This is a genomic window from Burkholderia stagnalis (assembly GCF_902830275.1).
Taxonomy (GTDB): Bacteria; Pseudomonadota; Gammaproteobacteria; order Burkholderiales; family Burkholderiaceae; genus Burkholderia; species Burkholderia stagnalis.
On the sequence record NZ_CADESW010000022.1, the window covers coordinates 54,961 to 112,430 of the forward strand.

Here is a 57,470-nt window from a genome sequence, read left to right on the forward strand (position 1 = left end):
ATCGGATAAGGGGACTTGAAGTAAGCCAGATGGCTGTTGCCCGCCTTGCCTTGCTCGACCCAGTTGTCGAACTTCCGGTCGAACCCGTCCTTGCCGCCGAGGCTGTGCCCCATCGTCAGGAATACGTAATTCGCATCGATCCGGAAACCGCCCTCGAGGTGCACTTCGATCCGGTTCGAATCGATCGGCACGATGTCCACCGCGTTGCGCCGGTGATTGATCACGTTCACGTAATCCGGCAGGCTGTCGATCAGACGGTCGTACACCCACGTGAGGTATTCGCCCAGCACGGCGCGCGGCAGATAGGTGTTCTCGTCCACCGGCTCGCCCTCGTCCGACACGATGTAACGACCGTCGAGCTTCTTGTAGCCGCGATCGAGCGCCCATTCAAGGAAGGACGGCCCCGGCAGCACCGGGCCGGCATCCGTGACGGACTCGTCGCAGTACATCGTGATCTGCGCGGCAATGGTGTTCACCAGCAAATGTTCCGGCTGGCTCCATTCGTGAATTCCCTGGCCCGGCGTGGACGGGTCGATCAGATGCAGATCGATGCCGACATCCAGTTCGCGTTCCGACAGCACTGCGTGCAATCGTTCAAGGAGCGTCAGCCCGCGCTGACCCATGCCGACAATGACGACACTAATTCTCTTCATATTCGTTCCCGAATTATTTAATCAGATACACCACAATCGGATTCAATAATCGAAGGACAAAATCTCCCCGGACGCCTGCCTCTCGGCAGCGCCGCTCATCCCGTTCCGACGCCCCTCCGGGCGCGTCGAAACCCTGGAATCAATCAGCCCTCGATTACTGCGCGACCGGCATCGAATTAGAAAAATCCGCCTCGACATCAATCACCAGGCAAATTCTATTTACTGACGAACGAGCGGGATAATTTATATTTTTGATATTCCGTTCGCTTTTTAAGAAACAGTTGCCCGCAGATTTCAAAGCAATGAAACTACCCGAATAAAGAGAAATTCTCTTATTGGGCGAGTTTCAGGTCGACGACTGGATTGGGCCGATTGCGGGGGCGAAACGAATGGATCTGAGGGCATTGCAGATTTTCAAGACGGTGGTCGACGAGGGAGGCGTGGCGCGCGCGGCCGAGCGGCTGCACTGTGTTCAGTCGAACGTTTCGACACGCATCAGGCAACTGGAGGACATGCTCGGCACGCGCCTGTTCGACCGCGTCGGCAAGCGACTGACGGTGACGCCGCGCGGCGTGGTGCTTCACGGCTATGCGGCTCGGCTGCTGGAACTGGCCGACGAGGCCCGGCAGGTGATGAAGGGCACCGACCAGCCCTGCACGGAGTTGCGCATCGGCGCGACCGTGGCGACCGCGACGCTGCATCTGCCGCGCGCACTGACCGAATTTCATCGCCAGCATCCCGAGATACAACTGCGCGTCAACGTGGCGACATCCGACAGCATCGTGCGCGACGTACTCGACCAGGCGCTCGACGTCGGCTTCATCGTCGGCCCCGGTTCGCATGACGCGCTTCACCAGATCGAACTCGATGCGGAGGAACTGGTGCTGCTGACCGATCGCCGCCATCCCGTGATTCGCAATCCGAAGGATCTGGCCAATACGATGATCATCGGCTTTCGAGAAGGATGCGCATACCGCAACCGGCTGCAGCGCTGGCTGGCCGAAGGCGGCGTGCCGCTGACCCGCATGCTGGAATTCGACTCATCGGAGGCGATCGTCGGCTGCGTCGCGGTGGGACTCGGCGCGGCGATCATGCCGGCTGCCGTCGTCGGGAATCTCGGCTTCACCGATCAGATCCAGTGCCACCCGTTGCCGGAACCGTACGCGCTCGTCAGGACCACGATGATCTGGCGCGCCGACAGCCGGCATCATGCCAATCACCGCCAGCTCGCGGAGAGCTTCGTCGGCCGCCCCGCCCCGTCGGCAGCGCTCGCGCAGACGGCGCCGGCCGTCGACGTCTGCGACACGTGCGACCTGTAGGCCCGTACGCTACGACGCCCGCAACTCGTGCCCCTTGAGGTTGCGAATGAAGGCGTCCCGCGCGCTGTGCTGCGCGATGTCCTTGCGCCACACGAAACGCACCTGATTCCTCGCGACATCCGGAAGCATGGCGTGGCACTTGATGACATTCGTCAAGTCCCGCCGCTCGATCAGTGATCTCGGCATCAGCGATACGCCCATGCCCGCGCCGACGCACGCGATGATGACCTCGAGCGCGCCGAATTCCAGCACGATCCTCGGCTTGAGCCCCTCGCCCTCCAGCCAGCGCTCGAAGCGCGCCCGATGGGAACCGTCCGAGCGGAACGCGAGGAAGCTGCAGTCCCGGAGATCTGAGGCCGACGTGACGGCCGGGTGACTGTGCGCGGTGATCAGCAGCAGCTCCTCGTCGAACGCCGCTTCATCGGCCAGTTCGTCGGATACGACCGGCGCGGGCACGAGCGCGACGTCGAGACGATGACCGATGACCGCGCGCGTGATCTGTTCGATCGAGCCGGTCTCGATCGACATGTCGACCTTCGGATAGCGCTGATGGAAGCCGGCCAGCATGCGCGGCAGGCGCGCGGCCGCAGTCGCCTCCGTCGCGCCGATGCGAAGCTTGCCGGCGGGTTCGCCGCCGCCCTTCACGATCGAGCGTGCCTCGTCCGCCAGTTGCAGTATCCGCTCCGCGTAGCCGAGCAGCTGCGATCCTTCATTCGTGATGACGAGCCGCCCGTTGACGCGATAGAACAGCGCGATGCCCAGCTGCGCCTCGAGCTGCCGCAGCCGCGTCGAGACATTGGACTGAACACAGTTCAACACGGTAGCCGCGCGAGCGATGCCGCCCTCGTCTGCGACGGCCTTGAATATCTTCAACGCCTGCAAATCCATCCTGGTCCCTCGCCACTTCTGCTTGCCAATGACGTATTGGCTGTCGTGTTCTGGATTGCCCGTGCCGATCGGCCGAAAGCGAGCCGGCTTCATGGTTCGGCGCACGGGCGCCCGCGCGCCGCCGTTACCGGATCGGCTCGATAGGCCGACCGGCTGCTGGTCGACAACGGAAAGGGCCGCGACGTACGCAGGCTGCACGCCCGCGCCGCCGCCCGCGACACATGGGATCGGACGGACGCTCAGGCGCCGTCAGCCGATGCGGGTCGGTAGGTGCGCGTGCGGCGCCTGCCCTCGCGGCGCTGTCGCACACTTGCCGGCACGACGGCCGGCTCGGTTGAAACGTCTCTCATGATTTTTTTCTCGTTCGCGGTATCGAACTCAGTCTTCGCCGACATGATAGCGAAGTATGTTAACAAAAGGTCTCTTTTTGAAAGGGAAAAGAAATACAAACAACCACGCTGCCCGGCGCGGTCAAGCACGATATGCCCAGTGAGATCACAGTCGTCGGGCGATCGGATGGCAACGGAGACGCGACAAAGGCCATCGCCCTCCATCGGCTTCGCACCGCACGATCCCGACTCATGACCGGAGACGATTGCGCATATCATTCGGAGTCTTGAAGACATGCCGCCCGCCCAATGGAAAGCCATGCGTCGAATTCTCCGTCGTGCATTTCGATCGCCCATCAGGGTACGATCATTCCTTTTGCTCTGATGTCGCGAATGATTGCGCGACGGGCCTCCCAATGAAGATGACACTTGCATCCGGCATGCGCCTGCCGCGCAGGTCGCCTGCGGCACGACGCGCACGACGCAACAGCCCGGCCCGCAGCGGGCGCACGCATGCCGGGCGCAACGCACACGCACCATGGAAATGAGCCAGCGGCTGGTCGGGATGGTCGCGAGAATCCGCGCGCTGATGCAGCAGCAAGGCCTCACCGACGCCGACCTCGCGCGCAAGACCGGCATCTCGCCCGCGACGCTGAGCCGCGTGCTGTCGATGTCGACGGAAGATCCGCGCATCAGCACCGTGCTGGCGATCGCCGACGCGCTCGGATCGAGCGTCGGCTACCTGCTGCAGAGCGAGCGCGTCTACCCGATCCCGATTCTCGGCTGGGACGAGATGCTCGGCTATGCGCGCGGGCAATACGACCTTGCCCGCAACACGCGCTGGCTGACCGTCGATACGCCGCGGCGGCCCGGCACGTTTGCGGCGCGCACGAAACCGTCGATGGCGCCGCGCTTTCGCGAAGGCTCGATCGTGATCGTCGAGCCGTGCACCGCCTTGCGCGACGCGCAGGTGGTGATCGCCGTGATCGACGGCGGCGAGCCGACGCTGCGCCGCGTGATCCGCGACGGCGAAGTCGCCTGGCTCAAGGACACCCGGCCCTCGCCCGCCGACACGGTCAATGCGTCGAGCGAGAGCGTCACGGTGCTCGGCGTCGTGACCGAGTCGCGCCTGATCAATCCTTGAACGAGAACGGATTGAAGTTCGTGTGATAGTCGTAGTAGTCGATCTGGTCCACTTGCTTCAGGCGCCGGGACGCCGTCGTGACGACCGGCAGCAGCACGAGTTCGTAGGTCAGCTTGACGGCGATCTGGATGCCGATCATCGTCAGCACGACGTTGTCCGGCAGCCTGCCCCAGAACAGGATCATGCAGAACAGCGCGCTGTCGATCACGATCGCGACACCGGTGCTCGACACGATGCGCGCCCACAGATGGCGGCCCGCGCTCGCGATCTTGAGCTTCGCGAGGAACGTCGTGTTGATGAACTCCCCGCAGAAGTACGCGACCGTCGACGCGACGAAGGTTCGCGCGAACTCGAGCGCGAGCGCCGGGTATGCCGCCGCGAGCGTCGGGTTCTGCGCTTCCCAGCTCGGCAGGCCCGGCGGCAGCGACAGCAGCCAGGTGCCGATGATGAACATCAGGTTCACGGCAAGCCCGCCCCAGATCACCATCCGGCTGACCCGGTATCCGTAGACTTCGGTGATGATCGTGCTGAACGCGTAAGTCATCGGAAACGCGACCAGCGCGGCCGGAATGCCGAAGGTGACCGCATCGAACAGCGGCGGCCAATCGAGGCTGACCGCGATCACGCGCGCGCCCGTCACGTTCGACAGCATCAGGAAGCCCGCATAGAGCAGCGACAGCAGCAGCACGGCAGGCGTCAGCTGATGCTGGCGCGTCGGGAAGTACGACAGCGGGACGAGCTGGTCCGTGTACGTCGCCGCATTGAGGAAGCCGATGTGCGCGACGTCCTCGCGCGAGAACTTGTCGAGCCACGACTTCTTGTTCAGCTCGCGCGGCGACATCTTGAACGTGGTGCCGGAATCGCGCACCCGCACCAGCACCAGCAGCTCGTCGTTCATGGCCGACGGCTCGATGACGGCTTCGATTTCGTGAGAAGCCGCCTCCACGATCGGCTCGCGGCGCGCGGTCATTGCCGGACCAGGCGCGTATTCGGCGCGTCGTGCACGGGCACGCTGCTGCGCACCGGATTGATGTCGAGGCCGCCCCGGCGCGTATAGCGTGCCGCGACGGTCAGGCGCGTCGGCGCGCATTGATCCTGGATGTCCTTGAAGATCCGCTCGACGCACTGCTCGTGGAATTCCTCGTGATTGCGGAACGACACGACGTACCGGAGCAGCGCCGCGCGATCGATGCGCCGCCCTTCGTACGCAATCTCCACGGTGCCCCAGTCGGGCTGCCCCGTCACGAGGCAGTTCGATTTCAGCAGGTTCGAGTACAGCGTTTCGCTGACCTGCTCGTCATGCGTGGCCAGAAGCTGGCGATCGACGCTGAACGTGCCGATATCGATGTCCTCGTCGTCGATCGACGTGCCGGCCGGCGCGCCGATCCGCAGCGCGGCGGCACGTTCGAGCGGCTCGAGCGTGACGGAAACGGGCGCGCCGGCGCAGTGCGACAGATCGCGTGCGGCGATGCGCTCGACTTCCGCGTGATCCGCGAACGTCGTGTTGTTGAAGGTGTTGAAATACAGCTTCATCGACTTCGACTCGATCACGTTCGCCGACGCGCACGGCACGACGATCGTCGCGATGGCGACGCGCGGCACGCCGCGCGGCGTCAGCCAGGACACTTCGTAGTGGTTCCAGACGTCGACGCCGAAAAACGGCAGCGCGCCCGTGATGCCGATCTCCTCGCGCTTGATCGTGCGCGGGATCGCATAGAGCTTCTCGGGGTTGTAAATCGACTCGTATTTGGATTGCTTGCCCAGCTCCATGGCGCCCTGGTTGGATATGGTATTCATTTTTTGAAATGCTTGATTCCGGAATTTTGATTTTTTGAACGGCTCGGCGCATTTTTAATCGCGCGAAGGCTTGATTCAAATTCATGTCGAAAACTTCGGCATCATACCGCAGGCTTCCTTTTACAAACCTGACAAAACGACCTCGCCAGGTGACGCAGGAACATGCGCGATTCAATGCGCGTTCAATTTAAACCAAAGCAATCGATGCAACCGCGCCAGCGGCACCGAAAGAATAAATAGCGACATCCCACTCAACCTTCCGCAGCGAGCCTGTCATATCTACCAGTTTTAATCAGTCACGGGTTCATCCATATTAACCCCGTTAAGATATGTATTGCATTCTTGCAACACCCATACGAATTCAGAATTGCCGGCGTTCGCATTCCGACCGAGACAGGAAACGCGAAACGCGCCGGCAATTCAGCCGACCGGATCGGGCACCCGGGCATTCGCCGCATGAGCCGTTCACCACGCCCCAGCATTTGATCCGCTTCGGAACCGGCGGCCTGGCGAACGATCTCGCACGGCGCGCTTGTCATTTCGATGTCGCGCCGGGCATCGCCTCCAGTCCATTTCGCGTCGCCGGCTCAATTGCGACGTAGCTGCACTTGCGCCTTTACACACCGCAAAGAGAACATCGTGACGACTTATCGAGAACTCCAGGCCCAAATTGAAAGGCTTCAGGCACAGGCCGAATCGGTTCGTCTGGAAGAGAAACGAGCCGCCGTCTCCCGGATCAGGGAGGAGATCGCCCGCTACGACCTGACACCCCGGGACCTGTTCGGCGACCGGCCCCGTCGGCCGCGCCGCAGCCCGAGGCGCGGCGTGGTGCAGCCGAAGTATCGCGATCCGCAGACCGGGGCGACCTGGAGCGGCCGTGGCCGCGAGCCGCTCTGGATCACCGGGCGCAGTCGAGAACAGTTCCTGATCGGCCCGTCGAGCTGATCGTGCTCCGGCGCGGCGCGTGATCCGCGCGACGTCCGGCGGCTGCCCTGGCCACCATTTCATTCGCCGCACCCATGCAATGTGGACGACCATTCTGATTGGTGTCGCCGGTACGGTAATCCTGCTCGCAATAGCATCGGCCCGGCTCGCGCGCAGAGACGGCAAGGACACGCCCGGGCCCGCCGCGGCGCGGCGCCGCGTCGACGCTGTGCCGGGCTGCCCGCACGAGCGCGCGACGGAGACGGCCCGGTTCGCCACGCTCGACGCGCGTGGCGCGGATGCATGTGCCACCGCGCTCGAACGGCTGGCCGACGGCGGCTCGCACCGTGCATCCGCCGATTTTCCGAGCATCCGGTCCAGAAAACAGCAGATCCGCGAGCGCGCCCGAAAGGCGCGTGAACATGCGACGCGGGCCCACGATCACGCAAGCGCCGCCCGGTCGGCGCTCGGGGGCCACGCGCCCGGGCGCGCCGATGCGCAACTGGACGAGGTCCGGCGGCATGCACACCTTGCCAACGAAGCGCACCTGCATGCCAGGGATCTGCTTGAATTCACGCTGGCGGCCGAGAAGCGCCGGCCGGTGCTCTCGCGTCGCGAAAACGTCCGTGGCCCGGACTAAGCCAAAGCGGCCTCGCATCCGCGCGCATCGCACCTTGCCGCTGCCGCTTCGCCCGTCACCGGATGCTGACGTCGCACAACACCCGCCCATATCCCGCATAGAGCCGGTTGGCCGGAAGCAACCGTCGCTGCGCGAGTTGCCGATGCACGCTCGGCAGGTGGTAGAACGGCACGCGCATGAACAGATGGTGTTCGATGTGGAAGTGAACCGCATGCGGACCGAACAGGAAGGTCTGCCATGAGCGCCGGACGATCGTGCGCGCGTTGCGGCTCTGATCCGCGCCCGCCGGCAGCCCCGCGTGTTCGAAAATCGCGCGGACATGCCCGGCCAGCGGCAGCAGCGTGACCGACGGCACGATCCACAACCCGACGTACAGCAGCGGATGCCCGGCATGCGCGAGCACGCCGAACAGCAGCGCGTTGCTCGCGAGCATCGACGCGATCTCCCACACGACGTATCCACGCGACTTGGCGACCTTCGGCAGCACATGCCGGAACTCGCCGCGCACCAGCTTCGCGACGCTCGCGACATAGCCGATGCCGCACGCGTAGGCGAGCAGCCGCGCGATCAGCGCACGGCGCACGAGCGGGTAATCGTGGATGCCGAACACTGCGGCGACCGGGTCGTCGCGATGCATCGGCGCGCGGTGATGCTCGAGGTGGCCGCTGCGATACGTCCGCAACGACAGCCACAGCGGGCCGGCGGCCAGCGCCTGCCCGAGCGCATCGTTGATCCGGCGGCGCGGCGCGAGCAGCCCGTGCGCGCCCTCGTGCATCATCACGCCGAGCGCGAGCTGGCTGCGCGCGATCACGACGGCCGCGAGCGCGTACACGAGCGGATGCGGCATGTGCGCGGCGGCCGCGAACGACAGCGCGATCAGCATCCAGTCCCCCGCCAGCGCGGCGACCGCCCGCCACGGCCGCAGCCGAAACAGCGCCGCGTCGGGCGCAAACCGGCCGAGTTCGGCATTGTCCCCGGCGAACGGGTTGTGCCGGGTCATGCCGGCTCCCTGCGCAGCGCGCGCCGTTCGGCCCATGCCGCGCTCGCGGCCGCCAGCAGCGCGCCGCCCAGCACGTCGGCCAGCGTGTGCTGCTTGAGCGTGAGCGTCGATACGCAGATCAGCAGGCCGATCGCGACGACGGCCAGCCGACGACGCGCCGGCGCGAGCATCCGGCACGCGAGGCACGTGACCGCCACATGCAGGCTCGGAAAACCGTTCGCGGCCAGGTCGAGCTGCCACATGCGCGCGAGCCGGTGCCGCACGAACGCGTTGTCGATCGTCGTCACGTCCGGGCGCGGCACCGCTTCCGGAAACAGCAGGAAGCACGCGACGCTCACGACGAACGCGGCCAGCACGGCCCGCTTGAACGCCGCGAATGCATGAGGCGGCGCGCCGGCCGCGAGGACGATCACGAACGGAAAGAATCCCACGTACACGAACCATGACAGCGCAACGAACGGAATCCACGCATCGGCCGGCGTGACCAGCGTATATCGCGGCGTCACGCCGCGCTCCAGCGCAAAGAAGATCGCCAGCCCCGCGAGCATGCCCAGCGACGCGGCCGACGCCTGCCTTATGTCGAGCCGACGCAGGAAAAGCGGCAAGGGAAGCTTCACGGCGTCAGCACCTCTGCGTCGGATCGTCGTGCCGGCGCCGTCGCGTTCGGACAGAGGCCGAGGAGACATGTCGTCCACGCGTCGATCCGCGCACGTGCGCGCTCGCGTCCGGCGCCGGCCGGAACGCGCGCGCCCGGGCTGCGCATCAGCGCGTCCGCCGCCTGCCCGACCTGCCGCCGGAATTCGGCGGCGTCGCCCCGCCACGTCACGATGCGATGTTCAAGGCCCAGTTGCGCCGCCCGCGCGGCGTTGGCCGCCTGTTCGGGCTGGTCGGTCAGCACCAGCAGGATCGGCCGCTGATACACGCGCGCGATCGACAGCGCCGCCATTCCCGGCGCGGACACGATCAGCTGCGCGTGCGCGGCGCGCGTGACCCAGTCGGGATCGACGCCGCGCCATCCGTCGCACGCGGCATAGCCCTCGCCGACCCGATGCGCGGCCAGCCCGGCGTCGCCGATGCCCGCGCACAGCGCGCCGGCCATCGACACGTCGCGGAAATGCGGGTTCAGGTAGACGGCGGCAATGCGCGCGTCCGATGCGGGCTGCTCGCCGGCAACCGGCACGGGCGTCGGCAACCGGTAGTGCGCGGTTCGCGCGCACTCCGCGACGTCGTATGCGAAATCGTGCTCGATGCAGCAACGCGCCGCGTCGATCTGCCGGTCGACGATGCGGCCGAACGCCCGCGCGACGATGCCCGGCAGCCGCCCTTCGAAGTTGGCGGTCAATGCACGCCGGAGGCTGCCGCCATACACGTGCACGACCTTGCGCCGCCAGCGCGGCAGCATGCCCATGAACAGCAGCGCCGGATGAAACGAATCGTTGACGACGAGATCCGCGTGACGGACTGCGACACGCAGGCGCGCGATATCGCACACCATGCGCGTCGGCCGGAACACGTAATGCGCGACGTTGCGGTTCGTGTCGCCGCGCAGCATGTTCTGCCGCGTATCGAACTGCACCGCGTAGTGACGCGACAGCACGGGAGCGTCGATGCCGAACGCCGCGAGGAACTGCCGGCCGGCATCGGACGTCGTCAGCACGTCGACGCGGGCGCCGGCGTCGCGCAGCGCGCGGACCAGCAGTTGCGCGCGCATCAGATGCCCGCGCGCATCCGCGGTGGCGAGATAGACGATGCGCGGCGTCATGCGGCCGACGCGGGCGGTCGGGCGCCCGGACGCAGCGCGTGGAACCATCCGGCGGCGTACATCGCCAGCGCGCCGGTCACGCCGAAGCCTGCGTCGACCGCCCGGATCTCGTCGAGCAGCGCGGCGAGCCGCACCGCTTCGGACGGTGCGACGAGACGGCGCAGCGTCTCGGTGCAGAGCCGGACATGGCGCACCTCGTCGGTCAGCACCCGCGACAGCAGCGGATACATCGGATGCCGGGCGCCGATCGCGCCGCAATGGCGCGCGAGCACGCGCATCGCCATTTGCTCGGCGCACAGGCCCGTCGCATAGGCCGGCACGAGCAGCCCGTGCGCGAAGTGCGGCGCGTGGCGACGGGCGATCCGCCGCCACCGCGCGATCTTGCGGCGGCTCAGCCAGTCGGGCCGGCCCGGACCGTCCACCTGAACGCCACGCGCCTGCAGCGCATCGACGAACGCGGCGGCGTGGCGGCGCTCGTCGGCGAGATGCCGCTCGATCCGCTGCGCGATCCAGTCCGGCGCGTCGCCCGTCCATTCGTCGTGCAGCGCGCATTCCGTCGCCTCCTCGCCGATCAGGTACATGCGCAGCATCCAGCGCTCGCCGTGCCCGCTACGGTGAAGCCGGCGCAGCGCCGCACGCTTGATGCGGTCGACGAGATACGCCTGCATGCGCGCGAAGCCGCGCGGCGCCGGCGCGTCGAGGCAGCCGAACCCATCCGCGCGGCCGCCTTGCCCCTGCCCGGAAGCGGTGCGTCGCGTACCGGCCGTCGTCATGCGGGCTCCCCGCGGGCAGCCCCGGCGTCGCGCGGCGCGGCGGGCGCCGCCGCGCGATGCCACGCGAGAATGAGACCGATGAAGCTTTCCTGCAGGAACGCACGCCCCGCCGCCGCCGCACCGGCGAATGCCTCCTCGCGGCCGTTCACGCGCAGATACCCGCTGCCGTTGCGCGCCCCCAGTTCGATCCGGTCGTGCCTCCTGAAGCCGCGCGTGCGCATCGCGTCGACGAGCGGACTCTGGTCGAGCCCGAACAGGAACAGCTCGCGCTGCGCGACCCACACCGGAATGTGATCGCTCAGCGCGTCGAACCGGATTGCCCACGTGCCGGCGGCCAGCGCGCGTTCGATCTCCGCGTGGCCCGGCTCGCTCGACGTGAAGCTCGCGCGCGCCACCGATTTCGACAGGCTGCCGACGCCGAGCGCGATCGTGATGTCGTCGCCGGATGCGCGCTTCGGATCGGTCGCGCGCACGTTGACGAAGTACCGGGCCACGCGCGCCGCGAACGACGGGCGCTCGAACAGCGCGCGGGTGTCCTCCGGCGTCAGGAGATCGCGCTCGGCGTCGCCTTCGCGCACGCGGATGCGGTACGGATCGATCCGGACATCGGCGAACTTGCCGCGCACGGGTGCATGCACGTAGACGTCGCGATTCCATTTGACGCCCGAGCGGCGCAGCAGCACGTGCACGCTCAACGGCACGCGCTGCCCGTCCGCATCGACGCCGCTGCCCTGCAGCAGCACGTCGCCGAGCACCTCGCTCGCATGGTGGTTCGGGTCGCTCGCGAACACGATCGCGTGGTTGCGCGTGTCGACGTTCGCGCGAACGTCCCGCGCGTCGAGCGCGATGCGGTTGCAGTCGGTGGCGGCATTGCCGGCGAACGGGCAGCCGCTCTCCGACGCGAAATGAAACACGCCGCGTCCCGCGTGTTCGACCGCGGCGGCATGCGCGCTGGTGGCGGCGGCAACGACGGCGAGGCAGGCAAGGCGGCTGGCAAAGGTAGGCATGGGCGTATGACGAGAAATTCCGGGTTGTATGCAGGCACCGTGAAGCGGCGTGGCGTGCCGCGCCAGGTCAATGACGGTGGTACGAGAGCGCATCGAGGTCGCGCCGCGCGGAAGCGCGCCGGGACAGCCCGGCGCCGCGCGCGAGCGCGCCGAGCGTATCCACCACGGACACGCCGATCGTCACGGCGACGGCCGCCAGGTAGCGCACGGCCCCGAGCGGCGGCAACTGCTGGCGATTGAGCGCGCCCAGGCTGTAGCCGAGCCGCATCGCCATCACGCAGAACGGGCCGAGCGGGCCGCTGCGGCCGAGCCATTGCCAGCGGCGCGGCAGGTACGCGTTCACGAGGTACGGCGTGAGCCCCACGCTGTCCTCGCCGCGCATCCAGCGCAGCTTCAGCGTTTCGCGGCGCGTGTCCGGAAAGCGATGTTCGGTGTGCGCCGTCGGCGCATACTCGATCGGCACGCCCGCCGCCTGCATCCGCAGCCCCATGACCTGGCAGTGCGCGCGATAGACGCCGTCGAGCGGCTCGTACCGATGGCGCGCGAACACCTCGCGCCGGAACGCGACGTTGTTCGCATAGAAGTTGCGCGTCGCGCCATCGCGCAGCGGGCTCGGGAAGTACATGAAATCGATCGACGTCATGGCGACGCCCAGCACGGTCGGCGCATAGCTGGTGCGCCCGGCCACCGCCGCCGGCGCGTCGTGCGCGGCACGCGCGAACGGCGCCAGCAGCTGCGCGAGCCAGTCCGCCGCCGGCCGGCAGTCCGCATCGCCGAACACGACGTAGTCGCAGCACGCGGGGTCGACGCGATCGAATCCGACGTTCTTCGCGTCGTAGTAGCCGGTGTTGCCGTCGATCTCGACGAAGTCGATCTCGCGGCCCGCGAGCGCGGCGATCTGCGCGCACGCGTCGGCCGGCAGTCCGTCGTGCGTGACGATCCACTGCGCCAGCGCCGCCGGCCGCAGCGTCTGCCGCGACAGTTCGGATACCAGGCGCTTCAGGCTGTCGACGGCCTGCGTCATCCCGTGGCCGCCGCGCAGGTTGTTCGTTTCCAGGATCAGCGCGGTGCGCGCCGCGACGGAACGGGTGCGATCGTTCGCGAGTGGGGGGGTGTTCGACATCCGAAACGTTTCCTCTTCGATGGCGCCGTCGTCATGCCGAGTGCAGCTTGTGCATCGAAATATCGTTGCACAATGTCATGCGGCGTCTGCCGGGCACGGCAGGCACGTCGAACCGACGGCCGACGACGCATGCGCGTCTGCATGCGCCGCGCAACCGCGCGAATTCAGGATGACGACGGAAAAATGGCGGACGCGCACCGCGAATGCGGGCGCGCTGCGGCGCTCGGTGCGCGGGCGGACGGACGGAACCGCCGGCCCGCGCCGGTGCTCACTCCTGCGCCGGATCGGTGTCGGCCAGCCGCGGCTTCGCGCCCTGCAGGTCGCGCGTGTTCTTCTGCACGGCCACCGCGCCGAACAGCGCGAGCACGAACGACATCGCGTAGAAGCCCTTTTCGCTGAGCTGCAGCGTCGCGTTGAACAGGCCGACGACGAGCAGCGCGATCGCGAGCAGCAACGCGATCCAGCTCAGGCCGTAGTAGATGCCCGTCACCGGGATGCCTTCGGAGCGATCGCGCACGCTCTTTTGCAGCGAGATCGCCGCATACAGGCCGAATGCCAGCACGGTGAAGTAGTAGCCCTTTTCATTGAGCTGCATGCCGGCATTCCAGAGCCCGATCAGGAACGCGGCGAAGCCCGCGAGCAGCGCGGCCCACGATGCCGCGACGAAAGCGAACGACGGTTGCTGGAGATTGGTCTGGTTCATCGAATTGCCCTCTTCTTTCTTGTTGTTTGGAATACTGCGCGAGCATGTTAGCAGCTTTGCCGGACCGCACGGCAGCGCCGACGCGCCGCGGCACGCAGCATTCCCGCCGGCCGGCCCGTTCTCCCCGGGCCCCCGCTCATCGGCTCACGTGCCGCGATGCGCGCGCCGCCAGCGCCCCGGCGTCGTGCCGAACACCTCGCGAAACGCCTTGCCGAACGCCGCCTCGGACTGGTAGCCGACCGCCTGGCCGATCTCCGCCTGCCCGCGCCGCGTGTCCTGCAGCAGCGCGCACGCGTGCATCATCCTGATCCGCGTGACGAACGCGCCGACGCTCATGCCCGCCTTCGCGCGGAAGTGCCGCGCGTAGGTCGCGCGCGACATCGCCGACACGTCGCCGAGCGACGCGACCGTCCACGGCTGCGCGGGCGCCTGCATGACCGCCTGGATCGACGGCCCGAGCCGCGCGTCGGCGGCGAGCGCGAGCCAGCCGGACGGCACCTGCGTGTCGCGGCCGTACGCGCGCAGCGCATACGCGAGCAGCGCCTGGCCCAGCGCGTTCACGATCGCGCGGGCGCCCGGCTGCAGGTTCGACGCCTCGGCGCGCAGCACGCTCGTCAGCATCTGCAGCGGCGCGAGCCCCGACGCCTCGCGCAGCCCGACGTGCAGCACGCCCGGCAGCGCGCGCATCAGCAGCTCGCCCGCGCCCCGCTCGTAGACGAAGCGGCCGCAGAGCAGGTCGACGCTCGCGTCGCCGGGTGCGTCGGTATTGGATTTGACCGGCAGCACCGCGCCGCCGGACGACGGCAGGTCGTGCAGCGGCCGTGCCGTCGCGGCGTGGGCGGCCACCGCGTCGTCGATCACGTGCGCGTCGCCGGTCGGCAACAGCACGAAATCGCCCTCGGCGAGCTGCAGCGTGCGCCCGCCCGGCCCGCGCAGCCGGCAGCGGCCCGCCAGCAGCAGGTGAAACGCGGCCTCGCGGGGCGGCAGCGCGTCGTGCGCCATCGCGAACGGGCCGTCGAGCAGGCAGCGCACGTCCAGCTCGACGTGGCTGCGGCCCAGCAGAAGCAATTGGCTCAACGCATCCATGAGACGCTTGCGCTAAAAATTGACACTTTAACGCATCGAAACCATCACCACAGGCGCTCAGAATAGCCGTGCATCTCCCGCGACCGCGGCACCCGCCGCCGTCCCTTACCCGTGAAAGGATGAGCCATGCTGAACTGGAACGAATATCGCAATGAACTCTCGACGCGCATCGGCGATCTCGCGAAGTTGTCGCCCGGCACGCTGGCCGGCTACAAGGCGCTGGCCGACGCCGGCGCCAAGACCGGCCATCTCGACGCGAAGACGCGCGAGCTGATCGCGCTCGCGGTGGCGGTCACGACGCGCTGCGACGGCTGTATCGCCGTGCACACGGCCGAGGCGGCCAAGCATGGCGCGACCCGGGAGGAAGTCGCCGAGGCGCTCGGCGTGGCGATCGCGCTGAACGCAGGCGCGGCGCTCGTCTATTCGGCGCGCGTGATGGATGCGATGGGCGAGTAACGCGCGCGACCGCCGCCCCGCCCCGGCCGGCGCGCCGGGGCGCTCGCCCCGCCCCCCTTCTGCGCCGCGCCGCCCGGGCGGCGAACTCGGCTACCATGCGCGAACGATCCACCGAGAAGGAGCGTCCCATGTGCCGCTGGCTCGCCTATACGGGGAATCCGATCCACCTCGAGACCGTCCTGTTCCGCGCAAAGCATTCGCTGATCGACCAGAGCCTGCATTCGGAGCTGGGTGCCACGACCACCAACGGCGACGGTTTCGGCATCGGCTGGTACGGCCATCCCGACGAACTGCCGTTCCGCTACCGCTCGGTGCATCCCGCCTGGAACGACCGCAACCTGCGCGAAGCCGCGCGCGCGATCCGCTCGCGCATGTTCATCGCGCATATTCGCGCGGCGACCGACACGCCGGTGCAGGAAACCAACTGCCACCCGTTCCGGCACGGCCGCTGGCTGTTCGCGCACAACGGGCTGATCCGCGGCCTGCACCAGCTGCGCCGCGACCTCACGCTGAAGATCGATCCGGCGCTGTTCCCGACGATCGAAGGCTCGACCGATTCGGAGCTGATGTTCCGTCTCGCGCTGACCTTCGGCCTCGAGCAGGCGCCGTTGCCGGCGCTCGAGCGGATGGCCGGCACGGTCGAGGACGTCGCCGCGCGGCACGGCGTCGCGCTGCCGATCAACATGACGGTGTGCGCGACCGACGGCGAGCGGATCATCGCGGTGCGCTACTCGAGCGAGCGGCAGTCGCGCTCGCTGTTCCACAGCACGTCGTTCCGGCACCTGCACGCGTTGTACCCGCACAACCCGCGCATCGCCGAGGCCGGCGACGACGCGTTCATGGTGCTGTCCGAACCGCTCGTCGACCTGCGCGGCGCGTGGGAGGAGATTCCGGAAAGCACGGCGATCGTCGTGCACGGCGCCGACGTCGAGCAGCGGCCGTTCGAGCCGCGGCGTCACGCGTGAGCGCGGCGCCGCGTCGACCGCCTACGCTTCGGGGTCGAGCTTCACCTCGAACAGCGACTTGCCGTCGAGGTCGTGCAGCGACACCGTCATCGCGCGGCTCGCCGGGTCGATCTTCGCGCGCCCGTAATACTGCTGGCCCGCGGCCGGCGACCGGTTCTGCGGGTTGTCCTTCGGCACGCTCACGTAGCGCAGCGCCGGGCCGAACGTCATGTCGGTGTCGTTCGGGCCGAACGTGCCCGCGTTGATCGGGCCGCCGACGAATTCCCAGAACGGCTTGAAATCGGTGAACTTCGCGCGCGACGGATGGTAGTGCGCGGCCTGCGCGTAGTGCACGTCCGCCGTCACCCAGACGACGTTCTCGATGTTCTCGCGCTTGATGAACGACAGGATGTCGGCCAGCTCGAGCTCGCGGCCGGACGGCGCGCCGTCGTCGCCGTTCGCCCACGCCTCGTAGGTGCCCTTCGGCACGTCCGGATTGAGGTCCGGCACGACGAGCGAGATCGGCATGTCGCTCGCGATCACCTTCCACGTCGCGCGCGAGCGCTTCAGCGACGCCTTCAGCCACGCGCTCTGCTGCGCGCCGAGGAATGCCGAATCGGCATCGAGCCGCGCCTGCCGGTTCGGCGAATTGCGCCCGCGGTAGCTGCGCTCGTCGAGCATGAACACGTCGAGCAGCGGCCCGAACGCGAAGCTGCGATAGATCTGTTCGGGATCCTGCCGGTTGATCCGGAACGGGTTGTATTCGAACATCGCCTGCCGTGCATAGGCGGACAGCAGCGACGCGCTGCGCGTCTGGTAGCGCGCCTCCTCGGGCCCGATCTGCTGGCCCGGATACCAGTTGTTGCGCACCTCGTGGTCGTCCCACTGCACGAGGAACGGCACCTCGGCCATGAAGCGGCGCTTGTTGCGGTCGAGCTGGTTGTACGCGAACGCGCCGCGATAGTCGTCGAGCGTTTGCGCGACGTGCGACTTCGCCTCGGTGACGAGATTGGTCCACAGCGTGCCGTCGGGCAGCTTCACTTCGGCCTGGATCGGGCCGTCCGCATAGATCTGGTCGCCCGAGTGGATGAAGAAGTCCGGCGCTTCGCGCCGCATCGCCTCGTAGATCCGGTAGCCGCCGAAACGCTCGTTGATGCCCCAGCCCTGCCCCGCTTCGTCGCCGGAGAACACGAAGCACACCGGCCGGTCGGCGCGCGCGGACGGCGTGCGCAGGCGGCCGGTCACGGGCTCGCTGAACACCTTGTCGTTCGCGAGATCCTGGAAGCGCACGCGGTAGAACACGTCCGCGCCGGACGGCAGGCCGGCGAGATCGACGCGCGCGCTCAGCCCGGTCGCGTCGATCGCCGCGGGGCCGATGCGCCGCTCGAAGCGCCTGAAGCTTTCGTCGGTCGCGTAATCGACGATCATCCGCGCGGGCCGGTCGGTGCGGCTCCAGACGATCGCGCGCGTGTCGGTCACGTCGCCGCTCATCACGCCGCCCGGCAGTTGCGGACGCAACCGGTCCGACGTGACGATCGCGGGCGCCGCGCGCTGCGCGAGCACGTCGGCGATTCCCGATGCGCCGAGGAGCGCCGCGCCGCCGCCCGAAACGAGGCGCTTGAGCAGCAGACGACGGGAGGGGGCGATGCGATCCGGCATGGAGGACTCCTGCAAAGGTCGATTGGAAACGTTTTCCTCCGGATCGTAATGCGCGAACATGTAACTTTCATTTCACCGCCGTCGACCGGTTGCCATGCCGCGGCCCGTCGGCTATAAAAGTCCGACGCCTGTCCGTCCGGCATGCTCCGCCTGCCGGCATGGCCATCCCGTTCAACGCTTCATGGAGAACCGACCTTGACCCTGGACCTCGCCACCACCCAGCAATTCCTGATGACCCGCGGCCTGGATTTCGGCCTCAACCTCGTCGCTGCCATCGCCCTGTGGTTCGTCGGCCGCTGGGCGATCCGCATCGGCACGCGGCTGCTCGGCAAGGTCGTGCAGCGCAGCGGCAAGGTCGACCCGACGCTGGCCGACTACCTGACCTCGGTCGTCGGGGTGCTGCTGACGATCCTGCTGATCCTCGCGATCCTGCAGGTCTTCGGCGTGCAGACCACGTCGTTCGCCGCGCTGCTCGCCGGCCTCGGCCTCGCGATCGGCACGGCCTGGGGCGGCCTGCTCGCGCACTTCGCGGCCGGCGTGTTCATGCAGGTGCTGCGGCCGTTCAAGATCGGCGACGTGATCAGCGCGGGCGGCGTCACCGGCACGGTGAAGGAGCTCGGGCTGTTCGGCACGACGATCATCACCGCGGACAACATCGTGACGATCGTCGGCAACAACAAGATCTTCTCGGACAACATCGCGAACTACAGCGCGACGCCGTACCGCCGCGTCGACCTGACCGCGAAGATCGCGAACGGCGTCGATGCGGCCGACGCGATCAACCGCCTGAAGGCAGCGGTGCAGAAGATCCCGAACGTGCTGACGAGCCCGGCGCCGGACGTCGGCGTGCTGCAGTTCACGCCGGAAGGCCCGCTGCTGTTCGTGCGGCCGTCCACGCAGCCGGCGAACTACTGGCAGGTGTACTGCGACACCAACCACGCGATCCTCGACACGTTCCGCGACGCGCAATACCCGACGCCCGAAACCCCGTTCCTGCATCGCACGACCTGACGCGCGGCGCACCGCGCGGACGCAAAAAAAGCGTGGCAATTCACATTGCCACGCTTTTTTTTGCATCGCGTCGCCGGCTGGCCGGCGCGCTTCAATGCCCGCTGGTCTTGCGCGCGTCGTCCGAGCGGCGGCCGCGCACGAGCTTCCACACCGCGCCGAGCGCGACCGGCACGATCGCGGCACCGATCCCGGCCAGCACGATCACGTTCAGGTACTGGCGGACGAACGGGATGTTGCCGAAGAAGTAGCCGAGCAGCACCAGCAGCAGCACCCAGATCAGCGCGCCGAGCACGTTGAAGAGCTGGAAACGCGCGACGCTCATCGACGACGCGCCCGCGACGAACGGCGCGAAGGTCCGCACGACCGGGATGAAGCGCGCGAGCACGATCGTCTTGCCGCCGTGCTTGTCGTAGAACGAGTGGGTCTTCTGCAGCGCCGCGCGGTCGAGGAAGCGCTCGAGCACCGGGATGTGCGTATTGAAGACCTTCGGGCCGATCCAGCGGCCGATCATGTAGTTGACGGTGTTGCCGGTGATCGCCGCGACGAGCAGCAGCACGATCAGCGCGCCGACGTTCATTTCGCCGGTCGCCGCGAACGCGCCGCCGATGAACAGCAGCGAATCCCCCGGCAGGAACGGAAACACGACGAGGCCCGTTTCGCAGAACACGATCAGGAACAGCACCAGATACACCCAGGCGCCGTACTGCCGGATGAAATCGCCGAGGAATGCGTCGATGTGCAGGACGAGATTGACGAAATGGAGCAGCGTATCCAAATGCGGGTTCCTTCAGGGGCAAACGGGCCGGTGACGGCATAAAGGGCGAAAACGCACGGCCGAAAGAGGCGGTGCGCCAGGACGCAGTCATCATACCGAAACTGCCTTAAGGCTCCGTGAAAAAACGTAACCGATCGCGAGTCCGGCGCGCGCCGGCGGCCTCGCTATAATTCGGCCATGTCCGAATTCACCGAAACGGCCGCGGGCGCCGCGCCCGCCCCTGATCCACACGCGCCGCGCCCGCTGCGCGCGATCCAGCCCCTGCCCGACCAGCTGATCAGCCAGATCGCCGCGGGCGAGGTGGTCGAGCGCCCGGCGTCGGTCGTCAAGGAGCTGCTGGAAAACGCGCTCGACGCCGGCGCGAGCACGCTGCGCATCGTGCTCGAGGAAGGCGGCGTCAAGCGCATCTCGATCACCGACGACGGCTGCGGCATCCCGCCGGGCGAGCTGCCGCTCGCGCTGATGCGCCACGCGACCAGCAAGATCCGCTCGCTCGAGGAGCTCGAGGCGGTCGCGACGCTCGGGTTCCGCGGCGAAGCGCTCGCGTCGATCGCGTCGGTCGCCGAGATGTTCATCACGAGCCGCACCGCGGATTCCGCCCACGCGACGCGCATCGACGCGCAGACCGGCGTGCTCGCGCCCGCCGCCGGCGCGGTCGGCACGACGATCGAAGTGCGCGAGCTGTACTTCAACACGCCCGCGCGCCGCAAGTTCCTGAAGAGCGAGCAGACCGAGTTCGGGCATTGCCTGGAAATGATCCGCCGCGCGGCGCTCGCGCGGCCGGACGTCGCGATTTCGGTGCTGCACAACGGCAAGGCCGTCGAGCACTGGAACGCGACCGAGCCCGCGCAGCGCGTCGCGAAGATCCTCGGCGACGGCTTCGCGACCGCGCACCTGCCGCTCGACGAGCAGGCCGGGCCGCTGGCCGTGTACGGCTGCGCCGGGCTGCCGACCGCGAGCCGCGGCCGCGCCGACCAGCAGTATTTCTTCGTGAACGGCCGCTTCGTGCGCGACAAGCTGCTCACGCACGCGGTGCGCGCCGCGTACGAGGACGTGCTGCACGGCGACCGCTATCCGTCCTATGTGCTGTTCCTCGACCTGCCGCCCGAGGCGGTCGACGTGAACGTGCACCCGTCGAAGATCGAGGTGCGATTCCGCGATTCGCGCTCGATCCACCAGTTCGTGTTCCATGCGGTGCAGCGTTCGCTGGCCCGCCATGCGGGCGCATCGCCAGAAACCACCGCGGGCGGCCACGCCGCGCATATCGCCCCCGTGCCCGCACCCGCGCCGGGCCCCGCATCGTTCCTGAACACGCCGCTGGGCCAGGCTGCCGTGGGTGGCGGTGCAGGCACCGGCGCCACGCACACGCCGTCGCAAGGCAACACGTGGCTGCGCCAGGCGCGGATGACGCAGGGCACGCTGCCGGTCGCGCAGCCGCTTGCGCTCTACGACGCGCTGTTCGGCCGCAAGGACAGCGGCGCGGGCACGCCGGCCGGCACGACGCTCGCCGCCGACGCGGCGGAGCCGCCGGCGTCGCCGCTGGCGGGCTTCGCCGCCGCGCCGTCGCTGGCTGACACCGCGCACGACGACCAGCCGCTCGGCTTCGCGCTCGGCCAGATCCACGGCATCTACGTGCTCGCGCAGAACGCGCACGGGCTCGTGATCGTCGACATGCACGCGGCGCACGAGCGGATCCTGTACGAACAGTTCAAGGGCGCGCTCGCCGACCGCGCGATCGCGGTGCAGGCGCTGCTGCTGCCGGTGTCGATGACCGCCACGCCGGTGGAGATCGGCACCGTCGAGGAGGAACGCGAGACGCTCGAATCGCTCGGCTTCGACCTCGCGGTGCTGTCGCCGACCACGCTCGCGATCCGCGCGGTGCCGGCGCTACTGAAGGACGCCGACCTGCAGTCGCTCGCCCGCGCGGTGCTCGCCGACCTGCACGCGTTCGGCGGCTCGCGCGTGCTGACCGAGCGCCAGCACGAACTGCTCGGCACGCTCGCGTGCCATCACGCGGTGCGCGCGAACCGGCGCCTCACGCTCGACGAGATGAACGCGCTGCTGCGCCAGATGGAAGCGACCGAACGCGCGGACCAGTGCAATCACGGCCGGCCGACGTGGTACCAGCTCACGCTCGGCGATCTCGACCGCCTGTTCATGCGCGGCCAATGAGCGTGTCGCCGTCTTCCGCCCCGGCGACGATCGCCTGCCTGCTCGGCCCCACCGCGTCCGGCAAGACGGCCGCGGCGCTGGCGCTCGCGGCGCGCCGCCCGATCGAGATCGTCAGCGTCGATTCGGCGCTCGTCTACCGCGACATGGACATCGGCACCGCGAAGCCGAGCCGTGACGAGCGCGCGGCCGTGCCGCATCACCTGATCGACATCATCGACCCGGCCGACGCGTATTCGGCCGCCGAATTCCGCGCCGACGCGCTGCGCCTGATCGGCGAGATCGCCGCGCGCGGCCGCATGCCGCTGCTCGCGGGCGGCACGATGCTCTACTACAAGGCGCTGACGCAGGGGCTCAACGACCTGCCGACCGCCGATCCGGCCGTGCGCGCCGAACTCGACGCCGACGCCGCGCGCGACGGCTGGCCGGCGCTCCACGCACGGCTCGCGCAGGTCGACCCGGAGACGGCCGCGCGCCTCGCGCCGAACGATTCGCAGCGGATCCAGCGCGCGCTCGAGGTGTTCATGCTGAGCGGCCAGCCGATGTCGGCGCTGCTCGCCGCGCCGCGCAGCGCCGACGATGCGGCCGCCCGCTACCGGTTCGTGCCGGTCGCGCTCGAGCCGTCCGACCGCGCGGTGCTGCATGCGCGCATCGCGCAGCGTTTCGACGCGATGCTCGACGCGGGCTTCATCGACGAGGTCGAGCGGCTGCGCCGCCGCGACGATCTGCATCCCGGGCTGCCGTCGATGCGCTGCGTCGGCTACCGGCAGGCGTGGGAATTCCTCGACGGCATCACCGACTATCGGACGATGCGCGACAAGGGCATCTTCGCGACACGGCAGCTCTGCAAGCGGCAGATCACGTGGCTGCGCGCGATGCCGGAGCGGATCGTCGTCGACTGCGTCGCGGCCGATGCGGCCGTGCGCGCGGTGGACGCGCTCGAACGCGTGATCGACGGCCGCGCGCCGGTCTGACGGGCGCGCGCCGGCACGCGGAGGCGCGCGTCGTCAGCCGGCCCGGCGCGCGGCCAGTTGCGCGCGCGCGCCGTCGACCACCAGCGCGATCGCGCGCTCGAACGCCTCGTCGCGGCTGCGCGCGCGCAGTGCGGCCCACCCTTGTGCGACGAGCGGGTACGCGGCCGGATCCGGCAGGTCCTCCGCCTCGGGCGCGCCTTCCGGTTCCGCCTGCTCCTCCAGTACCCAGCCGACCACGAAGCGGCCGAGCGCGAACATCACGTCGATGGCCTGCTCGGGTGCGAAACCCGCATCGCACAACAACGCCAGCTTGGATTCGATCGCGTCGAAATCCCCCGCGCGCGGCCGCGTGCCGGCATGCAGGCGCGCGCCGTCCCGATAGGCCAGCAGCGCGGCGCGGAAATTGCGCGCATTCGCGGCGAGCCACGTGTCCCATGCGTCGCCCGGCCGCGGCAGCGAGGCCTGACGGCGTTCGGACATGATCGCGTCCGACATCGCTTCGAGCAGCTCGCCCTTGTTCCGGAAATGCCAGTAAAGCGTCGGCGATTGCACGCCAAGCCGCTCCGCGAGCCGCCGCGTCGACAGCGCGTCGATGCCGACCTCGTCGAGCAGGTCGAGCGCCACGCGCAATACCGTGTCGCGTGTGAGCCGCGCGCCTGTATCCTTCATATTTATCACCGATAGGGAAACCGTGGAATAATCGCCACTCTATCACCGATAGGGTCACGATCTTGAATCCCTCCCTGATTGCCATCCTGGCGACCGTCCTGCTCGACGCGATCGGCGTCGGGCTCGTGATGCCGATCCTGCCCGGGCTGCTGCGCTCGCTCGCCGGCATGGGCAGCACCGACACGCATTACGGCGTGCTGCTCGCGCTGTATGCGTTCGCGCAATTCCTGTGCGCGCCGCTGCTCGGCGCGCTGAGTGACCGCTTCGGCCGCCGGCCCGTGCTGCTCGCGTCGCTCGCGGGCGCCGCGCTCGACTATCTGCTGATGGCCTATGCGCCGACGCTCGCGTGGCTTTACGCGGGGCGCTTGATCGCGGGCATCACGGGCGCGAGCGTCGCGGTCGCGACCGCGTACGTCACCGACGTCACGGCCGAACCCGACCGTGCGCGGCGTTTCGGCCAGCTGGGCGCCGTGATGGGCATCGGCTTCATCGCCGGCCCGCTGATCGGCGGGCTGCTCGGCGCGTGGCACCTGCGTGCGCCGTTCGTCGCGGCCGCGCTGCTCAACGCACTCAATCTCGCGCTCGTGTGGCGCGCGCTGCCGGAATCGCGGCCGCCGTCGGCGCGCGACGGCCACACGGCCACCATCCTCAATCCGTTCGCGAGCCTGCGCCTGCTGCGCGGCGGCCCGACGCTCGCCGCGCTGGTCGGCGTCTACGTGATCGTCGCGCTGGTGTCGCAGGCGCCCGCGACGCTGTGGATCCTGTACGGCCAGGAACACTTCGGCTGGTCGACGCTGATCGCGGGGTTGTCGCTCACGGGCTATGGCGCGTGCCACGCGCTCGCGCAGGCGTTTGCGATCGGGCCGCTGATCGCGCGCCTCGGCGAGCGCCGCGCGCTCGCGCTGGGCCTTGCCGGCGATGCACTCGGGCTCGTGGCCATCGCGTTCGCCGCCGCGGCGTGGGTGCCGTTCGCGCTGCTGCCGCTGTTCGCGGCGGGCGGCCTCGCGTTGCCGGCGCTGCAGGCGATGCTCGCGCGCCAGGTCGACGACGCGCGGCAGGGCGAACTGCAGGGCGCGCTCGCGAGCGTCGCGAGCCTGATCGGCGTCGCGGGGCCGCTCGTCGTCACCGCCACATATGCAGCCACCCGCGACACGTGGCCAGGGCTCGTGTGGGCGGCCGCCGCGCTGCTGTACCTGCTCGTGCCGCCGCTGCTGTTCAATGCGCGGGCGGCGCGCGCAGGCGCTGCGCCCTGAGGCCGGACGGGCACGCATCCGGCTCACCGCGAACAAGGCCGCGATGTCCGGCCACGCCGACCACCCGCCCCAGCTGACGTTTTACGGAAGCAACGGCCTGCGTTGACGAAATCGGCGCACCCAAAACAAAACGCCCGGCTTGCGCCGGGCGTTTTGCATGAACGGTGATGCAGCCTGGATGCCGCTCAGACCACGACCGTCTGCGCCTCGCCTTCGCGGCTCGCGCGCACGGTGCCGATCTTCCACACCTGCTCGCCGGCTGCCGTCAGCTGGCTGACCGCCGCGTCGGCATCGGCCGCCGACACGATCACGGCCATGCCGATCCCGCAGTTGAACACGCGGTGCATTTCCGCGTCGGCGACGCCGCCGTGCTCCTGCAGCCACTGGAACAGCGGCGGCAGCGGCCAGGCCTTCTGGTCCAGCTCGGCGGTGAGGCCTTCGCGCAGCACGCGCGGAATGTTCTCGACGAGGCCCCCGCCGGTGATGTGCGCCATGCCCTTCACGGCGATCTTTTCCATCAGCGCGAGCAGCGGCTTCACGTAGATGCGGGTCGGCGCCATCAGCGTGTCGGCCAGCGAGCGGCCGTGGAAATCGGCCGACAGGTCCGGATTCGCGCGCTCGATGATCTTGCGCACGAGCGAGAAGCCGTTCGAGTGGATGCCGCTCGAGGCAAGGCCCAGCACCACGTCGCCCGCGGCGATCGTGCTGCCGTCGATGATCTTGCTCTTTTCGACCGCGCCGACCGCGAAGCCCGCGAGGTCGTACTCGCCGTCCGGGTACATGCCCGGCATTTCCGCGGTTTCGCCGCCGATCAGCGCGCAGCCCGACAGTTCGCAGCCCTGCGCGATGCCCTTGACGACGGTCGCGGCCGTGTCGACGTCGAGCTTGCCGCACGCGAAGTAGTCGAGGAAGAACAGCGGCTCGGCGCCCTGCACGAGGATGTCGTTCACGCTCATCGCGACGAGATCCTGGCCGACCGTGTCGTGTTTGTTCAGATGAAACGCGAGCTTGAGCTTGGTGCCGACGCCGTCGGTGCCCGACACGAGCACCGGCTCGCGATACTTCTTCGGCACTTCGAACAGCGCGCCGAACCCGCCGATGCCGCCGAGCACGCCGTCGCGCAGGGTTTTCTTCGCAAAGGGCTTGATCTTGTCGATGAGGGCATCGCCCGCGTCGATGTCGACGCCCGCGTCACGATAGGACAGACCTTGGGCGTCAGGAGCGGATTTCGGAGGATTCATGGGGGAATGCGAGAAGGTCGGTAAAATGCGATTTTACCCGAACCCGGCCGCGTGGCCGGAATTCCCCGCATCGAATCGTCAGGGATCGCATCTTGGCCAACACGTCCCCGTTTTCATCGCTGAGCGAGCCGCGCCGGAACCCGCGCGCCGCCGTGCGTGCGGCCGCGCGTGCAGCCATCGACCCCGCGCGCCCCGGCGCACGTTTTTCCAACCGACCCGCATTGTGACTGTGTCCCGTCAACTGACGCTCGATCTCGGCACGCCGCCGCCCGCCACGTTCGACAACTTCATCATGAGTGAGGAGAACGACGAGCTCGTCACGCGGCTGCAGAAGCTCGACCTCGCGCTGGCGGCGGGCCCCGTGCCGGACCGGTCGTTCTACATCTGGGGCGAGCCGGGCAGCGGCCGCAGCCACCTGCTGCAGGCGCTCGTGAGCGACGCGTCGTACGGCTACGCGCGCTATCTCACGCCGCAAAGCCCGCTCGGCGCGTTCACGTTCGACCCGCGCATCGGCATCTACGCGATCGACGACTGCGACCGGATGAGCGACACGCAGCAGGTCGCGCTGTTCAACCTGTTCAACGAGGTCCGCGCGCATCCGTCGAGCGCGTTCGTCGCGGCAGGGCCCGCGGCGCCGCTCGCGCTCGACGTCCGCGAGGATCTGCGCACGCGCCTCGGCTGGGGGCTCGTGTTCCACCTGTCGCCGCCGTCCGACGCCGGCAAGATCGCCGTACTGAAGCTCGCGGCGAAGGAGCGCGGGATCGCGCTCACCGACGATATCGCGGCCTACCTGCTGACTCATTTCCGCCGCGACATGCCCAGCCTGATGGCGCTGCTCGACGCGCTCGACCGCTTCTCGCTCGAGCAGAAACGCGCCGTCACGCTGCCGCTGCTGCGCCGGATGCTGGCCCGCCCCGGCGACGACATCGTGCCGCCGGGCACGGGCCCGAACCGCTTCGAGTAAAATGCGCTTCCATGACTAATCTGGCACTCTTTGACCTCGATCACACGCTGATCCCGACCGATAGCGACCACGAATGGGGCCGCTTCATGGTGAAGCTCGGCATCGTCGACGCGGAAAGCTTCTCGCGTCAGAACGACCAGTTCTTCGCCGACTACAAGGCCGGCAAGCTCGACATCCACGCGTACCTCACGGCGATGCTCACGCCGCTCGCGAAGTATTCGCGCGCGCAGCTCGCCGAGTGGCACGAGCAGTACATGCACGAGGTGATCCGGCCCGCGATGACGCCCGCCGCGCTCGAACTCGTGCGCCAGCACCTCGATGCCGGCGACCTGTGCTGCGTCGTCACCGCGACCAACGAATTCATCACGCGGCCGATCGCGACCGCGTTCGGCGTCGACACGCTGATCGCGTGCGAAGTCGAGACGACCGACGGCCACCCCGATTCGCCGTACACGGGCCGGCCGACCGGCACGCCGAGCTATCGCGAAGGCAAGATCATCCGCACCGAAGCGTGGCTCGCGTCGCTCGGCAAGCACTGGGACGATTTCGAACACAGCTATTTCTACAGCGATTCGCACAACGACATCCCGTTGCTCGAGAAAGTCACCGACCCGATCGCGACCAACCCCGACGACACGCTGCGCGCGCATGCAAGCAACCGCGGCTGGCGCATCCTCGATCTCTTCTGAACGTCGTGATCAAAAAATTCATCCGCAAGCTGCTCGGCCAGGACGACGCCGCCCAAACGCCGGCCGATACCGCGCCCGCCGATACCCAGGCCGCCCCGCGCGCCGCGAAGGGCGCCCGCCCCGCTGCGAAGAAGCCGCGCAACCATGAGCCGACCGTCGTGCCCGCGAACGTGCACGGCATCGATCCCGCGCTGATCTCGAAGAACGCCGTGCGCGTGACCGACACGCTGCAGCAGGCGGGCTTTCGCGCGTTCATCGTCGGCGGCGCGGTGCGCGACCTGCTGCTCGGCATCGCGCCGAAGGACTTCGACGTCGCGACCGACGCGACCCCCACCGAGGTGCAGCGCCTGTTCCGCCGCGCGCGCCTGATCGGCCGCCGCTTCCAGATCGTCCACGTGCAGTTCGGCCAGGAGCTGATCGAGGTGTCGACGTTCCGCGCGCTGGTCGATCCGCCGCCCGCCGCGGCCGAGCCGCCGAAGCGCCTGAAGCGCGACGAGCTCGACCGCCGCACGCATGCGGTGGACGCGAGCGGCCGCGTGCTGCGCGACAACGTGTGGGGCGAGCAGCACGAGGACGCCGCGCGCCGCGACTTCACGATCAACGCGATGTACTACGACCCGTCGACGCAGACGGTGCTCGACTACCACGACGGGATGGCCGACATGCGCGCCCGCCTGCTGCGGATGATCGGCGATCCGGCCACGCGCTACCGCGAGGATCCGGTGCGGATGCTGCGCGTCGTGCGCTTCGCGGCGAAGCTCGGCTTCGACATCGAGACGCACACGCGCGAGCCGATCAACGCGCTCGCCGACCTGATCAACAACGTGCCCGCCGCGCGCCTGTTCGACGAGATGCTGAAGCTGCTGCTGTCCGGCCATGCGCTCGCGTGCCTGAAGCAGCTGCGCAAGGAAGGCCTGCACCACGGGCTGCTGCCGCTGCTCGACGTCGTGCTCGAACAGCCGCAGGGCGAGAAGTTCATCACGCTCGCGCTGAACAACACCGACGCGCGCGTGCGCGCCGGCAAGCCGGTGTCGCCGGGCTTCCTGTTCGCGACGCTGCTGTGGCACGACATGCGCCAGCGCTTCGAGCAATACTCGGCCGAAGGCGAGTTCCCGGTGCCCGCGCTGCATCGCGCGATGGACGACGTGCTCGACATGCAGACCGAGAAGCTCGCGATCCACAAGCGCTACTCGGCCGACATGCGCGAGATCTGGGGCCTGCAGCTGCGCCTCGAGAAGCGCTCCGGCCGCAGCGCGCTGCGCCTGCTGGAACACCAAAGATTTAGAGCGGGGTATGATTTCCTCCTGTTACGCTGCGAATCCGGCGAGCTGGAGCAGGACGTCGGGCAGTGGTGGACGGATTTCATCGAAGGCGACGCGGCCGCGCGCGAGGCCTTGCTCACGCAGGGCGGCTCGAAGGAAAAATCGCCCCGCAAGCGGCGCCGCCGCGGCGGCGCGAGGAATCGCAAGCCGGACGACGGCGCCGCGCAGGCGCCCGAAGTGTCGGGCGGTTCCGAAGACTGACGCGCGCGCCGGCGAACGACGTAGGAAGTGATGCCATGACGGTTGCATATCTCGGACTGGGGGCGAATCTCGGCGATGCGCGCCAGACTTTGAAGGACGCGGTGGTGTGTCTTGCCCAGCAGCACACCATCTCGATCCTCGGCAAGTCGAGCCTGTATCGCACGGCCCCGGTCGACGCCGGGGGCGACGACTACTACAACTGCGTCGTCAAGATCGACACCACGCTCGCCGCGCGCGAGCTGCTCGCCCTCTGCCAGAAGATCGAACATCACTTCGGGCGCGAACGCCCGTACCGCAACGCTCCCCGCACGCTCGACATCGACATCCTGCTGTTCGGCGCCGATTCGATCGACGAACCCGACCTGATCGTGCCGCACCCGCGCCTGACCGACCGCGCGTTCGCGCTGGTGCCGCTCGTCGAGATCGACCCGGCGCTCGACATCCCGGCGCGCGGCCGCGCGCAGGCGTTCCTCGCCGCGGTCGCGGGCCAGCGCATCGAGAAGGTCCAGACCTGCCAGTGCCTGATGCAGAAGGCGCTCGCCGCCGCCGGCGACGGCGCCGACAAAACCCGCTGCCGATGAACCCTACCCCGCTGACCGTCACCGCGCCGGACCTGCGCGCGCCGCATCGCTATCTCGTGATCGAAGGCCCGATCGGCGTCGGCAAGACGACGCTCGCCCGCCTGCTCGGCGAGCGCTGGTCGATGCAGCCGCTGCTCGAACGCCCGCAGGACAACCCGTTTCTCGAGCGCTTCTATCGCGACACGGCGCGCTATGCGCTGCCGGCCCAGCTGTCGTTCGCGCTGCAGCGCGCGCAGCAGGCGCGCGAACTGGTTGCGGCGCTGGAAACAGGCCGCCCGGTGGTCGCCGATTTCATGCCGCAGAAGAACGAGATCTTCGCGCGGCTGAACCTGCCCGACGACGAATGGCAGCTCTACCGCGCGCTCGCCGCGCACGTCGATGCCCAGCAGGCGCCCGCGCCCGAGCTCGTCGTGTACCTGCAGGCGAGCCCCGAAGTGCTGTTCGCGCGGATCCAGAAGCGCGGCCTGCCGATGGAGCTGCAGATCAGCGATGCGTACCTGCGCTCGCTCGTCGACGCGTACAACGAATTCTTCTATCACTACGACCGCACACCGGTGCTGACGGTCGCGGCGGAGCACCTGAACCCGCTGGACTCTCCCGAGGATCTTGCCTTGCTGATCGAGCGCATCGAGACGATGCGCGGCCGCAAGGAGTTCTTCGTCAAGGGCGAGACGACGCGCTGACGCGTCGCTCGCCGCTTTTCTACCCATCGAACCGGAATTCCCATGACCTATCTCCAGGATTCGAGCCGGCCTGCCGTGACGGTGCCGAAGCTGCAGGCAATGCGCGACGCCGGCGAGAAGATCGCGATGCTGACCTGCTACGACGCGAGCTTCGCCGCGCTGCTCGACCGCGCGGGCGCCGACGTCCTCCTGATCGGCGATTCGCTCGGCAACGTGCTGCAAGGCCACACCACCACCCTGCCCGTCACGCTCGACGATATCGCGTATCACACGGCCTGCGTCGCACGCGCGCAGCCGCGCGCGCTGATCATGGCGGATTTGCCGTTCGGCACGTACGGCACGCCGGCCGACGCGTTCGCCAGCTCCGTCAAGCTGATGCGCGCGGGCGCGCAGATGGTCAAGCTCGAAGGCGGCGAATGGCTCGCCGACACCGTGCGGTTCCTGGTCGAGCGCGCGGTGCCCGTGTGCGCGCACATCGGCCTCACGCCGCAGTCGGTGCACGCGTTCGGCGGTTTCAAGGTGCAGGGCAAGACCGAGGCCGGCGCCGCGCAGCTGCTGCGCGACGCGCGCGCGCTCGAGGCCGCCGGTGCGCAGATCGTGCTGCTCGAGGCCGTCCCGATGCTCGTCGCCTCCGAAGTCACGCAGATGCTGCGCGTGCCGACGATCGGCATCGGCGCGGGCGCGGACTGCACGGGCCAGGTGCTGGTGCTGCACGACATGCTCGGCATCTTCCCCGGCAAGCGGCCGCGCTTCGTGAAGGATTTCATGCAGGGCCAACCGAGCATCCACGCGGCCATCGATGCGTACGTGCGCGCGGTGAAGGACGGTTCGTTCCCCGGCCCGGAACATACGTTCTGACGCGGCGCCGCCGGCGCGCAGACATGAAAAAACGCGGCGCCCTTTGCGGGGCGCCGCGTTTTTTTGCGGCCTCGTTTCGCCGTGATGCGCATGAGTCCGGCACCGGCCGATCGGCAGCGCGTGCCGATCGGCTCAGGTCACTTCAGTACCGCATCGACTGCGCCGCGCAGTGCGTTGGTCAGCAGCAGCGCCTGCGCGCGCGCCAGGTCGTCGCGCGTGACGACACGCTCCGTCGCGCCGAACGACGGATCGTCGAGCAGCACGCCGCGCATCACGCCCGGCAGCACGCCGCACGACAGCGGCGGCGTCACCCATTGGCCGTCGAGCTTCACGAACAGGTTCGAGCGCCCGCCCTCCGTCACTTCGCCGCGCTCGTTGACGAACAGCATGTCGAAACAGCCGAGCGCCTCGGCGGCCTGCCATGCGCGATCGTAGTCGGCACGACGGGTCGTCTTGTGCTGCAGCAGCGCATCGTCGGCGTGCGTCGGCGCAAAGCCATGATCGGCCGCGAGCAGCATGCCCGCCGGCCCGTCCGGCAGCGGCTTGAGCGGCGCCGCCACGATCTCGAGCGCGCCGTCCTTCGCCAGCGCCAGCTTCATCCGGTACGGGCCGTCGCCGTCGAGCGCCGCGCAGCGCGCGTCGATCGCGCCGCGCAGCGCATCCGCGTCGAAGCGGAAGCCGAACGCGTCCGCGCTGCGCTGCAGCCGCGCGACGTGGCGGTCGAGATGGCGGATGCCCTCCGCGCGCGTCGCGCAGGTGGTTTCGAACAGCTGGAAGCCGGGATCGGCATCGGTCAGGAATCGCGCCTTCAATTCGCACTCCGCATATTCGTCGGCCGCGACGCTGTCGAGCACGATGCCCGCGCCGACGCCCATCGTGCCCATCCGCCGGCCCGATGCCGCGGCCGCATCGAGCGTCAGCGTGCGGATCGCGACCGACAGGCAGAAATCGCCGCAGCGCGGCGCGCCGTCCGGGTTCCCGTCGGCGCTTGCCTGCGGCGCATCGAGCCAGCCGATCGTGCCCGTATAGAGGCCGCGCGGCGTCGATTCGATCGCGTCGATCAGCTGCATCGTCTTGTGTTTCGGCGCACCGGTGATCGACCCGCACGGAAACAGCGCGCGCAGCAGGTCGGCAAACGTCGTGCCGTCGCGCCATCCCGCGTCCACCGTCGACGTCATCTGCCACACCGACGCATACGGCTCGACCGAGAACAGCGCCGGCACCCTGACGGTTCCCGTGCGGGCGATTCGCGACAGGTCGTTGCGCAGCAGGTCGACGATCATCACGTTTTCGGCGCGGTTCTTCGGATCGCTCGCGAGGAACGCGGCCGCTTCGGCATCGCGCCGCGGGTCGTCCGAGCGCGGCGCGGTGCCCTTCATCGGCCGCGCGCGCAGCACGTCGCCGTGCTTCTCGACGAACAGCTCGGGCGAGCACGACACGACCCACGCGCCGCCCGGCAGCGCGATCAGCGCGCCGTAGCGCACCGGCTGGCGCGCGCGCAGGCGCCGGTACAGCGCGAGCGGCGTGCCGAACGCGTCGAAATGCAGCCGGAAGGTGTAGTTGACCTGATACGAGTCGCCCGCGCGCAGCGCGTCGTGCACGGCAGCGATCGCCGCGTCGAACGCATCGCGCGTCACGCTCTTCGTCACGTGCGCGACGCCCGCGATCGACGGCGACGCCGTGCCGCCGTCGCGTTGCGCGAGCCAGGCGTCGACTTCGTCGCGCGACAGGCGCTCGCAGCGCGCAAACAGCAAAAAGCGCAGCGGGGCTTCGCCCGGCTGCGCCCATTGCAGGTTGCGACCGAATTCGTAATCGCCGACGACGACCGCATGCAGCCCGTCGCGCAAATCCTGCGCGAGCGCCGCATCGACGTCGTCGAGCCGCGCGGGATCGGCGCACACCCGCTCGCGCACGAATCCCGTATACAAGCGACTCGACCGCGCGGATGCGGTCGAGTCGCAATCATCCAAGAGCGCGAACGCCGCGCTCTCGCTGCCATCAGTCATGCCGTTACTCGAAGAAGCTCTTCACCCGGTCGAACCAGCTCTTGCTCTGCGGGCTGTGACGCGCACCGCCTTCGGCCAGCGACTTCTCGAACTGCTTCAGCAGATCGCGCTGCTGGTCGGTCAGCTTCACCGGCGTCTCGACCTGCACATGCACGTACAGATCGCCCGCGATGCTCGCACGCAGCCCCTTGATGCCCTTGCCGCGCAGGCGGAACGTCTTGCCCGACTGCGTGCCTTCCGGCACCGGGAACGTCGCGCGGCCGGCCAGCGTCGGCACCTCGATCTCGCCGCCGAGCGCGGCGGTCGTGAACGGAATCGGCATCTGGCAATGCAGGTCGTCGCCGTCACGCTCGAACACCGCGTGCGGCTTGATGTGGATCTCGACGTACAGGTCGCCCGGCGGCCCGCCGTTGATCCCCGGCTCGCCGTTGCCGGCCGAGCGGATCCGCATGCCGTCGTCGATGCCCGCCGGGATCTTCACTTCGAGCGTCTTGGTTTCCTTCACCTTGCCCGAACCATGGCAGTGCGCGCACGGCTCCGGAATGTAGGTGCCGCTGCCGTGACACTTCGGGCAGGTTTGCTGGATGCTGAAGAAGCCCTGCGACATGCGCACCGTGCCCTGGCCATGGCAGGTCGGGCAGGTTTCGGGCTTGGTGCCCGGCTTCGCGCCCGAGCCGTGACAGATTTCGCACGACACCCAGCTCGGCACGCGGATCTGCGTGTCGTAGCCGTGCGCGGCCTGCTCGAGCGTGATTTCCATGCTGTAGCGCAGGTCCGCGCCGCGATACACCTGCGGGCCGGCCCGGCCGCCACGGCCGCCCGCGGCCTGGCCAAAGATGTCGCCGAAGATGTCGCCGAACGCATCCGCGAAGCCGCCGAAGCCCTGTGCACCCGCACCGCCCATGTTCGGATCGACGCCCGCATGGCCGTACTGGTCGTACGCGGCCCGCTTCTGGCTGTCCGACAGCATTTCGTAGGCTTCCTTCGCCTCCTTGAAATGCTCTTCCGCATCCTTGTTGTCCGGATTGCGGTCAGGGTGATACTTCATCGCAAGCTTGCGATATGCCTTCTTGATTTCGTCGTCGCTCGCATTCTTCGCGACGCCCAGAACCTCGTAGTAATCCCGTTTCGCCATATCGTTTCACTGCCGTCCGCGCCTCATGCACGCGGCGGCTCCTTTCGCTCGCAGTAAAGTCTCGCGACTCGTCTGGCGTTGCGGCACCCGTCCGGTGACGGCACACGCAGCGCCCGCCAAAAAACAAATGTGCCCGGAGGGCCGCGAAGCCCGCCAGGCGTAGAGTCGATCCGGCCATCCGCAAGGAAAGACAGACCGCTTGTCAGCCGCGCCGCGCGCGATCTCGCGCGCGGCGGTGGTGCTGTCGCAACCCGGCTCAGTCCTTCTTCACTTCCTTGAACTCGGCGTCGACGACGTCGTCCGCAGCCTGCTGCGCACCGCCCGCGTGGGCCGCGCCTTCCGCTGCGCCCGCCGCGCCGGCCGCACCTGCCTGGGCCTGCATGTCGGCGTACATCTTCTCGCCCAGCTTCTGCGACGCCGTCGCCACCGCTTCGACCTTCGCATCGATCGCTGCCTTGTCACTCGACGTGTTCTTCAACACTTCCTCGAGCTCCTTCAGCGCGGCTTCGATCTTCTCCTTCTCGCCCGCGTCCAGCTTGTCGCCGTACTCGGTCAGCGCCTTCTTGGTGCTGTGGACCAGCGCGTCGCCCTGGTTGCGCGAATCGGCCAGCTCGCGCAGCTTGTGGTCTTCCGCCGCGTTCGCTTCCGCGTCCTTGATCATCTGGTCGATCTCGGCCTCGGACAGGCCCGAGTTCGCCTTGATCGTGATCTTGTTTTCCTTGCCGGTCGCCTTGTCCTTCGCGCCGACGTGCAGGATGCCGTTCGCGTCGATGTCGAAGGTCACTTCGATCTGCGGCACGCCGCGCGGTGCGGGCGGGATGCCTTCCAGGTTGAACTCGCCGAGCAGCTTGTTGCCCGCTGCCATTTCGCGCTCGCCCTGGAACACCTTGATCGTCACGGCGCCCTGGTTGTCGTCCGCCGTCGAATACACCTGCGCGTGCTTCGTCGGGATCGTCGTGTTCTTGTTGATCATCTTCGTCATCACGCCGCCGAGCGTCTCGATGCCGAGCGACAGCGGGGTCACGTCGAGCAGCAGCACGTCCTTGCGGTCGCCCGACAGCACCTGGCCCTGGATCGCCGCGCCGACTGCGACGGCTTCGTCCGGGTTCACGTCACGGCGCGGATCCTTGCCGAAGAACTCCTTCACCTTCTCCAGCACCTTCGGCATGCGGGTCTGGCCGCCGACCAGGATCACGTCGTCGATGTCCGACACCTTGACGCCCGCGTCCTTGATCGCGATGCGGCACGGCTCGATCGTGCGCTCGACCAGATCCTCGACCAGCGCTTCCAGCTTCGCGCGGGTGATCTTCAGGTTCAAGTGCTTCGGGCCCGATGCGTCCGCCGTGATGTACGGCAGGTTGATTTCGGTCTGCTGGCTCGACGACAGTTCGATCTTCGCCTTTTCAGCGGCTTCCTTCAGGCGCTGCAGCGCGAGCACGTCCTTCGACAGGTCGACGCCCTGCTCCTTCTTGAACTCGCCGATGATGTAGTCGATGATGCGCTGGTCGAAGTCCTCGCCGCCGAGGAACGTGTCGCCGTTGGTCGACAGCACTTCGAACTGCATTTCGCCGTCGACGTCCGCGATCTCGATGATCGACACGTCGAACGTGCCGCCGCCGAGGTCATACACGGCGATCTTGCGGTCGCCCTTCTCGGCCTTGTCGAGGCCGAACGCGAGCGCGGCCGCGGTCGGCTCGTTGATGATCCGCTTGACTTCGAGGCCCGCGATGCGGCCGGCGTCCTTGGTCGCCTGGCGCTGGCTGTCGTTGAAGTACGCCGGCACCGTGATCACGGCTTCCGTGACCGGCTCGCCGAGGTAGTCTTCGGCCGTCTTCTTCATCTTGCGCAGCACTTCGGCCGACACTTGCGGCGGCGCCAGCTTCTCGCCGTGGGCTTCGACCCACGCGTCGCCGTTGTCCGCCTTGATGATCGCGTACGGCATCAGGCCGATGTCCTTCTGCACTTCCTTCTCTTCGAAGCGGCGGCCGATCAGGCGCTTCACCGCGAACAGCGTGTTCTTCGGGTTCGTCACCGACTGACGCTTGGCCGGCGCGCCGACGAGCACTTCGTTGTCGTCCATGTACGCGATGATCGACGGCGTCGTGCGGGCGCCTTCCGAGTTCTCGATGACCTTGACCTGGTTGCCTTCCATGATCGCGACGCACGAGTTCGTGGTGCCGAGGTCAATACCGATGATCTTTCCCATGTTTTCCTAATCTCCAGAAATCCTTGATTGCTGCGCGAAACCCCGCTTTTTTGGGCGGTTTCGCGCGCCGAATTCAACTCTGTTCCCGAAATGCGTCCGTCGGCACCGTTTTCAAGACCCGACCGTCGATGCGGCTATTAAATTTTTTCAATCGCCACGCGCCGCGGGATCGCCCGCCACGGGCTCGCCCGCCGCGGCGATCTTCGCGCGCGCGGCCGATACAGCCGCCTGGAACTGCGCAAGGCCATGCCAGCCGGTCGCGCGGCCGAGCCGCCGGCCGCGGTGAAAGAAGAACCACGTCGGCACGCCATGCAGCGCGAAGCGGCGCCCCAGCTCGCGGTGTTCGTACACGTTGCTATGGAACCATTTCAGGCCCAGCGCGCGGATCGCATCGGGCTGCGCGAGCATCGCCTTCTTCGCGATCTCGCAATTGAAGCAGTCGACGCCCCAGAAGAACACCACGGCCAGCGCGTCGCCCGCGCCGGCAAGGCCGGCGTCGAACGTATCGGCGGACAGCGCCTGCATCGCGAACGCGTCGAACGCGGCCGGATCGACGCCGACGGCAGCCATGACGACAGCCTTACTTCGGCTGCGCGACCGTGACGAGCGCCGGACGCAGCACGCGGTCGGCGATCATGTAGCCCTTTTGCAGCACCGTGACGACGGTGTTCGGATCCTGCTCGGCCGGCACCATCGAAATCGCCTGGTGCTGGTGCGGATCGAACTTCTCGCCGACCGGGTTGATCGCGACGACGCGGCCCTTTTCGAGCGCGCTCGTCAGCTGGCGCAGCGTCAGCTCGACGCCTTCGCGTACCTTCGCGAGATCGCCGGACGTGTCGCCGACCGCGGCCTCGAGGCTGTCCAGCACCGGCAGCAGGTGCTCGGCAAAGCTTTCGATCGCGAACTTGTGCGCCTTCGCGACGTCGTCCTGGGCGCGGCGGCGCACGTTCTCGGTCTCGGCCTTCGCGCGCAGGAAGCTCTCCTGCAGCTCGGCGACCTTGGCCTGAGCCTCGGCAAGCGCCGCGTCGGCGGCAACGGCTGCCGGCGCGGCGCCTTGCGCGCCCTGCGTCTCGCTGCCGGTGTCTTCGGCCGATTGGGGTGCCGGGTTCTCTTGCGTGTTTTCCATGTCGCTGAAAGTCGATTAGAGGTTGAAGCCAAATCGGCAACCGTCAGACGAAATTCCGACGGCACCGCACATTGCTGGTGCAGATAGAGGTGAAAACTGCGATTTCAAGAGGGTTATTCGAACGCATTCGAAAGCACCGCGAAACAACCGCCCGATCGCGCGAAACGGCCTGTAACAACGCTTACCGGACAAGTACTAGCCCGCCCCCTGACGCTGACCTACACTGCAACTCAGGCATCGGGGACGCTCGTTAACCCTAGCTGACCATTGCCTGACATCCACCTGGCGCCATTTTCACCCGTCTTCTCGAGGGGGAGTACCGTGAAACTGACCTTTGCCATCTCGGTGGTCGCGCTGGTACTCGTCGCTGGCACCACCACCATCTGCCTGTCCGGGGCGGTCAACGACCGCACGACCGAATACGGAAGCGCGCGCGCGACGTTCGACCAGATATTCAGTCCCCACCAGAAAATCTGTCGATGATGCGGCGATCGCGCTTGGTCGGCCGGCCGTGCAGCTGGGCCGCCGGCTCGCGGAACATGCGGCGCCGCTCCTGTTCGGCGAGCCGTTCGGCCCGCCCGGCTTCGGACTCCGCATAAAGCGTCTGCGCGACGCTCGCCGGCCCGCGCACGTCGCATACGCCCAGCACGGCAATGTGCCAGACGATGCCGTCGATCGCAATCTCGACCTGGTCGCCCACGCGCACTTCCTTGGCCGGCTTGACCGGCGCCCCGCCGATCCGCACCCGGCCCTTGTCGACCGCATCGGCCGCGAGTGAACGGGTCTTGAAGAATCGCGCGGCCCACAGCCATTTGTCGATGCGAAGTTTCGCGCCCGGTTCCGTGGAAATCCGGTAGTTCATGTCAGCCTCCGCCGGGCCGCCCCAAGGAGGCTGACCACCCCCTCGGGGGGCAGCGAACGAAGTGAGCGTGGGGATCGTGTCATTTCAGTTCACCGTTTCCAGCTGCCCTGCCTTGACCGGCCAGCCCTGCAGATTCTCCGCGACGATCTCGCCGAGCGCGCCGATCCACGCATGCGCGCCGTTCAGGCACGGAATGCGATGGAACGCCTTGCCGCCGCCGGCGATGAATTCGTCGCGCACTTCCATGCCGATTTCCTCGATCGTCTCGAGGCAGTCGGCGGTGAAACCGGGACAGAACACGTCCGCGCGCCGCACGCCGGCCTCGCCGAGCTCGCGCAGCGTCGGCGCCGTGTACGGCTGCAGCCATTCGGCCTTGCCGAAGCGCGACTGGAACGTGACGCGGCACTCGAGCGTCGACAGGCCGAGCGCCGCCATCAGCAGCGCGGCCGTCTGCTGGCACTGGTCGTGATAGGGATCGCCGAGATCGAGCGTGCGTTTCGGCACGCCGTGGAAGCTCAGCACCAGCTTGTCGCCGGCCGCGAAATCGGGCCGGCCGTGCTGCGCCCAGTACTGCCGCACCTGCTCGGCGAGCGCGTGGATGTACGCCGGATGATCGGCGTAATGGCGCACGGTGCGGACTTCCGGCTGGTTACGCATGCGCGCGAGCGCGCCGAACGCGGCGTCGAACGCCGTCGCCGTGGTCGACGCGGAATATTGCGGATACATCGGCATCAGCAGCACGCGCTCGGCACCGGCCCGCTTGAGCTGCGCGAGCACCTGCGCGATGCCCGGGCTGCCGTAGCGCATCGCGTAGTCGACCATCACGTGGTAGCCATTCGACGCGAGCAGGTGGCGCACGCCGTCGACCTGGCGCTCGGTATGGACACGCAGCGGCGAGCCCTCCGGCATCCAGACGGCCGCGTATTTCTTCGCGGACGCGCGGCCGCGCAGCGGCAGGATGACCGTGCGCAGCAGGATCTGCCAGAGCGCCTGCGGGATTTCGACCACGCGGGGATCGGACAGGAATTCGGCGAGATAGCGGCGAACGGCGCGCGGCGTCGGCGCATCGGGCGTGCCGAGATTGATCAGCAGCACCGCGATGCGATGGGCGGCCGCGACGCTCGATGGCGGCTCAAGATCGAAGCGCATGAATAACGACGTGCTCGAGGCACGAAACCGGACGGCCTTCAATTATAGCGGCCCGTCCCTCGCGGGGTGACTGGCCGTTCGGCCGATTGCGGCGCGCCGCGCGCCGCGGCACGATAACGGGACCGGATCGGCGGCTATTGCTGGCTGAGCGCGAGCGACAGCAGGCGCGCGGTGATGTCGACGATCGGGATCACGCGGTTGTACGCCATGCGGGTCGGGCCGATCACGCCGAGCGTGCCGACGATCTTGCCGTTCACCTCGTAGGGTGCGGTGACCACGCTCATTTCCTCGATCGGCACGAGCGTCGATTCGCCGCCGATGAAGATCTGCACGCCCTGGGCGTGGCTCGACACGTCGAGCAATTGCAGGAGGCCCGTCTTGTGGTCGAAAACGTCGAACAGCTTGCGCAGCCGCGCCATGTCGGACGACAGGTCCGCCACTTCGAGCAGGTTGCGCTCGCCGGAAATGAGTACGGTGTCCTCGGTGTCCGGCACCTCGGTGCTCGCGGTCACGGCCGCGTGCATCAGCGCGGTCATGTCGCCGCGCAGCTGGTCGATCTCGTCGCGCAGGCGGCGCCGCACGTCGTCGAACGACAGCCCGGCGAAGTGCGCGTTGATGTAGTTGGACGCCTCGGTCAGCTGCGACGGCGAATAGTCGCGCGGGGTCGCGAGCATGCGGTTCTGCACGTCGCCCTCGGGCGTGACGATGATGAGCAGGATGCGCTTGTCGGACAGGCGCATGAACTCGATCTGCTTGAACACGTGACTGCGGCGCGGCGTCAGCACGACGCCCGCGAACTGCGACAGGTTCGACAGCACGCTCGCCGCGGCCGCGACCACCTTCTGCTGCGGCTCGCCGGCCTGCAGCGTGGTCTGCACCTGGCGGGCGACCGCGTCGGCGTCGATCGGCGCCTCGACCGTCAGCATCGTGTCGACGAACAGGCGATAGCCGCGCGGGGTCGGCACGCGGCCGGCCGACGTGTGCGGGCTCGACACGAGGCCGAGCTCCTCCAGGTCGGACATCACGTTGCGGATCGTCGCCGGGCTCAGCTCCAGCCCGGAGTAACGAGACAACGTGCGCGATCCGACCGGCTGACCGTCGGCGATATACCGTTCGATCAGGGTTTTCAGGAGGGTTCGTGCGCGAGGATCTAGCATGGTGGAAAATTTTAGCGCAACCGCGCGGCTGCGGCGAGTGGCCGCAACCGGCACCCGGGCAGCCCCGCCGCGGCGCCCGGGGGCGCGGACGGTTCTTTTCGTCAACGAGCTATGGTGTAATGCCGGCATGAAAACCGGTAATCAGTTCAATACTGTCGCGCTCGTCGGCCGGAGCAACACGCCCGGCATCGCCGAGCCGCTCGCCACGCTGGCCGCCTGCATCGCGAAGCGGGGTTTCGAGGTGGTCTTCGAAGCCGACACCGCGCGCGAGATCGGCATCGCCGGCTACCCGGCGCTCACCCCCGCCGAAATCGGGGCGCGCGCCGACGTGGCGATCGTGCTGGGCGGCGACGGCACGATGCTCGGCATCGGCCGGCAGCTTGCGCCTTACAAGACGCCGCTGATCGGGATCAACCACGGGCGGCTCGGCTTCATCACCGACATCGCGGCGGCCGACATGCAGGCGCTCGTCCCCGTGATGCTGGCGGGCAAGTTCGAGCGCGAGGAGCGCTCGCTGCTCGAGGCCCGGATCATGCGCAACGGCGAACCGATCTACCACGCGCTCGCGTTCAACGACGTCGTCGTGAACCGCAGCGGCTTTTCCGGGATGGTCGAGCTGCGCGCGTCGGTGGACGGCCGGTTCATGTACAACCAGCGTTCGGACGGCCTGATCGTCGCGACGCCGACCGGCTCGACCGCGTACGCGCTGTCGTCGGCCGGGCCGATCCTGCATCCGCAGCTCCAGGGCATCGTGCTCGTGCCGATCGCGCCGCATGCGCTGTCGAACCGGCCGATCGTGCTGCCGGACGACACCAAGATCGCGATCCAGATCGTCGCCGGGCGCGACGTCAACGTGAACTTCGACATGCAGTCGTTCACGTCGCTCGAACTGAACGACACGATCGAGGTGCGCCGCTCGAAGCACACGGTGCCGTTCCTGCACCCGATCGGCTACAGCTACTACGCGACGCTGCGCAAGAAGCTGCACTGGAACGAACATCCTTCGAACGAAGACGACGACACGGCGTCCTGACGCCCCACCGCCCGACACCATGCTCCGTCACCTCTCGATCCGCGACTTCGTCATCGTGGCCGCGCTCGACCTTGAATTCGACAGCGGCTTTACCGTTTTCTCCGGCGAAACCGGCGCCGGCAAATCGATCCTGATCGACGCGCTCGCGCTGGCGCTCGGCGAGCGCGCCGACGCGAGCGTCGTGCGCACCGGCTGCAGCCGCGCCGACATCACCGCCGAATTCACGCCGCACGACCGCGTCGCGCGCTGGCTCGACGAGCACGCGTTCGACACGGAGGACACCGTGATGCTGCGCCGCGTGATCGATACGAACGGCCGCTCGCGCGCGTTCGTCAACGGCACCAGCGCCACCCTCGCGCAGCTGCGCGAGCTCGGCGAGATGCTCGTCGACATCCACGGCCAGCATGCGCACCAGCTGCTGATGCGGCCGGACGCGCAGCGCGAGCTGTTCGACACCCACGCGGGGCTCGTCGCCGACGCCGCCAACGTCGCGCGCGCATGGCGCGTGTGGCGCGACGCGACCCAGGCGATCGAGACGGCGCAGGCGCACGAGCGCGAGCTGCAGCTCGAACGCGAGAAGCTCGCGTGGCAGCTCGCCGAGCTCGACAAGCTCGCGCCGCAGCCCGGCGAATGGGAAGAAGTCAATGCCGAGCACAAGCGCCTGACGCATTCGGCGAACCTGATCGACGGCGTGCAGGGCGCGCTCAACGCGCTATCCGAGGCCGACGACGCGATGCTCGCGCAGCTCGGCGCGATCGTCTCGAAGCTGCGCAGCCTCGCCGACTACGATCCGGCGCTCGGCGACGCGCTCGCGTCGCTCGAGCCGGCCGAAATCCAGCTGCAGGAGGCCGTCTACTCGCTGTCGCACTACGCGCAGCGTCTCGACCTCGATCCGGACCGGCTCGCGCAGGTCGAAACGCGCGTCGACGCGCTGCACTCGACCGCCCGCAAGTTCCGCCTGCCGCCCGACACGCTGCACGAGGAGCACGCGGCGCGGCGCGCGCAGCTTGCCGCGCTCGACGCGGCGGCCGATCTGGGCGCGCTGCACGCGGCGCAGGCCAAGGCGTGGGATGCGTATCTCGCCGATGCGAAGCGCCTGTCGAAGGCGCGCACACAGGCGGCCAAGGCGCTCGGCGCGGCCGTGACCGCCGGCATGCAGGAACTGTCGATGGCGGGCGGCAGCTTCGAGGTGGCGCTCGTGCCGCTCGCCGACGGCGGCCCGCACGGGCTCGAACAGGTCGAATTCCGCGTGGCCGGCCATCCCGGCGTGCCGCTGCGGCCGCTCGCGAAAGTCGCGTCGGGCGGCGAACTCGCGCGGATCAGCCTCGCGCTCGCGGTGATCGCGAGCGCCGCGAGCCCGACGCCGACACTGATCTTCGACGAAGTCGACACCGGGATCGGCGGCGGCGTCGCCGAAGTGGTCGGCCGGCTGCTGCACCAGCTCGGACGCGACCGGCAGGTCCTGTGCGTGACCCACCTGCCGCAGGTCGCGGCGCGCGGCGACCAGCACTTCCAGGTCGCGAAGGGCGCGGACGCCCGAGGCGGCACCGTGTCGACGGTCGTCCCGCTCGACCGGGCGAGCCGCGTCGAGGAAGTCGCGCGGATGCTCGGCGGGCTCGAGATCACCGCGACGACGCGCAAGCACGCGAAGGAAATGCTGGCGGCGTGACCGGTCGAGCCAAGCGGCGCCGGGAATGGCGCGCGCATGCCCGCCCGCCTGCGCCCGAATCTCGCTGCCGCCGCGCGGCAATCAGCCCTTGCATTGTGCGTGCATGTTCGCGACGCCTTTCTCGCGCCACGCCGCCCACTCGCCGCCCGTGCCCGGCACATCGCCAAGCACCCACCAGCCGTTGACCCAGATCTTGCCGCCGTGGCTGACCTCATGGCACGGCGTCGCATAGGTCTTCTTCGGATCCCACGCGGCCACGCCCTCGCCGGCCGACGCGCGCACGGTCACGTCGTGGGTCGCCTCGGCCTGGCGGCCCTGCGCATCGGTCACCATCAGCCGGAACGCATAACGGCGCGCGTCGGCCGCCTTCGGCGCGGTGAACGTCGCAATCGCGCCGTTCTGGACGAGCGGCACGCCGGCCGGCCCGGTCCACGCATGCTTCAGCCCCTTGCCGCTCGACGACGCGCCGGACAACGTGACGGTCGCGCCGCCGTCGACCGTCGACGGCCCGCTGATCGCCGCACGCGGCGGCGGGACGATTTCCTGCGCCTTCACCTGGACGACATGCGTCGCCTGCGCCGTGTAGCCCTTTTCGTTGGTGACGGTCAGATCGAACGCGTAATCGCGATCCTGTTCGAGCGCGGGCGCGGTAAAGCGCAGTTCCGCACCGGCCGGCTTCGCCTCGATGCCGGCCGGCGCCGTCCACGCGTAACCGAGCCGCTCGCCGACCGACGACGCGCCCGACAGCACGACCGCCGCGCCGGCATTCGCCTGCTGCGGGCCGGTGATCGCCGCCTGCGGCAGCAGCAGGCCATCGTTCCTCACCTCGACCACGGCGCCGTCCGGCCCGACCGACTTCACGGTGACGATCTTGCCTGACAACGTGTCGTGCAGCGCATGGCCGGGCATCAGCGGCGCGTCCTTCATCCCCGTCGCGCTACCCGGCGACGTATCGATCAGCGTGTTGGTCAGCACATTGCCGCCGTGCGCGACGGTCCGCACGATCACGCCGTTGACGAACGGATCGTTCGACTTCCAGTCGTCGAAGCCGCGCTGCGGCTGGCGGAACTCGAGCCACAGCGTCGAACCGTCGGTGCGCGCGATGCGATACGCCTTCGCGCCGGGCGCATCGCCCCACAGCGGCGCGAGCCGGTAGGTGCCGTCTCCCTTGATCTCCGGCACGTCGGCTTCGCCGAGCCAGCCGGCGAACAACTGATAGCTCGCCGGATACAGGCGTCGGCCGCCGCCGCCCATCGTGTCGGACGGATCGTCGACCTTGCCGGCGCGGCATGCGCCGCCGACCTCGACCGTGCCGCCCGGCGTCGGGCAGTCGACGAGCGAGCCGGGATGCCTCGCGCCCAGGTTGTGGCCGAATTCGTGCGACCACATCCAGTAGCCGTGGCCGCTCGCGTTCGACAGGATCCAGTTGCCGGGATTGGCGGCGAGCCCGCCCCAATTGCAGCTGCTCATTTTCGGCAGGTCGACGAACAGGTAATCGAACTTGTCCGGATTCACGCCGCGGGCGAACGCCGCATTGCGCGCGGCCGCACGGAGCGCGCCCGAGTCGCAGGCCGCGGGCCGCTCGCCGAGGTTGACGCTGTCGAGCGTCTGTCCGTGCAGCGTCAGCTTGCCGCGCGACGCCACCTCGAGATAGCGCCGCAGCGACGCGTAGTCGTGGCCGTCGCCGAACACGGCCTTGTGCACGACCTCGCTGTCGGCCGGTTTCGAATCGTTGAAGTGCGTCACCATCAGCAGCGCGGACTTGTTGCCGAGCAGCGGACGCTGCGGCGGCGCGATCGACGCGGACGTCTTCCACACCGACGCCGGCTGGCCGCGTACGTTCTGCGTCGCGACGCCGGCACCGCCGTCGCGCGGCGCCAGCACCTCGTTGCCCCGGCCGGTGTTGGCCCGGTACCGGTTGCCGAACGTTACGCGGCCGTCGACGCCGATGTCCGGCCGCCAGTCGCGCATCGTCTGGTCGCCTTCGCTGCAGACGCCCACCGCTACGCGCCCCATCCCGGTGTTCCCGGCGGACGCGTGCAGGCACATCTTCGTGCCGCGCGCGGTGCTCGCGCCGGCGTTGACGATACGCTGGAAGCCGTCGCGCGGCTCGAAGGTCCAGTCCTGTGCGGCGCTGCCGTCGCATGACGCGAACTCGGCCGCGTTGTCGGCCGGCTGCCAGGCCAGACACTGGCCGTCGCCGCGCGACAGGTTCTTGAGCGAAGTGGACGCCGGCTCGGCGGCGCCGGCGGAAGCGGAGAACAGTCCGGCGGCAGCCGCGGACAGCGCCGTCAAGGCGAGGGAGTGGCGGATAGTTTTCAAGATGGGTCGAGATCGCTTGCGGCGCACGCGGCACCTGTTGAACGGGAAGCCGGATTCTTCCGATCCGCGCCATCCCGCTCAAACAATCTCAAACGAATCTCAAAGCCGCGGCCGCGGTTCAGGCGGCCTGCGCGACTCCGCGTGCGACCGTCATGCCCCGCCGAACACGCGCGCCCACAGTGCGGCGACGGCCGCCCGCTCGTCGGCGACGACCGACGGATCGACCCGCGCCTTCTCCATCCCGTCGAGCCGCAGCTTGTGCTGCAGCTTCCGGTACGTGCGGTATGCCGCGCCGACGCGCTCGGCTTCCGCCTCGCTCATCAGCCCGAAGCGCGCGACCTCGCGCAGCAGCGCGATGTTGCCGGTGTTGCGAATCAGCTCCGGATCGCCCGATGCGTGCAGCAGCACCCAGTACTGGACGATGAACTCGATGTCCACCATCCCGCCCCGGTCATGCTTCAGGTCGAACAGCTCGCCGTGGTTCGGGTGGCCGGCGAACACCTTGTCGCGCATGTCGACGATCTCCTTCGCGAGCACGGCCGCGTCGCGCGGCATCGTCAGCACCTGCTGGCGAATCGCCTCGAACGCGGCGCCGATCTGCGCGTCGCCGGCGCTGTAGCGCGCCCGCGTCAGCGCCTGGTGCTCCCACACCCACGCGGTATTCGCCGCATCGCCCTCGCGCAGCTGGTAGCGGCGGAACGCGTCGAGATCGGTGACGAGCAGCCCGGCCTCGCCGTTCGGCCGCAGCCGCAGGTCGATGTCGAACAGCGCGCCGGCGCCGGTGGCCGTCGTCAGCCACGTGATCAGCCGCCGCGTGAAGGTCGTGTAGACATCCGCGGAGCGCTCGTCCGGGTCGTCGTACAGGAAGATCAGGTCGAGATCGGACGCGTAGCCGAGTTCCTTGCCGCCGAGCTTGCCGTACGCGATCACCGCGAACTTCGGCACGTCGCGATGGCGCTTCGCGAGCTGCGACCAGACGACCTCGATCGTCACGTCGAGCACCGCGTCGGCCAGCTCGGACAGGCGGTCGCTGACGTGCTCGACCGACAGCTGCCCCGCGAGATCGATCAGCAGGATGCGGAACACCTCCGCGTGCTGCGCGTGGCGCAGCAGGTCCATCTGCTGCTCGGGGCCGTCGGCGGCCGCGAGCCGCGCGCGCAGCGCAGCCTTGAATGCGGGCCAGTCGAACGGGCTTGCGATCGCCTCGTCGTCGAGCAGCTCGTCGAGCAATTGCGGGTGCCGGATCAGATAGCCGCCGCCCCAGCGCGTCGCGCCGAGCACCGACAGCACGCGGTCGAGCGCCGCCGGGTATTCGGTCAGCAGCGCAAGATAGACGCCGCGCCGGCTCACCGTCTCGAGCAGGTCGAACAGCCGCACGATGGTGTCGTCGCGGTGCGCGGCGTCGATCCGCGGCGCCGCCTCGAGCGCGCGCTGCGCGACGCTGTCGAAGCGGTGCCGGCTCTTTTCCGCGAGGCCCGTGTAGCGCGACGAGCGCCAGACCGCGCGCAGGCGCGTCAGCACCGCGGCCGGATCGGCGAAGCCGAGGCTGGCCAGGCGGGCCGCCAGCGCGTCGTCGTCCGCGCCGTCCTCGGCAAGCGCGCCGCTCCAGATCCACGCGGCCGCGCTGTCCTCGGCGCCGCCGCAGCCGGGCCCGCCGCCGGCCTTGTCCGCGAAGAGCTGGTCGAACTGCGCCTCGACGAAGGCCCGGTGGCCGTCGAGCGCCGCCATCAGCGCCGCATAGTCGGCGAAGCCGAGCGACGCGGCGAGCGCCGCGCGCTCGTCGGCGTCGACCGGCATCGCATGGGTTTGCGCGTCGTTGCGGTATTGCAGCCGGTGTTCGAGCGTGCGCAGGAAGTTGTACGCCTCGGTCAGCCGCGCCCGCACGTCGTCGCCGATCAGCCCGCGCGCCTGCGCGTGCTGGAGCACCGCGAGCGTCGGACGCACGCGGAAGCCGGCGTCCTGGCCGCCGCGGATCAGCTGGAACACCTGCGCGCTGAACTCGATCTCGCGAATTCCGCCACGCCCGAGCTTGATGTCGTCGGCCTTGTCCGGGCGCATCGACGCGCGGCGCGCCGCCTCCTGGCGAATCTGCTGGTGCAGCGAGCGGATCGCGCCGATCACGCCGAAATCCAGATACCGCCGGTAGACGAACGGCTTGACGATCGCGTCGAGCTGCGCCGCGAGCCGCCGCGCCGCGTCGCTCTCGCCCTCCGACACGAGCCGGCCCTTGATCCACGCGTAGCGCTCCCACTCGCGGCCCTGCACGTAGAAGTATTCCTCGAGCATCCCGAGGCTGCAGACGAGCGGGCCGGAATCGCCGTTCGGGCGCAGCCGCATGTCGACCCGGAACACGTAGCCGTCGGCCGTCACCTCGGACAGCACGCCGATCAGGCGCCGGCCGAGCCGCGTGAAGTATTCCTGCGTCGACAGCGCCGCGCGGGTGCCGCCCGCCGTTTCGCCGTCGTCCTCGTAGACGAAGATCAGGTCGATGTCGGACGACACGTTCAGCTCGCGCCCGCCGAGCTTGCCCATCCCGACCACGCCGAGCACGACGCGCTGGCCGTCGGCGCCGCGCGGCTCGCCGTACATCGCCTCGAGTTCGGCCGACAGCAGCGCGATCGCGCGCTGCACCGCGACCTCGGCGAGATCGGTCATCGCGCCCGTGACCTCGGCGACGTCGGCGAGCCCGCGCAGGTCGCGCTCGGCGACCGCGCCGAACACCTCGGCGCGCAGCTGGCGCAGCGCCTGCTTGAACTGGTCCTCGGTCGCTGCGCCGGCGGGCAGCGCGAGCAGCTCGGTGAGCCGCGCGTCGAGCTGCGCCCGGGCGAGCGGCGCGGCCGCCCACGCGGCGACGTGCGCGGCGAGCGCGGGGCGCGCGGCGGCCGCGCGTGCGAGGTAGCGGGAATAGGACGTGCTGATCAGGGCTGAAGCATCGGTCATCGAGAAGCGGGCCTTGCGCAAGGAACTCGGCGCGGCCGGGCGGATCGCATCGACTGCGCGACCGCCACGCCGCCGCGCGCCGGGAAGCCCGTGCCGCACCGCCGCAACGGCCGCCGGCACGAACCCGTGTGATACATTTCAACGTCAGTTCGCAAAGCTACCATACCGTCGCCCTTCCGCCGCATGTCCGACCGTCAGGAATCCGCCGTTGCAGTGCCCGATGCGGGACATCCGAAGCATGAGCATCCGGTGCTGCGCCGCGTGTTCAAGGTGACGCTGGCGGTCGGGCTCGGCACCTACTTCGTCGCGTCGGGCGCCTTCCTCGGGCTGCGCTACGTGCTGCTGCCCCGCATCGACGACTACCGCCCCGACATCGAGCGCTTCGTTTCCACCCGGCTGCATGCGCAGCTTTCGATCGGCAAGCTTTCCCCTCACTGGTCCGGCATGCAGCCGGGCGTCGAGGTCGCCGGGCTGACGATCCGCGGCCACGACGGCCGGGTGGCGCTGTCGGTGCCGCACGCGAGCGCCGCGCTGTCGTGGATGTCGCTGCTGCGCCTGAAGCCCGCGCTGTCGAGCCTGATCGTCGACCAGCCGGACCTCGTCGTCGAGCGCACCGCGGACGGCGCGCTGTTCATCGCCGGCATCGGCGTGCCGACCACCCATGGCGGCAACGACACGTTCAGCACCTGGCTGCTCAACCAGGAGGCGATCGTGCTGCGCGGCGGCACGCTGCGCTGGCGCGACGCGCGGCACGACGCGCCGGAACTCGCGCTGTCCGGCATCCGGCTCGCGGTGCTGAATAACGGCCGTGTCCACCGGGCGGCGCTGCAGGCGCCCGCGAACGGCACGCTGCTGCGCGGCCCGCTGGATTTCCGCGCGCGCTTCACGCACAAGGCGCTCGCGCCGATCGGCAAGCCCGCGAACTGGACCGGCGACGCGTACCTGTCGACCGGCCCGGTCGACCTGCCGACGCTCGCCCGCTACGTGAACATGCCGCTCACGATGCACGCGGGCCAGATCGACAACGCGATCTGGGCGACCTTCCGCGACGGCCGGCTGCGCTCGGCGGGCGGCAAGCTGCAGGGCGCCGACGTCGCGCTGCGCGTGCGGCCGACCCAGCCACGGCTCGACGTGCCGATCGCCCGCTTCGGCTGGGACCTGACGATGGACCCCGGCCACGACTACACGCTGCACCTGTCGCGCTTTCACGCCGAGCTGGGCCAGCCGCCGCTGCCGGACGGCACGCCGCTCGCCCGCTCGCTCGGGATGGCGACGCTCACCGCGCGCTACCGGGTGCCGTCCGCCGCGCAGGGGCAGCTGATCAGCGTGACCGGCGACCGCGTCGATCTCGGCATCCTCAGCGAGTTCATCCGCGGGCTGCCGCTGCCGGCCCACCTGCGCAACGAGCTGATCCGGGCCGACCCGCGCGGGATGGTGTCGAACTATCACATCGAGGTCGAGCGCGCGAAGCCCGCGCATGCCGAGCTCGCCGAGGAAGAGAAGCGCACGGGCGCCGCGCCGGTGATCCGCTACCGTTTCCTCGGCGACCTGCAGGGCATCAGCTTCGCCGCGCAGGAGCCGCCGCCCGGGCTGTCCGCGCGCGGCCATCCGCGCGCCGGCTGGCCGGGCATCGAGAACCTGTGGGGCCGCGTCGACGCGAACGAGACGGGCGGCACCGCGCATTTCGACACGGTCAACGCCGCGGTCACGGTGCCGGGCGAGTTCGACGACCCGCGCCTCACGTTCGACCGGCTGCGCGGCAATGCGAAATGGGTCGTCACCCCCGCACCGGGCGACAGGCACGCGCGCGTCGACGTGACGGTGCCCGACCTGCTCGTGTCGAACCCGGACGCCGAGATCGCGGTGTCGGGCAGCTACTCGAACCCCGGCCACGGGCGCGGCTCGCTCGACCTGCGCGCCGACTTCGCGCGCGCCGCCGTCGCCCGCATTCCGCGCTACCTGCCGACCGGCATGTCCGAGCACCTGCGCCAGTATCTCGGCCACGCGCTGCAGGCCGGGCAGGTCACCAAGGGCGCGTCGATCGTCGCGCGCGGCCCGCTCGAAACCTTCCCGTACGAGCACGAGCCGACCGCCGGCACCTTCCGCATCGTCGCGCCGTTCACCGGCGGCCGCTTCGAGCCGACGCCGTTTCCGCCGCACACGCTCGCGAACGGCACGCAGAGCGTGTGGCCCGCGCTCGACGGCATCGACGGCGTGTTCGAGATCGAGCAGAACAAGCTGCGCTTCGACATCGCGCGCGCGCACTACAAGCGCGTCGCGCTGACCAAGGTCACCGGGCGGATCGCGGATCTCGGCCGTCCGGCCACGACGCCGCTCGTGATCGAGGGGCATGCGAACGGCCCGCTCGCCGACCTGGTCGACTACGCGAACAACAGCTCGCTCGGCAGCATGAGCGGCCACGTCGGCGAGAAGATCGACGCGCAGGGGCCGGCGGCGCTTTCGCTCAAGCTGACGATTCCGCAGCATGCCGTGCACCAGCACACCACCGTCGAAGGCGCGCTCGCGTTCGGCGGCAATACGCTGTCGGCCGAAGGCGTGCCGCCGCTGTCCGCGCTGCGCGGCAGCGTGCGCTTCACGCAATCGGGCGCGGCGCTCGACAACCTCTCCGGCCGCTTCCTCGGCGGCCCGGTGCACGCGAACGGCAACCTGACGGCGCACGGCCCGTATGCGGTCGACGTCGACGGCCGGTTCGCGCTCGACGCCGCGCGCGGGCTGAACCTGCACGGCCCGGCCGACGCGCTGCTCGAGCACGTGGCCGGCGACGCGCCGTACCGGATCGCCGTGCGCGGCGCCCCCGGCCGCGCGCCCGCCATCACGGCCCGCTCCGACCTGACGGGCGTCGCGCTGAACTTCCCCGCGCCGTTCGCGAAACCCGCGGGCAAGCCGATGCCGTTCAGCTTCACGCTGCAGCCGGCGCCGGCTGCCGGCGGCCGGCGCCTCGAGCACGCGGACCTGACGCTCGGGCCGATCGCCGCGAGCTACCTGCTCGACGCGACGCCCGGCGAGCCGCTGCGCGCGGTGCGCGGCGCGATGGGGATCCACCGGATGCCCGACGTGCCGCAGGACGGCGTGAGCGCGGCGGTCGACGTCGACGAGCTGGATGCCGACGCGTGGCTCGACCTCGCACGCTCGCTGCGCAACCCGCCGCGCACGCCGGAATCGCCGTCGGGCGCCGCGCGCGTCGACCTGGCCAGCTTCGTGCCGAAGCGCTTCGCGTTCCACTTCGGCACGCTGAAGCTGCTCAAGCGCAACTGGGAGAACGTGATCGTCGGCGCGTCACACATCGACGAGCTGTGGCAGGCGAACGTCGCGTCGAACCAGGTGTCCGGCTACCTGTCGTGGGCGCCGGGCGGCCACCCCAACGATCCGGGCGTGCTGAACGCGCGGCTCGCGAAGCTCGTGATTCCGCAGAGCGCCGAACACGATCTCGTCGGCCGCGCGATGAACCTGCCGACGCCGGCCGACCATACGATGCCGTCGATCGACCTGATCGTCGACGAGGTCGTCGCGCGCGGGCACGACATCGGCCGCCTGGTCGTCAACGCGCGCAACCTCGAGGAAGACGGCGTGCCGGTCTGGCAGCTCGACCGGCTGGAACTGTCGAACCCGGCGGCGAAGCTCACCGCGACCGCGAACTGGCGCACGTCGCGCCGGGCGCTCGCGCGCGGCAGCGACGAAGCGGACGCGCCGCGCCGCACCGTGTTCGACTTCAAGCTCGACATCGACAATGCCGGCGCGCTGCTCGACCGAGTCGGCCTGCCGCGCACGATCGCGGACGGCCACGGCACGCTGACCGGCAAGGTCGGCTGGCGCGGCGGCCCGACGGCGCTCGACTACCCGTCGCTGAACGGCCATCTCGCGCTCGACCTCGAACACGGCCAGATCCTGAAGGTCGATCCGGGCGCCGCGAAGCTGCTCGGCGTGCTGAGCCTGCAGAGCCTCGCGCGCTTCCTGACGCTCAACTTCCGCGACGTGGTCGGCAAGGGGCTGCCGTTCGAGAAGATCACGGGCACCGGCCAGATCACCAACGGCATCGCGCGCATCGGCGATTTCGAGATGACGACGCCGCCCGCGAAGGTCACGCTGAAAGGCTCGGTCGATCTCGGCGCGGAAACCCAAGACCTGCATGCGCACGTCGCGCCGAAGATCGGCGCCGGCACGGCGGCGATCGCGGCCGCGATCATCAACCCGCTGCTCGGCGTCGGGGTGCTGGCCGCGAACCTCGCGCTGTCCGAAACGCTGCAGCGGGCGTTCGCGATGGACTACACGATCAACGGTTCGTGGGCGCATCCGCACATCGAGCGGGTGCGGGGCGATCAGGGTAAGATGAACCGCGATGCGGGCGGCACGGCGAACCCGTGAGCCGCACGGGCCGCACCCCATTTATGACGCAACCGATTCCGCGATGACCGACCACGCCCTTTCCGCCACGCCCGTCCGGGTTGCCGCGCTGCAGATGGTGAGCACGCCGGACGTCGCGCGCAATCTCGCCGAAGCCCGCCGCCTGATCGCGGAGGCGGCCGGCGAAGGCGCGCAGCTCGTGCTGCTGCCCGAGTACTTCTGCTTCATGGGGCACCAGGACACCGACAAGCTCGCGCTCGCCGAGTCGTACCAGGACGGCCCGATCCAGCAGTTCCTCGCCGACGCGGCACGCCGCCACGGCATCTGGGTGATCGGCGGCACGCTGCCGCTGAAGGCGCCCGAGGCGAACCGCGTGCTGAACACGACGCTCGTGTTCGATCCGGACGGCCGCGAAGCGGCGCGCTACGACAAGATCCACCTGTTCAACTTCGAGAAGGGCGACGAATCGTTCGACGAGGCGCGCACGATCCGCCCCGGCGATACGGTCGTCACGTTCGACGCGCCGTTCGGCCGCGTCGGACTGTCGGTCTGTTACGATCTTCGCTTTCCGGAGCTGTACCGCAAGATGGGCGACTGCGCGCTCGTCGTGGTGCCGTCGGCATTCACCTACACCACCGGCCGCGCGCACTGGGAAACGCTGCTGCGCGCGCGGGCGGTCGAAAATCAATGCTACGTGCTCGCGGCCGCGCAGGGCGGCAAGCACGAGAACGGCCGGCGCACCTGGGGCCACAGCATGCTGGTCGACCCGTGGGGCGAGATCGTCGCGGAGCGCGCCGAGGGCGCAAGTGTCGTGACCGGCACGCTCGACCCGCAGCGCATCGCCGACGTGCGCCAGAGCCTGCCCGCGTGGCGGCACCGCGTGCTCGGCTGACCGGCCGCCCGCCCTGCCCCCTTGAAACCCGGCCCGCGCGAACCATCTGCCCGATACGCACCCGATTCGGCACCCGACAACTTTTTGAGAAACCCCGATATCCGCATGAACATCATCGAACCCGGCATCCGCAACCTGGCGCTGGCGAAGGACATCCTGCTCACGCCCTACGGCCTCGACGAGAGCCTCCTGACGCGCACGATCGCCGACATCTTCACGCATCGCGTCGACTACGCGGACCTGTACTTCCAGGCGACCCGCAGCGAAGCGTGGAGTCTCGAGGAAGGCATCGTCAAATCGGGCAGTTTCAGCATCGATCAGGGCGTCGGCGTGCGTGCGGTCGCGGGCGACCGCACCGCGTTCGCATACTCGGACGACCTGTCGCCGGAAGCGATCGCGCAGGCGGCCGCGGCCACCAAGGCGATCGCGGCCGCGGGCGGCGGCCGCCAGAAGGTCAAGGCGGCAACGTCGCTGAAGGGCATCTCGGGCCGCGACCTGTACCTGCCGTCCGATCCGCTCGCGTCGCTCGACGCGACGGCCAAGGTCAAGCTGCTCGAGCGCATCGAGCAGATGGCGCGCGGCCGCGACCCGCGCATCACGCAGGTGATGGCGGGCCTCGCCGGCGAATACGACGTCGTGCTGGTCGCGCGCAGCGACGGCGCGCTCGCGGCGGACATCCGCCCGCTCGTGCGCGTGTCGGTGACGGTGATCGCCGAGCAGAACGGCCGCCGCGAGATCGGCAGCGGCGGCGGCGGCGGCCGCTTCGACTACGGCTACTTCACCGATGAAGTCCTGTCGCGCTACGTCGACGACGCGGTGCACGCGGCGCTCGTGAACCTCGACGCGCGCCCCGCGCCGGCCGGCGCGATGACGGTCGTGCTCGGGCCGGGCTGGCCGGGCGTGCTGCTGCACGAGGCGATCGGCCACGGCCTCGAGGGCGACTTCAACCGCAAGGGTTCGTCGGCGTTCGCGGGCCGGATCGGCGAGCAGGTCGCCGCGAAGGGCGTCACCGTCGTCGACGACGGCACGCTGCCGAACCGCCGCGGCTCGCTGAACATCGACGACGAGGGCAACCCGACGCAGTGCACGACGCTGATCGAGGACGGCATCCTGAAGGGCTACATCCAGGACACGCTGAACGCGCGCCTGATGAAGATGCCCGTCACCGGCAACGCGCGGCGCGAATCGTACGCGGCGCTGCCGATGCCGCGCATGACCAACACCTACATGCTGAACGGCGACAAGGATCCGCAGGAGATCATCGCGTCGGTGAAGAACGGCCTGTATGCGGTGAACTTCGGCGGCGGCCAGGTCGACATCACGAACGGCAAGTTCGTGTTCTCGGCATCCGAGGCATACATGATCGAGAACGGCAAGATCACCTACCCGGTGAAGGGCGCGACGCTGATCGGCAGTGGCCCGGAATCGCTGAAGTACGTGAGCATGATCGGCAACGACATGTCGCTCGACACCGGCGTCGGCGTGTGCGGCAAGGAAGGCCAGAGCGTGCCGGTCGGCGTCGGCCAGCCGACCCTGCGGATCGACAAGATGACGGTCGGCGGCACGGCATAACCGCATCGCGGCGCAGACAATCCGCGCATTTCTCGAAAAATGCGCGGATTGTCCGCATTTTCGACACCCCCCGGTTGCCAGCCGACCGGGGACGGGGTATAAATTCCGAATCAACTTTTTTGACGAATCCAATCTCCGTCATGTCCGCCAAGTTTTACTTTTACTTTTTCTGGCATCTCAGACCGCTGGCGGATCGAGAGGGTTGATGGCGCGTGAAGCGCAACCAAAATTCCCGAAAAAACCGCCGGCGAACCCGGCGGTTTTTTTTCGCCCTTCGCCACCCGGCCAGCGCTGCAGCCGCACGGCAGCCCCGGCCGAACCAACCGAATCGCCTGAATTGATGAATCTGCCGCACGCTCATTGACCGCACGGCCCCCCGAACGAGGAGAAACAGCATGCCCCCGCACAATACCGACGACGTCCGAATCCGCGAGCTCAAGGAGCTGACGCCGCCCGCCCACCTGATCCGTGAATTCGCGTGCTCCGAAGCCGCGTCCGAGCTGATCTACAACGCGCGGCAGTCGATGCACCGGATCCTGCACGGGATGGACGACCGCCTGATCGTCGTGATCGGGCCGTGCTCGATCCACGACACGAAGGCGGCGCTCGAGTATGCGGGGCGGCTCGTCAAGGAGCGCGAGCGCTTCGGCAACGAACTCGAGATCGTGATGCGCGTGTACTTCGAGAAGCCGCGCACGACGGTCGGCTGGAAGGGGCTGATCAACGATCCGCACCTCGACAACAGCTTCAAGATCAACGAAGGGCTGCGCACCGCGCGCGAGCTGCTGCTGCACATCAACGAGATGGGGCTGCCGGCCGCGACCGAATACCTCGACATGATCAGCCCGCAGTACATCGCCGACCTGATCTCGTGGGGCGCGATCGGCGCGCGCACGACCGAATCGCAAGTGCACCGCGAGCTGGCGTCGGGGCTGTCGTGCCCGGTCGGCTTCAAGAACGGCACCGACGGCAACGTGAAGATCGCGGTCGACGCGATCAAGGCCGCGTCGCAGCCGCACCATTTCCTGTCGGTGACGAAGGGCGGCCACTCGGCGATCGTGTCGACGGCCGGCAACGAGGATTGCCACGTGATCCTGCGCGGCGGCAAGACGCCGAACTACGACGCGGACAGCGTGAACGCCGCATGCGCGGACATCGGCAAGGCCGGCCTCGCCGCGCGCCTGATGATCGACGCGAGCCACGCGAACAGCTCGAAGAAGCACGAGAACCAGATCCCGGTGTGCGCGGACATCGGCCGCCAGATCGCGGCGGGCGACGAGCGGATCGTCGGCGTGATGATCGAGTCGCACCTCGTCGAAGGCCGTCAGGATCTGAAGGAAGGCTGCCCGCTGACTTACGGCCAGAGCATCACCGATGCGTGCATCGCGTGGGAAGACAGCGTGAAAGTGCTCGAAGGCCTCGCGGAATCGGTCAAGGCGCGG

50 protein-coding genes (2 of these 50 only partly in view) are annotated in these 57,470 nt (G+C 68.8%); 23 read left to right on the top strand and 27 right to left on the bottom strand.

Features of this window, described 5'->3' with window-relative positions; genetic code table 11:
• A protein-coding gene (locus tag HWY45_RS29350) for an FAD/NAD(P)-binding protein (protein WP_059882624.1) crosses the window boundary here: on the bottom strand, positions 1-653 show its beginning. 1,213 nt of this gene lie to the left of the window's left edge; 653 of the gene's 1,866 nt are visible here — the first part of the coding sequence; its start codon is at positions 651-653; the stop codon falls past the left edge of the window.
• Positions 654-1,042: 389 nt separating this feature from the next.
• On the opposite strand from HWY45_RS29350, the gene HWY45_RS29355 reads away from it, so the two are divergent.
• Positions 1,043-1,972, top strand: coding sequence for a LysR family transcriptional regulator (locus HWY45_RS29355; protein ID WP_081069796.1), 930 nt, complete (start codon positions 1,043-1,045; stop codon positions 1,970-1,972).
• Positions 1,973-1,981: 9 nt separating this feature from the next.
• Here the strand turns inward: HWY45_RS29355 and HWY45_RS29360 are convergent, their stop codons facing one another.
• Together HWY45_RS29360 and HWY45_RS29365 are read right to left on the bottom strand one after the other, a co-directional pair.
• Complete coding sequence (locus HWY45_RS29360) at positions 1,982-3,058, bottom strand: LysR substrate-binding domain-containing protein (protein ID WP_230941820.1); 1,077 nt, start codon at positions 3,056-3,058, stop codon at positions 1,982-1,984.
• Between the two features lie 41 nt (positions 3,059-3,099).
• Positions 3,100-3,510 (bottom strand): hypothetical protein, encoded by a 411-nt coding sequence (locus HWY45_RS29365; RefSeq protein ID WP_150999037.1) that lies wholly within the window; start codon positions 3,508-3,510, stop codon positions 3,100-3,102.
• 217 nt (positions 3,511-3,727) lie between these two features.
• On the opposite strand from HWY45_RS29365, the gene HWY45_RS29370 reads away from it, so the two are divergent.
• On the top strand, positions 3,728-4,333 hold the full coding sequence (locus tag HWY45_RS29370; protein WP_059802483.1) for a LexA family protein: 606 nt from the start codon (positions 3,728-3,730) through the stop codon (positions 4,331-4,333).
• Here the strand turns inward: HWY45_RS29370 and HWY45_RS29375 are convergent.
• Positions 4,323-5,231 carry a queuosine precursor transporter gene (locus HWY45_RS29375; protein ID WP_230941821.1) on the bottom strand — a complete coding sequence of 303 codons (909 nt, stop codon included), beginning with the start codon at positions 5,229-5,231 and terminating at the stop codon, positions 4,323-4,325. The genes HWY45_RS29370 and HWY45_RS29375 overlap by 11 nt on opposite strands.
• Before the next feature lie 68 nt (positions 5,232-5,299).
• Positions 5,300-6,130 carry an NADPH-dependent 7-cyano-7-deazaguanine reductase QueF gene (queF, locus tag HWY45_RS29380; RefSeq protein WP_059882620.1) on the bottom strand — a complete coding sequence of 277 codons (831 nt, stop codon included), beginning with the start codon at positions 6,128-6,130 and terminating at the stop codon, positions 5,300-5,302.
• A 639-nt stretch (positions 6,131-6,769) separates the two neighbouring features.
• Between queF and HWY45_RS29385 the strand changes: the two genes are divergently transcribed.
• Together HWY45_RS29385 and HWY45_RS29390 are read left to right on the top strand one after the other, a co-directional pair.
• On the top strand, positions 6,770-7,075 hold the full coding sequence (locus HWY45_RS29385) for an H-NS histone family protein (RefSeq protein ID WP_059802487.1): 306 nt from the start codon (positions 6,770-6,772) through the stop codon (positions 7,073-7,075).
• 79 nt (positions 7,076-7,154) lie between these two features.
• A complete protein-coding gene (locus HWY45_RS29390) occupies positions 7,155-7,694 on the top strand; it encodes a hypothetical protein (protein WP_059882618.1) in 540 nt (179 codons plus the stop codon).
• Positions 7,695-7,749: 55 nt separating this feature from the next.
• Here the strand turns inward: HWY45_RS29390 and HWY45_RS29395 are convergent, their stop codons facing one another.
• The 8 genes from HWY45_RS29395 to HWY45_RS29430 all read right to left on the bottom strand — a co-directional run bounded on the left by HWY45_RS29395 (position 7,750) and on the right by HWY45_RS29430 (position 15,148).
• Positions 7,750-8,694, bottom strand: a complete 945-nt coding sequence (locus HWY45_RS29395; protein WP_059882616.1) for a fatty acid desaturase family protein — start codon at positions 8,692-8,694, stop codon at positions 7,750-7,752.
• Positions 8,691-9,311 (bottom strand): phosphatase PAP2 family protein, encoded by a 621-nt coding sequence (locus HWY45_RS29400; protein WP_059882614.1) that lies wholly within the window; start codon positions 9,309-9,311, stop codon positions 8,691-8,693. Before HWY45_RS29400 ends, HWY45_RS29395 begins: the two co-directional genes overlap by 4 nt.
• Positions 9,308-10,456 (bottom strand): glycosyltransferase family protein, encoded by a 1,149-nt coding sequence (locus tag HWY45_RS29405; protein ID WP_059882680.1) that lies wholly within the window; start codon positions 10,454-10,456, stop codon positions 9,308-9,310. Before HWY45_RS29405 ends, HWY45_RS29400 begins: the two co-directional genes overlap by 4 nt.
• The gene (locus HWY45_RS29410) at positions 10,453-11,292 is read right to left on the bottom strand and encodes a hypothetical protein (RefSeq protein ID WP_175038351.1); all 840 of its coding nucleotides are present in this window, start codon (positions 11,290-11,292) and stop codon (positions 10,453-10,455) included. Before HWY45_RS29410 ends, HWY45_RS29405 begins: the two co-directional genes overlap by 4 nt.
• Complete coding sequence (locus HWY45_RS29415; protein ID WP_059882611.1) at positions 11,226-12,236, bottom strand: hypothetical protein; 1,011 nt, start codon at positions 12,234-12,236, stop codon at positions 11,226-11,228. The genes HWY45_RS29410 and HWY45_RS29415 overlap by 67 nt, the downstream gene beginning before the upstream one ends.
• Positions 12,237-12,303: 67 nt before the next feature.
• Entirely contained in the window at positions 12,304-13,359 is a 1,056-nt protein-coding gene (locus HWY45_RS29420) for a glycosyltransferase family 2 protein (protein WP_059882609.1), read from the bottom strand.
• 268 nt (positions 13,360-13,627) lie between these two features.
• On the bottom strand, positions 13,628-14,062 hold the full coding sequence (gene yiaA / locus HWY45_RS29425) for an inner membrane protein YiaA (RefSeq protein WP_059802503.1): 435 nt from the start codon (positions 14,060-14,062) through the stop codon (positions 13,628-13,630).
• 144 nt (positions 14,063-14,206) lie between these two features.
• Positions 14,207-15,148: an AraC family transcriptional regulator gene (locus HWY45_RS29430; RefSeq protein WP_059802505.1), complete on the bottom strand. Its 942-nt coding sequence runs from the start codon at positions 15,146-15,148 to the stop codon at positions 14,207-14,209.
• Between the two features lie 126 nt (positions 15,149-15,274).
• Between HWY45_RS29430 and HWY45_RS29435 the strand changes: the two genes are divergently transcribed.
• Positions 15,275-15,604, top strand: coding sequence for a carboxymuconolactone decarboxylase family protein (locus HWY45_RS29435; RefSeq protein WP_059802507.1), 330 nt, complete (start codon positions 15,275-15,277; stop codon positions 15,602-15,604).
• Between the two features lie 128 nt (positions 15,605-15,732).
• Positions 15,733-16,569 carry a class II glutamine amidotransferase gene (locus HWY45_RS29440; protein WP_059882607.1) on the top strand — a complete coding sequence of 279 codons (837 nt, stop codon included), beginning with the start codon at positions 15,733-15,735 and terminating at the stop codon, positions 16,567-16,569.
• A gap of 21 nt (positions 16,570-16,590) precedes the next feature.
• On the opposite strand, the gene HWY45_RS29445 is transcribed toward HWY45_RS29440, so the two are convergent.
• Positions 16,591-18,207 (bottom strand): alkaline phosphatase D family protein, encoded by a 1,617-nt coding sequence (locus HWY45_RS29445; RefSeq protein ID WP_059882605.1) that lies wholly within the window; start codon positions 18,205-18,207, stop codon positions 16,591-16,593.
• 231 nt (positions 18,208-18,438) lie between these two features.
• Here HWY45_RS29445 and HWY45_RS29450 point away from each other — a divergent pair, with 231 nt between their 5' ends.
• Complete coding sequence (locus HWY45_RS29450; protein WP_059565259.1) at positions 18,439-19,218, top strand: mechanosensitive ion channel family protein; 780 nt, start codon at positions 18,439-18,441, stop codon at positions 19,216-19,218.
• 91 nt (positions 19,219-19,309) lie between these two features.
• Here the strand turns inward: HWY45_RS29450 and HWY45_RS29455 are convergent, their stop codons facing one another.
• On the bottom strand, positions 19,310-19,993 hold the full coding sequence (locus HWY45_RS29455; RefSeq protein WP_059802513.1) for a DedA family protein: 684 nt from the start codon (positions 19,991-19,993) through the stop codon (positions 19,310-19,312).
• 177 nt (positions 19,994-20,170) lie between these two features.
• On the opposite strand from HWY45_RS29455, the gene mutL reads away from it, so the two are divergent.
• Positions 20,171-22,165, top strand: a complete 1,995-nt coding sequence (mutL, locus tag HWY45_RS29460) for a DNA mismatch repair endonuclease MutL (RefSeq protein ID WP_059882603.1) — start codon at positions 20,171-20,173, stop codon at positions 22,163-22,165.
• Complete coding sequence (gene miaA, locus HWY45_RS29465) at positions 22,162-23,136, top strand: tRNA (adenosine(37)-N6)-dimethylallyltransferase MiaA (RefSeq protein ID WP_059882601.1); 975 nt, start codon at positions 22,162-22,164, stop codon at positions 23,134-23,136. Before mutL ends, miaA begins: the two co-directional genes overlap by 4 nt.
• Before the next feature lie 33 nt (positions 23,137-23,169).
• Here miaA and tetR read toward each other — a convergent pair whose 3' ends face one another.
• Positions 23,170-23,805, bottom strand: coding sequence for a tetracycline resistance transcriptional repressor TetR (gene tetR, locus HWY45_RS29470; RefSeq protein ID WP_059882599.1), 636 nt, complete (start codon positions 23,803-23,805; stop codon positions 23,170-23,172).
• A gap of 62 nt (positions 23,806-23,867) precedes the next feature.
• On the opposite strand from tetR, the gene tet reads away from it, so the two are divergent.
• Positions 23,868-25,058 carry a Tet(A)/Tet(B)/Tet(C) family tetracycline efflux MFS transporter gene (gene tet, locus HWY45_RS29475; protein WP_063895644.1) on the top strand — a complete coding sequence of 397 codons (1,191 nt, stop codon included), beginning with the start codon at positions 23,868-23,870 and terminating at the stop codon, positions 25,056-25,058.
• A gap of 185 nt (positions 25,059-25,243) precedes the next feature.
• On the opposite strand, the gene purM is transcribed toward tet, so the two are convergent.
• A complete protein-coding gene (purM, locus tag HWY45_RS29480) occupies positions 25,244-26,299 on the bottom strand; it encodes a phosphoribosylformylglycinamidine cyclo-ligase (RefSeq protein WP_059565254.1) in 1,056 nt (351 codons plus the stop codon).
• A 223-nt stretch (positions 26,300-26,522) separates the two neighbouring features.
• On the opposite strand from purM, the gene hda reads away from it, so the two are divergent.
• Genes hda through panB form a run of 6 tightly spaced genes read left to right on the top strand, consistent with a single transcriptional unit; the run spans position 26,523 to position 31,597 of the window.
• The gene (gene hda / locus HWY45_RS29485; RefSeq protein WP_279607758.1) at positions 26,523-27,263 is read left to right on the top strand and encodes a DnaA regulatory inactivator Hda; all 741 of its coding nucleotides are present in this window, start codon (positions 26,523-26,525) and stop codon (positions 27,261-27,263) included.
• A gap of 11 nt (positions 27,264-27,274) precedes the next feature.
• The gene (locus HWY45_RS29490; protein ID WP_059565252.1) at positions 27,275-27,952 is read left to right on the top strand and encodes a histidinol-phosphatase; all 678 of its coding nucleotides are present in this window, start codon (positions 27,275-27,277) and stop codon (positions 27,950-27,952) included.
• 5 nt (positions 27,953-27,957) lie between these two features.
• Positions 27,958-29,475, top strand: coding sequence for a polynucleotide adenylyltransferase PcnB (pcnB, locus tag HWY45_RS29495; RefSeq protein WP_059802518.1), 1,518 nt, complete (start codon positions 27,958-27,960; stop codon positions 29,473-29,475).
• Positions 29,476-29,510: 35 nt separating this feature from the next.
• The gene (gene folK / locus HWY45_RS29500; protein WP_059565250.1) at positions 29,511-30,056 is read left to right on the top strand and encodes a 2-amino-4-hydroxy-6-hydroxymethyldihydropteridine diphosphokinase; all 546 of its coding nucleotides are present in this window, start codon (positions 29,511-29,513) and stop codon (positions 30,054-30,056) included.
• The gene (locus HWY45_RS29505; protein ID WP_059802520.1) at positions 30,053-30,739 is read left to right on the top strand and encodes a deoxynucleoside kinase; all 687 of its coding nucleotides are present in this window, start codon (positions 30,053-30,055) and stop codon (positions 30,737-30,739) included. The genes folK and HWY45_RS29505 overlap by 4 nt, the downstream gene beginning before the upstream one ends.
• Before the next feature lie 42 nt (positions 30,740-30,781).
• Positions 30,782-31,597, top strand: coding sequence for a 3-methyl-2-oxobutanoate hydroxymethyltransferase (panB, locus tag HWY45_RS29510; protein WP_059565248.1), 816 nt, complete (start codon positions 30,782-30,784; stop codon positions 31,595-31,597).
• Between the two features lie 137 nt (positions 31,598-31,734).
• Here the strand turns inward: panB and pabB are convergent, their stop codons facing one another.
• From pabB to grpE, 5 genes are all read right to left on the bottom strand, one after another.
• Complete coding sequence (pabB, locus tag HWY45_RS29515) at positions 31,735-33,603, bottom strand: aminodeoxychorismate synthase component I (protein WP_059882598.1); 1,869 nt, start codon at positions 33,601-33,603, stop codon at positions 31,735-31,737.
• Between the two features lie 4 nt (positions 33,604-33,607).
• Complete coding sequence (gene dnaJ, locus HWY45_RS29520) at positions 33,608-34,738, bottom strand: molecular chaperone DnaJ (RefSeq protein WP_017333261.1); 1,131 nt, start codon at positions 34,736-34,738, stop codon at positions 33,608-33,610.
• A gap of 256 nt (positions 34,739-34,994) precedes the next feature.
• Positions 34,995-36,944, bottom strand: coding sequence for a molecular chaperone DnaK (dnaK, locus tag HWY45_RS29525; protein WP_059565245.1), 1,950 nt, complete (start codon positions 36,942-36,944; stop codon positions 34,995-34,997).
• 147 nt (positions 36,945-37,091) lie between these two features.
• Positions 37,092-37,514: a thioredoxin family protein gene (locus HWY45_RS29530; protein WP_059882596.1), complete on the bottom strand. Its 423-nt coding sequence runs from the start codon at positions 37,512-37,514 to the stop codon at positions 37,092-37,094.
• Positions 37,515-37,524: 10 nt separating this feature from the next.
• Entirely contained in the window at positions 37,525-38,070 is a 546-nt protein-coding gene (gene grpE, locus HWY45_RS29535; RefSeq protein ID WP_059565243.1) for a nucleotide exchange factor GrpE, read from the bottom strand.
• A gap of 321 nt (positions 38,071-38,391) precedes the next feature.
• Here grpE and HWY45_RS29540 point away from each other — a divergent pair, with 321 nt between their 5' ends.
• Positions 38,392-38,553 (top strand): hypothetical protein, encoded by a 162-nt coding sequence (locus HWY45_RS29540; RefSeq protein WP_167361362.1) that lies wholly within the window; start codon positions 38,392-38,394, stop codon positions 38,551-38,553.
• Here HWY45_RS29540 and HWY45_RS29545 read toward each other — a convergent pair.
• The 3 genes from HWY45_RS29545 to hrcA all read right to left on the bottom strand — a co-directional run bounded on the left by HWY45_RS29545 (position 38,525) and on the right by hrcA (position 41,238).
• Positions 38,525-38,932, bottom strand: a complete 408-nt coding sequence (locus HWY45_RS29545; RefSeq protein ID WP_059565242.1) for an RNA-binding S4 domain-containing protein — start codon at positions 38,930-38,932, stop codon at positions 38,525-38,527. The two genes, HWY45_RS29540 and HWY45_RS29545, sit on opposite strands and share 29 nt — an antisense overlap.
• 84 nt (positions 38,933-39,016) lie before the next feature.
• Entirely contained in the window at positions 39,017-40,081 is a 1,065-nt protein-coding gene (gene hemH, locus HWY45_RS29550; protein WP_059882594.1) for a ferrochelatase, read from the bottom strand.
• Positions 40,082-40,215: 134 nt separating this feature from the next.
• Complete coding sequence (gene hrcA / locus HWY45_RS29555; protein ID WP_059565240.1) at positions 40,216-41,238, bottom strand: heat-inducible transcriptional repressor HrcA; 1,023 nt, start codon at positions 41,236-41,238, stop codon at positions 40,216-40,218.
• Positions 41,239-41,365: 127 nt separating this feature from the next.
• Here hrcA and HWY45_RS29560 point away from each other — a divergent pair, with 127 nt between their 5' ends.
• Both HWY45_RS29560 and recN read left to right on the top strand, forming a co-directional pair.
• A complete protein-coding gene (locus tag HWY45_RS29560) occupies positions 41,366-42,271 on the top strand; it encodes an NAD kinase (protein ID WP_059802525.1) in 906 nt (301 codons plus the stop codon).
• 19 nt (positions 42,272-42,290) lie between these two features.
• Complete coding sequence (gene recN / locus HWY45_RS29565; RefSeq protein WP_059565238.1) at positions 42,291-43,940, top strand: DNA repair protein RecN; 1,650 nt, start codon at positions 42,291-42,293, stop codon at positions 43,938-43,940.
• An 81-nt stretch (positions 43,941-44,021) separates the two neighbouring features.
• On the opposite strand, the gene HWY45_RS29570 is transcribed toward recN, so the two are convergent.
• Positions 44,022-46,262, bottom strand: a complete 2,241-nt coding sequence (locus tag HWY45_RS29570) for a carbohydrate-binding protein (protein ID WP_230947021.1) — start codon at positions 46,260-46,262, stop codon at positions 44,022-44,024.
• 150 nt (positions 46,263-46,412) lie between these two features.
• On the bottom strand, positions 46,413-49,202 hold the full coding sequence (glnE, locus tag HWY45_RS29575; protein WP_059882674.1) for a bifunctional [glutamate--ammonia ligase]-adenylyl-L-tyrosine phosphorylase/[glutamate--ammonia-ligase] adenylyltransferase: 2,790 nt from the start codon (positions 49,200-49,202) through the stop codon (positions 46,413-46,415).
• A 183-nt stretch (positions 49,203-49,385) separates the two neighbouring features.
• Here glnE and HWY45_RS29580 point away from each other — a divergent pair, with 183 nt between their 5' ends.
• From HWY45_RS29580 to aroG, 4 genes are all read left to right on the top strand, one after another.
• On the top strand, positions 49,386-53,585 hold the full coding sequence (locus tag HWY45_RS29580; protein WP_059882592.1) for a YhdP family phospholipid transporter: 4,200 nt from the start codon (positions 49,386-49,388) through the stop codon (positions 53,583-53,585).
• A 43-nt stretch (positions 53,586-53,628) separates the two neighbouring features.
• The gene (locus HWY45_RS29585) at positions 53,629-54,456 is read left to right on the top strand and encodes a carbon-nitrogen hydrolase family protein (RefSeq protein WP_059565236.1); all 828 of its coding nucleotides are present in this window, start codon (positions 53,629-53,631) and stop codon (positions 54,454-54,456) included.
• A 105-nt stretch (positions 54,457-54,561) separates the two neighbouring features.
• The gene (gene tldD / locus HWY45_RS29590; protein ID WP_059565235.1) at positions 54,562-56,028 is read left to right on the top strand and encodes a metalloprotease TldD; all 1,467 of its coding nucleotides are present in this window, start codon (positions 54,562-54,564) and stop codon (positions 56,026-56,028) included.
• Positions 56,029-56,423: 395 nt separating this feature from the next.
• Positions 56,424-57,470 carry the 5' portion of a 3-deoxy-7-phosphoheptulonate synthase AroG gene (aroG, locus tag HWY45_RS29595; protein WP_017333248.1) on the top strand. 27 nt of this gene lie beyond the right edge of the window, so 1,047 of the gene's 1,074 nt are visible here — the first part of the coding sequence; its start codon is at positions 56,424-56,426; its stop codon lies off the right edge, out of view.

Excerpts from the sequence above, each read along its gene's own strand:
- HWY45_RS29355 (WP_081069796.1), top strand. The coding sequence starts at position 1,043 with ATGGATCTGAGGGCATTGCAGATTTTCAAGACGGTGGTCGACGAGGGA.
- HWY45_RS29365 (WP_150999037.1), bottom strand. The coding sequence starts at position 3,510 with ATGGCTTTCCATTGGGCGGGCGGCATGTCTTCAAGACTCCGAATGATA.
- HWY45_RS29370 (WP_059802483.1), top strand. The coding sequence starts at position 3,728 with ATGGAAATGAGCCAGCGGCTGGTCGGGATGGTCGCGAGAATCCGCGCG.
- HWY45_RS29375 (WP_230941821.1), bottom strand. The coding sequence starts at position 5,231 with ATGAACGACGAGCTGCTGGTGCTGGTGCGGGTGCGCGATTCCGGCACC.
- queF (WP_059882620.1), bottom strand. The coding sequence starts at position 6,130 with ATGAATACCATATCCAACCAGGGCGCCATGGAGCTGGGCAAGCAATCC.
- HWY45_RS29390 (WP_059882618.1), top strand. The coding sequence starts at position 7,155 with ATGTGGACGACCATTCTGATTGGTGTCGCCGGTACGGTAATCCTGCTC.
- HWY45_RS29395 (WP_059882616.1), bottom strand. The coding sequence starts at position 8,694 with ATGACCCGGCACAACCCGTTCGCCGGGGACAATGCCGAACTCGGCCGG.
- HWY45_RS29405 (WP_059882680.1), bottom strand. The coding sequence starts at position 10,456 with ATGACGCCGCGCATCGTCTATCTCGCCACCGCGGATGCGCGCGGGCAT.
- HWY45_RS29415 (WP_059882611.1), bottom strand. The coding sequence starts at position 12,236 with ATGCCTACCTTTGCCAGCCGCCTTGCCTGCCTCGCCGTCGTTGCCGCC.
- HWY45_RS29420 (WP_059882609.1), bottom strand. The coding sequence starts at position 13,359 with ATGTCGAACACCCCCCCACTCGCGAACGATCGCACCCGTTCCGTCGCG.
- yiaA (WP_059802503.1), bottom strand. The coding sequence starts at position 14,062 with ATGAACCAGACCAATCTCCAGCAACCGTCGTTCGCTTTCGTCGCGGCA.
- HWY45_RS29430 (WP_059802505.1), bottom strand. The coding sequence starts at position 15,148 with ATGGATGCGTTGAGCCAATTGCTTCTGCTGGGCCGCAGCCACGTCGAG.
- HWY45_RS29435 (WP_059802507.1), top strand. The coding sequence starts at position 15,275 with ATGCTGAACTGGAACGAATATCGCAATGAACTCTCGACGCGCATCGGC.
- HWY45_RS29440 (WP_059882607.1), top strand. The coding sequence starts at position 15,733 with ATGTGCCGCTGGCTCGCCTATACGGGGAATCCGATCCACCTCGAGACC.
- HWY45_RS29445 (WP_059882605.1), bottom strand. The coding sequence starts at position 18,207 with ATGCCGGATCGCATCGCCCCCTCCCGTCGTCTGCTGCTCAAGCGCCTC.
- HWY45_RS29450 (WP_059565259.1), top strand. The coding sequence starts at position 18,439 with ATGACCCGCGGCCTGGATTTCGGCCTCAACCTCGTCGCTGCCATCGCC.
- mutL (WP_059882603.1), top strand. The coding sequence starts at position 20,171 with ATGTCCGAATTCACCGAAACGGCCGCGGGCGCCGCGCCCGCCCCTGAT.
- miaA (WP_059882601.1), top strand. The coding sequence starts at position 22,162 with ATGAGCGTGTCGCCGTCTTCCGCCCCGGCGACGATCGCCTGCCTGCTC.
- tetR (WP_059882599.1), bottom strand. The coding sequence starts at position 23,805 with ATGAAGGATACAGGCGCGCGGCTCACACGCGACACGGTATTGCGCGTG.
- purM (WP_059565254.1), bottom strand. The coding sequence starts at position 26,299 with ATGAATCCTCCGAAATCCGCTCCTGACGCCCAAGGTCTGTCCTATCGT.
- HWY45_RS29490 (WP_059565252.1), top strand. The coding sequence starts at position 27,275 with ATGACTAATCTGGCACTCTTTGACCTCGATCACACGCTGATCCCGACC.
- folK (WP_059565250.1), top strand. The coding sequence starts at position 29,511 with ATGACGGTTGCATATCTCGGACTGGGGGCGAATCTCGGCGATGCGCGC.
- HWY45_RS29505 (WP_059802520.1), top strand. The coding sequence starts at position 30,053 with ATGAACCCTACCCCGCTGACCGTCACCGCGCCGGACCTGCGCGCGCCG.
- panB (WP_059565248.1), top strand. The coding sequence starts at position 30,782 with ATGACCTATCTCCAGGATTCGAGCCGGCCTGCCGTGACGGTGCCGAAG.
- pabB (WP_059882598.1), bottom strand. The coding sequence starts at position 33,603 with ATGACTGATGGCAGCGAGAGCGCGGCGTTCGCGCTCTTGGATGATTGC.
- dnaJ (WP_017333261.1), bottom strand. The coding sequence starts at position 34,738 with ATGGCGAAACGGGATTACTACGAGGTTCTGGGCGTCGCGAAGAATGCG.
- dnaK (WP_059565245.1), bottom strand. The coding sequence starts at position 36,944 with ATGGGAAAGATCATCGGTATTGACCTCGGCACCACGAACTCGTGCGTC.
- HWY45_RS29530 (WP_059882596.1), bottom strand. The coding sequence starts at position 37,514 with ATGGCTGCCGTCGGCGTCGATCCGGCCGCGTTCGACGCGTTCGCGATG.
- grpE (WP_059565243.1), bottom strand. The coding sequence starts at position 38,070 with ATGGAAAACACGCAAGAGAACCCGGCACCCCAATCGGCCGAAGACACC.
- HWY45_RS29545 (WP_059565242.1), bottom strand. The coding sequence starts at position 38,932 with ATGAACTACCGGATTTCCACGGAACCGGGCGCGAAACTTCGCATCGAC.
- hemH (WP_059882594.1), bottom strand. The coding sequence starts at position 40,081 with ATGCGCTTCGATCTTGAGCCGCCATCGAGCGTCGCGGCCGCCCATCGC.
- hrcA (WP_059565240.1), bottom strand. The coding sequence starts at position 41,238 with ATGCTAGATCCTCGCGCACGAACCCTCCTGAAAACCCTGATCGAACGG.
- HWY45_RS29560 (WP_059802525.1), top strand. The coding sequence starts at position 41,366 with ATGAAAACCGGTAATCAGTTCAATACTGTCGCGCTCGTCGGCCGGAGC.
- recN (WP_059565238.1), top strand. The coding sequence starts at position 42,291 with ATGCTCCGTCACCTCTCGATCCGCGACTTCGTCATCGTGGCCGCGCTC.
- glnE (WP_059882674.1), bottom strand. The coding sequence starts at position 49,202 with ATGACCGATGCTTCAGCCCTGATCAGCACGTCCTATTCCCGCTACCTC.
- HWY45_RS29580 (WP_059882592.1), top strand. The coding sequence starts at position 49,386 with ATGTCCGACCGTCAGGAATCCGCCGTTGCAGTGCCCGATGCGGGACAT.
- HWY45_RS29585 (WP_059565236.1), top strand. The coding sequence starts at position 53,629 with ATGACCGACCACGCCCTTTCCGCCACGCCCGTCCGGGTTGCCGCGCTG.
- tldD (WP_059565235.1), top strand. The coding sequence starts at position 54,562 with ATGAACATCATCGAACCCGGCATCCGCAACCTGGCGCTGGCGAAGGAC.